Source organism: Veronia pacifica (assembly GCF_001707825.1).
Classification (GTDB): domain Bacteria; phylum Pseudomonadota; class Gammaproteobacteria; order Enterobacterales; family Vibrionaceae; genus Veronia; species Veronia pacifica.
The window spans coordinates 1-40,703 of the sequence record NZ_LYBM01000044.1 but is presented as its reverse complement, the minus strand read 5'-3'; the positions used below and the strand labels follow the sequence as shown (position 1 = coordinate 40,703).

Below are 40,703 nucleotides of genomic sequence, written 5' to 3'. Positions count from 1 at the left end.
CCCCTTTCTGGTTAGCCAAACTCAATTACTCTATGGTTATAAATTTGGATTTTATGTTTCCTTCAAAAATCCCCTCCAAAACCCCTCAAAAACTTTCCCTACAAAACGAGAGTGGAACTAGGATTGTGTCAACTTACTGAGTACCCCAATCCCCGAACTATTCAAAATGAAGACGCTCCTCGTCGACACCCAACAGCTTCTGTTCATTTTTGGTCTGCCATGGCTCCTTTTTTTCGTCGTTAACTGAGAAAATGATGATATTAATTACTTTAACCCGCTGTTTATATTCCAGTTATTTATGCTTGATGAATTCACCAAACGGCAATAGGTCAATATGCCGTTTCTGAGCGGGGCAAAGATATAGTTAACCCGTCAGGTACGGTCGAGATGATGAAAAGGATAGAGGTTTGGGTTCAGGTAACTTTGATCAATTTAATGAACAGATAATATTGATAAGAAAATTGAATAATTTTTCATATATTTATAGTCAATTTTTATGACTTGTTTCATTGGTGATATCTTAAATTTCATTTCATTTATTTCTTCTCTCTACATACCTTTCTGTCTCTGTTGAACTATTTGTTGCCTTGGTTTTTTCCTATTCTTTATGCATAAAAATAGTCAGTCAGTGGGGTGGGAATATGTCTAATCGAGATCCGGTTATCCAACCAGCTTATAGCACTACACCTGTTAACCATATCTCTGAACATAGCAATGAAGATGCGACGCCATTGGGTAAAAATCAAGGTCAACCTAATGCTGTTCGTGACGCTTGTCCTATATATGGTCCGCACCAATCTCGTATGAGCAACAGAGAGGTACATCACAGACACAGTACCTCGGATGGCTCTCATGATACAGATGGAAGCAATCATGGGTGTATGCCCCCTGAAAGGAGAGATTCTCAGCCAGGAGCAGCGGTTCCGAGTGGATCCGGGCAGGATGGAGCTATACCAGCGGTAGCCGCAGTTTCAGGCAAACCGACGGAGAGCGGTGTTAAAGCCCCGGAGCCCGCAGTGCCGGGCAGACCTGAAGAAAAAATGAAAATGGGTTCTCTTAACAACCCCTACGAATTTGGTAAGGGGGTACTCGCAGGGAGCCACGCGCCTTTAGTATCCGACGACAATCCGTATGTTTTTGCTAAGGATAGAGAAAATAATATATATATGCTGCATATAAAAAACAGAAAGGGAGATGAAAAAAGTTGGACGAATCCTTGGGTGAAAGTTCCTGAGTCAGCACTGCAACCCAGCGCGGGATCAATTGCGCCTCCCACCATACCGAACCCACCTGCTACGGGGAATCAGCCTGCAACTCCCACCGCACCGGGCTCATTTGCTACGAGGAGTCAGCCGGCAACTCCCACCGCACCGGACTCACCTGCCGCGGTGAACAGACAGCAGGAGCAAGAAATCAATAAAATAAGACAGATTTACGATCAAGGTGGGTTTGGGCTTGATGCTGATAAGCGGAAACAGCTTTCAACAGCAGCATTAATTGGAGCATGGGTACAATATAAACAAGAAGCAATGGCATCTAATACGTTGAATAACGTTGAAGGTAAGGAAATACTGCAACGTGTGCAGACTATCGAGGATGAACATGCGAAGGCAAAAGAAGAAGGTGACGACTCTAAAATAGAGGCTCTTGATAGAGAATTTCTTCAGCTTATTGAAGAAACTGCTGGCGACTTACCACCGCGGGTAGAGCAACTGAATGAGATTTTCCTAAATCAAATACTATTTAGTTTTTGGAACCAATCCCAGTCTTCGAACGCCTCGCCACAACAAAACCCAGAAAGTTAAGATGAAATGATTGAGGAGAGCTTATACGGTGCCAGGTCAATATATCAATCGCTAATGAACAGGGCTTCCTACGAGCCACTGTCATACATTGTGACATTTTCACTGCTTAAAAAGTCGATGCAATCACTGTCCAGAGGGCTGATGAATCGAACCAGATACCGTCTTCATTCTTCAAGCTGGTCTACAACACCAAAGGCGAGAGGTTGGCGTTCATCATGAAGCAGTGCAGTGGGCAGGGTAATGACTACTGTGCGAAGCAGACAACGATGAGTATCAAACAACTCTAGACATTAAAGAGAGCAATGGCGGTTAGAAGTGATGGTACCCAATAGCACCACTCACATGACGACTCTCGAAAGGTCGCCAGGTTATCGAGAGCGATCGAAAATTGCCGACCCTGTCGGAATGTATAAAGGTGTAAATGATGCTGGAAAAAAGGGTTTACCATGCATACAAGTCTGAAAAGGGAGCGTTCATATATTCTTAGCGGGAGTACTTTTCGATACCTTTGGATAGACAACACTGAAATGCTCCAACACTAACGGCATATTCTCCGTCGGCTTGATCCCCAGTTCTTCACATTCCCGGCTGAAAAATCGCCAATGCGCCCTCTGCCACCAAGCGAGAGTCTTGTCTCCTTCGCCCTCTTTGGCAGCGAACTCTGCTGTTACTTTGTTAAATGGACAGGTACTGACCGAGGTGATCTCTATAATACAAACAGGTTGTCCTTCCCAGTTTGTTACGACCTGAAGGTGTCCTGCTGTTGGCATTAGCTCGCCCATATTGCGGTACCAATATTCCAAACTACAGGATGCTCGTTTTTCCCCCTTTAGAATGAGTTCTGCACAGAGGTTGGCATTGTGTTCATCAGCACAAAAATAGTCTGCGCTGAACGAGGTATATTGTTCTGCAATATCATGGGGTAATGAACGTAAGTATTCATTTAAGTAAGATTGACTTCTTTCTTCCATTATTCTGACTGCTTAAAAATCTCATGAATAAACAATGTAGAAATGCGGAGATAATGCAAATGCATTCCGAAATTGTTGGGTTATTTATGCCTGATGAAATGGGAGCATTGCGCTATCAATGCTCCTATGTGCGTCGTGAGTAGGGTGTTTGTTTACGTTTTATCTTCGTGTGGACTAAAACCCTGTCGCTAATCCCTCTTTACGATGGTCAGAGCCAGCCACATAGCCGTCCGGTGTTTTTAAAATCAGCTGTGCGCCACCATAGAGTGCAATCTGATCATCAAAAACAACCTTATGACCTTTCTGTTCCAGCTCGTGGGCAACCTGCTCAGAAAAACCGGGCTCCAGCCTGACAGTAAAGTCTTCATCGAGATACCATCTTGGCGCATCACTCGCCGCTTGTGGATTTTGACCATGGTCGAAGATTCGCTGAACCATCTGCACATGTCCTTGTGCCTGCATTGGGCCACCCATCACACCGAAACTGAGTGCAGGCTGTCCCTTGTGGGTCACGAATCCCGGAATAATGGTATGAAAAGGACGCTTGCCCGGCCCAACGCAGTTTGGATGTGCCGGGTCAGTTGAGAAGCCAAAACCACGGTTTTGCATCGTAATACCCGTTCCGGGGATCACAATGCCCGACCCAAAGCCGAGGTAATTAGACTGAATAAATGACACCATCATCCCATCTTTATCCGCAACACTCAGATAGACAGTATCTTTACTGACAGGCAGTGAGACGGGCGGAAGAGGGGAGGCGGTATGCGTTATGTTTGATGCCGCATTTGCCAGTAATTCAGCATTGAGCAGATCCTCTGGGGCAACGCGCATGGCGTCAATATCTGTGAGATGTTCGTAAACAGTAGTGAGCCCGGTCTTCATCGCTTCTATCTGCTGATGGACGCTCTCAGTGCTATCGACATCAGCCTTGGGAAATTGTTCGAGAATACCGAGTGTAATTTGCGCCGCAAGGCCTTGTCCGTTGGGCGGGATCTCGTGGATCACCACATCGCGATAGGACTGTTCAACAAGCTCGACCCACTCCGATTGGTGGGCGGCTAAATCGCTGGCGCGAAGAGAACCGCCGCCAGAGATAGATGCCTGTTCAATTTTTTTAGCGAGCTCCCCACGGTAAAATGATTCACCTCGGGTAGCGGCGATATCTTTCAGTGTTTTTGCCGCATCAGGGCGAAAGAAACGTGTACCTGTCTTGGGGACGGGGAGGAAATGTTCGACAAAATCAGGGAAGTCTTTAAAGGTTTCTGCTGAGCGCCGCCAGTGTTCTGAGGTAACAGGGCCGACCTGAAAACCGTTTTCTGCATAATGAATTGCGGCTTCAAATAAGGTTTCAAACGGCATGCTGCCATAACGCTCAGACATGGCCACCCATGAGCTGACCGAACCCGGTACCGTGACGCTGTCCCACCCATGGAGCGGCATCTCGTTTTGCCCTGCAAACTTTTCCGGTGTCCAGGCCTGAGGTGAGCGACCTGACCCATTAAGCCCGGTCAGCGATTCTCCGTCCCAAATGATAGCGAACGAGTCACTTCCAATACCGTTACTGCATGGTTCAACAATGGTCAGAGTGATGGCCGCTGCCAGTGCTGCGTCTACTGCATTGCCTCCCCGACGCAGCATATCCATGCCAGCTTGCGCCGCCAGCGGCTGCGAAGTGGCGAGCACATTATCAGCGCAGACAGGAGCGCGCTGTGAGGGATAAGGTTGTGACGGGTTAATCATAATCAAACATCCTTGTCGTTGTTGTCATCCCATGGCCAAACATGCAATAGGCCACGTTGTGCAGCGTTAAGTCACAGCGCATCAGGTCTGGCAATCGTCTTTATTCTCCGGTCTGGAGAGGAGGGGTTACGGTGTAATGACGAGAAGCATTTGCCGTTATCTTACCCCAGTGCGATGCTTTGACTCGTCGTTGGTGAGCCTCAAAAGCAGACTGGCCACAGAATACTTCATAAACATCAAATCTATGTGGATCATTATTGCACTGTGTGACCTCAAACTTTAGACATCCGCTTTCCTGACGTGTTAACAGCTTATGGTTGATCAGCTCCTCTGTGACTGCCTCTAGGTCTGCGTCAGGGATCTGAATAAACCCAGTCAGCGTGACTGTTTTCACTGAGTGTCTCCTCGGGTCAGTCATTATTGTGTAAGGCGGTGTTGAGGCCACCCCAGACCTTTGAGTCAGTTGGCAATACCTCTACCTGACCAGACTGGCTGTTTCGGCGGAATAACAGATTTGGTCTACCCGATAACTGACGCGCTGAGACGATTTCACCGTCTGGCGTTTTAACCTTGGTACCCGCAGTGACATAGAGCCCTGCCTCTACAATAGAGTCGTCTCCCAGTGAAATACCAATTCCTGCGTTTGCTCCCAATAGGGCACGTTCGCCAATAGTATTAATTTGTTTTCCGCCGCCAGACAGTGTCCCCATGATTGAAGAGCCAGCACCGATATCTGAATTATTTCCGACAACCACCCCTGGAGTGACTCGCCCTTCCACCATAGAATGGCCCAAGGTACCGGCGTTAAAGTTGACAAACCCTTCATGCATGACCGTTGTGCCATCTGCCAGATGCGCTCCGAGACGAACTCGGTCAGCGTCGCCGATGCGAACACTTGCCTGGACGACGTAATCGGTCATTCGGGGAAATTTATCAATCGATGTGACCTGCAGGTGAACGTATTCATCAGCCAGCAGGCCTCTGAGTGTGGCTACATTTTCTGGAAGGCAGGGGCCAGCGTTGGTCCATGCAATATTGGGAAGAAGTCCAAAGATATTTTCTAAGTTGATTTCGTTTGGCTTTACGCTTCTCTCAGACAGCAAGTGTAACCTAAGGTAAGCATCCTCGGTTGACTGCGGTGCTTGAGCGGGATCAATGGTGATGTCATATGCCTCGCCCTTAATCATGCCTACTTTCTCTGCCAGACATCCGCGCTTTATGTCTTCTTGTCCAACGGGGAACCAAGTGTCCAGTGTTTTACCTGATGCAACATCTATGTATCTGTGTCCCTTTCTTACTATCACGCTTGTCTCCTTTTGCGTTTTCTGAGCTTCTGTCAAAGGCCGATGTTTTCATATTTTTTGCAGTAAATTGAGTCTTGATACTATCAAGATGCGTGAGGATGACACGCGGCAAAGTTGAAGAGTCACTCTCAAAATGACGGTTTAGTGGAGGGGGGATCTCGTTGCTTCTCGCAGTAAGCTGCACAATGGCCAGTAAGAAATAAACGTTAGAGGAGACAATCGGTGTGAAAGTCCCAGAAAACTATATCGTAAACACCCAGCGTTGCCGCTTGCGCATTGTATCTTTGGCAGATACACCCCACATACTTTCAGCCAGCCGTTATGAGGGATTTAATGATGGCATGCAGTGGGAGCCACCGGAGACAGAGAGAGAACTTGAAGCACCTTTTTATAGCAATATTGAGAGGTGGAAACTTGGGACGTCTTACTCCTTCACGATCGAGAATAAACCGGAAGGAAGGTTTGTTGGTCGTATTGCGATCAGACAAACTGAAAAAACGGACATATGGGACATTGGTTACTGGACGCACCCAGAAAAACAGGGCTACGGCTATATGAAAGAAGCCATTTCAGGTGTTCTGACATTTGGATTTACAGTATTAAAAGCTGTACGGATAGAGGCTGGCTATGCAAGGTGGAATACTGCCAGTGAGCGGGTTCTTATCAAAAACGGTTTTACCTTTGTTCAGCATTTCCCCGAGGGATTCAAAAAACGTGGTGTTTGGGTGCCAGTGAACCAGATGGCGATAAACGACAGCACCTGGCGTAAAGCGGCCTCACATAACAACGACATGGAGATCAGTCGGTAATGATCATAGGTATTAATCACGTACAGGTGACTATTCCCAAAGGCGCAGAAGTTCAGGCGCGACAATTCTATGGTGTAATACTTGGACTTACCGAGTTGGAAAAACCAGAATCGCTGAAGAAAAATGGCGGTTTGTGGTTCGCGCTCGGTAACTTGCAGGTTCATCTAGGATGTGAGGACAATGCACACCGTCAACAGTCAAAGGCTCATATCGCTTATCAGGTATCAGATATTCAATGGTGGCGCAGCAGGTTTGCTCAATATGGTGTGCCAGTGAAAGAAAACATACCTGTACCGGGATTTGACCGATTTGATATTCGGGACCCATTTGGAAACCGACTTGAATTTATGCAGGCGGTTCAGTGAGCCTTTGAGCGAGGCTTGAGTAGATTTTTTTGGTAGGAGCATAATGTGTCTGAACACGTTGCAAAAATAGAGTGGCACAGAGGGTGAGTGACGATTTTTCTAATAATACATTCAGTCGTGCTCATCGCTGGCACTTTGATGGCGGAACGATTATTGATGCATCTCCCTCTCCTTATATCGTTCCTCTCCCTTTATCCGTTGAGGCGTTTGTCGATCCAGAAGAAGCGTTTATTGCATCGTTATCCAGTTGCCATATGTTGACCTTCTTGACCATTGCTGCCAAGCGAAAGTATACCGTGGATAGTTATATTGATAATGCGGTTGGTTTACTTGATAGCAAAGAAATGGGTAAAAAATGGGTATCCCGGGTGACACTGTATCCTGAAGTAACGTTTTCTGGTTCTCATCAGCCATCTTTTGAGCAGAATAAAAAACTGCACCAACTCGCCCATCAACATTGTTTTATCGCTAATTCAGTTTTGACTGACATTGTCATAAAGCCAGTTTTTTAGCCTGAGACCCTAATTTTCTCTACTCGAAATCATATTTATCTTTCGGAATGTCAAATATTAGAGTAATTAGCAAAAAAATATTTGCTAGCTTTGTTCTGTAGTGACGAATTTTGTCGCAAAGACGATTAGTTACCGTACTTTTCCAGCTGACAGGGATTTGTCAGATGCTGTTTGCTGTCAGACAAAAGCGATACTCGCTTTGCTGATAGTAGTCTTTAAAAATAGAACAAGGGAATGTCATGATTGATAGAATCAATGTATTAATTACTCTGCCGCGCACAATAATCGTATACTGGGCTGGTTTTTGGCTATTGAATGGTCTGGATAAGTTTTTAAACAGAACTCAAATAGGTGTGTTCACCTGGCATGGTAAAGACAGAAAGGAACAATTTGGCAATTACTTTGCGAATTGTAATTTTCCAGAGCATTGGATCACCCCCTTGTTACATGGTATTGGTATATGGGAGATTTTTATCTCAATACCACTGTGGTTAGCAGCTTGGTTTCATAACAAAAATGAATTTACGTTCACTAAATGGTACAGCTTCGGGATGACTATGGGCGCTATCACGTTTGTACTGTTCTCCATGGGCGATGTCATTCTTGGCGATCGTGCCGAGTTACTCGAGCATGGCACTTATCTCATTCTCGTTTGCGTTTCGTATCAATATTTAAAAGTGAAAGACTGGGCGTAATAAACGATAAACCTGACCTCATTAACTGCGCCTATTGTTTTAATATGTATTTTATAGGTGTTAACAGAGAATGAGGTCAGCAAATTTTATTATTTTTCACAGCGCTCACCCGATAATATATAAAAAATCACTTTATTAGTTATACCTCAATGTTTAAGTATGGCTGTTATTATTAATTCACCCACACGACCACTCCTTTGATTTGTTTTTTTTACACCTTATGTGTTAAAGCGGAAATCATTATACGACTCACCCTCGAAATATAATAAATAAGTACTAACTCAAGAAACTTACATTTATTCGCTATTTATAGATATTGTTCGCATTCTGTTTCTACTAGTCTTCCCATAACTAAGTAACTAAAATAGTCTTATTTTTCCGTGCTTTACGTTGATTAGCCTTATCAATCGTAATGTATGAAAAATTGACTCATACTTTTTAGGCATGGGTAAGGTATTTCACATGTATTTTTATCCGGGAGTTAACCTTTGCAGGATTTATCTGAATTTTTTTGTGGTGATGATTACGACTGTGAATACTCACATCTCTACGAGGCAGATATCGCTTTAATTCAACGTTATATCGATAAAAGCGGTGCCAAGCGCTTACTCGATCTTTGCTGTGGTACAGGTATTGTGACTGTGCCTTTGGCAGAAAAACTTACGTTTACCACTGGCGTAGATATTCAGCCGCAGATGCTGGCAACAGCTATCAGAAAGGCTCGCCATCTTGATAATATCGAGTTTATTGAAGCGGATGCGACGCGTTTTGTTGCCGATGAACCTTATGATATTGCGGTAATGACTGGAAATGCGTTTCAGACCTTTCTTGATGATCCGTTGCTTGAATCTGTTTTGAGTAACCTTTCACGGCAACTGGTATCTGGTGCATATTTTATTTTTGATACCCGTTTACCGATTGGAAGTAATCTGACTCTGGATGCGGATTGGGGAGAAACAGGCAGCTATACCGATCCTCAAGGCCGCCATGTCAGACGCTTTTACAAACGTGTCCGATATGATGAACAGCGCAATATCATTTATTTCGAAAAGAAACGTGAATACCCGGACGGTAGTCAGTTTTTCTCCAGTATAGACCTCAAGTACCGCCCGCTTGAGACTATAATCGCTATGCTGGACGAGGCTGGTTTTGATGTCGAAGCGCGTTTTAGCAACTGGGAGGCAGATCCTCTGCAGCCAGACTCAAAAGGTATGGTTTGCGTCGCACGGAAGCGCTGAATCGGTTGCTTTCAGCTCACTGTATTTCCTGATCCACTGATTCCTAATCAGTAAAACAACGGCAGGCTGTCTGCCGTTTTCTCATTTATCTTTCGTTTTTTTAAAGTGATGCAATAGGTCATTACTTTTTGTACTGCTGACACCAATGCTCGGCAGCCTCTCCCATGGTGAGGCCTTGTGATTGTTTCATCCATGCCATAAACGCTCGGTTAAACCGGAAGCTCTCTCCGCATACTGAAATGAAATAACGCCTAACATTCTGGGTATTGCGATAATGGCTCGTGATGATCGTCTGCGCGTTTATGTCGTCTTTGTGCCAATCAAATTTCATTATTCCGCCTCTTGGTCTGAATACTGTCGTTGGTCGCCCTACTTAGCCTGGTTAGCAAACAGTTCGCTGATGAGTACTCCATTAATTTTCAGGCCGGAAATGTCAGCATTAGTGATCTCTACATTTGCCAGACTGACATTGTGGAATTTGGCATTGGACAAACGGATGTTGTTAAAGTGGCTCGCATGCAGGTTCACATTGCTGAATGCAGCCTCAGCAAGATTGACATTACTGAAGGTAAAGTTTGATAAGTCTTGATCGTCAAACTCCCTTTTTTTGGCTGATGCCGGAGGTATGTGAGCGTTGTCAGTCAGCTCGGAAAGAGGATTCTCTAATACGGCAGCCAGAGCTTGTTGTGATTCGAGCGAACAACTACCGTCTGTTTCTATTCGCTGTATGGTTCTCAGACCAAGTCCTGATACTGATGCCAGTTGCTCTTGTGACCAACCCCGCCCTAATCTTTTTTCTCTGATGGTGCGACCGTTTAACATTATTCATCCTCCTCTACCCAGACACGCTAAAGATGCAGGACTCTGGTTGTCTGGGTGTACGCATTAGTTTTCTCACATATTCAGCGAGTGTAAGGTATTTATATGCTGTGAAAAACGCCGTTTTCCCGCCGCGACCCGCCAATTATCCGCCACTGATTGATGATAATCGATAGATATTTTGCTGCGTAATCTTTTTAAACTGTTGAATAGATGAAAACTGAAACTGGCAGACCCCGTCTAAGATGTGATCAATCAACGGGAGCGATTAGCTCAATTTTCCTCAGCCGCTGATTCATTTTCTTTCATCTAACCACGATATGTTTTTGGTAAACGAGAAAAAAGTGAAAGTAAGTTACAGAAATGTTTTTATTGTGACAATAAATATTGCATTTAGTGATGATTATTGGAATTAATGAAAATAACGATAATGTGAATTACATAATATTTTTGATTCTTATCGTGATAAATGAATATGTAAATACTCATTAAGAACCCGAGCTGATCTTTTAATTGATAAGAATCACGATTAGATGCAAAAATAATCATATTGATTAGTAGTAATATTACATAATTATGATAAAAAAAAGATCTCTACGTCATCATTTATAGATTTTAATATCTTGATTAAACAATAATTCCAAGGAAATTAAATGTTAACCTTATCAATAGTAATATTTATATTATTTATAATATTTCAGACAATTTATGTTTCAATGGCTATTTTTTCAAATAAAATAAGAAAAAAGCCGTGTCGCCTTTCTGAAGAAAAAGGTATGTCCATTCTTGTCCCTGCTTATAATGAAGAGTTAGTTCTTAAAAATTGTATTGTAGCGATTGATTCTCTCGAATATAAAAATCGTGAAACTATTATAATTAATGATGGATCAACCGATTCAACAATGGAGCTATTGACCGAATATCTTGATTTAGAGCTTTCACAACTTAATATTAGAAATAAGCTTAAATATAAGGCGATAAAAGCTGTTTACCGCTCTAAAACACATAAAAATATTTATGTTATTGATAAATACAATGGCGGAAAGGCTGATGCATTGAATGCCGGTATTGATAATGCAAATCATGAGTTAATAGTGACTATTGATGCAGACAGTATGCTAGACAAGTCCTCTCTGAGCTTTATTAACGAGTCATTTATAGACGATAGTGTTATTGCTGCAGGGGGTACTGTTCATATTGCACAGGGCATGAGAAAAGAAAATGAAGTATTGAGACCTACCTTCTCTATCAAAGGAATCATTCGGTATCAGGTCCTTCAGTACTTATATGGTTTTTTCGTACAAAAATCGGCCCAGTCAAAAATGGGCTCCATGCTTGTCATTGCCGGTGCATTCGGAGTATTTAAACGTGACATTCTTTTTTCTATTGATGGTTATCGAAGTACCGTTGGAGAGGATATGGATATCACTCTGAAGGCCCAGCGTTACATCAAGCAACAGAAATCTGAAGGTAAGCAAGCACATATGGTATATATTCCAGAAGCATGCTGCTATACCGAATGCCCAGAAGATTTTAAAAACTTGCTCACTCAGCGATTGCGCTGGCAAAAGGCATTTATTGACTGTGCTCTGGTATATTGGGATGGATTTTTGAATGTATTCAGTAAACGTGTTGCGGCATATTTTCTTCTTGATTCATTACTACTCGGTACCCTCGTCGCTTTTACCAACCTTTTTGTATTTTTATCACTTATTTTTACCGAGCAGTCCTTTGCATATACGCTCGCTGCTATTATGTTAGGAACATCATTATTCTTTTCATCCTTACAAAATATTATTGCTTTGGTAAAGAGTAGAGAAACAGGATTCCGATACTCTCGGTTGGATTACCTTCGAATTATTGCATTTTTTCCCGTAGATCTACTTTTCTTTCGCTTAATAAGTAGCTTGTTTGTTATAGGCGGAACTATTTCTTACTTCTTTGGAAAAAGTAAATGGGGTAAACCACAACGCAAAGGCGAAATATCGATAGTATAGAGGTATGAAAGTGAATAATACGACATATATTAATCGGGTATTCTTTTTAGATTTACTCCGCACCATCGCAATACTTGGTGTCATTGCTATTCATATAACAGGTTACTTTGTCACTAATTATCAAACATATGAGGGAGTAACATGGTGGTTTGCTAATGTCCTTAACTCAACATCAAGATTTGCGATTCCAATCTTCTTGATGCTTAGCGGAGCACTGCTATTGAATGGAAAGTTAGATGAAGATCCGTTGACGGTTGCAAAGCGACGAATAATAAAGCTTGGTATCCCCTTTATCATTTGGTCAATTATTTACACGCTCTATAAATATCTGATGTTTGAGACTCAGTCCTTGTCTGTAATAGATCTTGCTAAGAAGGCTATAGTCGAGTTTGCTTCTAACGATGTTTATAGTCATTTGTGGTTTATGTACGTCATCACTGCGATATACCTCGTTTCTCCCTTTATACATCGCGCAGTGTACGGGGCTCAGGAGATGGAAATTCGTTATTTGCTGATATTGTGGTTTGTCGTGACCGTATGTCTTTTTACTATTCAGCAGGTTTATGCACACTTCAATAATGGCTTTCGCTATCCATTGGTGAATATTGATATCCCCATTGCGGCCGAGCATACCGGTTACTTTATTCTGGGGTACTACCTCTATCGCTTTGATATGCCATCTCAATGGCGAAACGTATTTTATTGGATGGGAGGTTTAAGCCTTTTAGTAACCCCGCTGGCGACATTTTTGATGACTGTAGATGCTGGCCAGCTGGTCGAGAGTTTCTACCATCCTTTCGCAATTACAAACTTGTTCACTTCAACGGCTCTATTTTTGGTTTGTAAGCATCGTTCGTGGGAGGGACTGCCAGATAAACTTCGCGTATTGATTGTTTCCATCAGTGCAGCCACATTTGGTATCTATTTTATTCATATGATTGTGCAGGATTTGGTCATGCGCCACATGGATTTCGGGCAGAGTATTACCTTGGTCAGTCGAATAGTGGTCGATTCGCTACTCGTGCTGGTGGTGAGTTTTGTCATCATAAAACTCTTTAATCTTCATCAAAGAGTTGCGCGATATCTTGGGGCATAAAATGACAAGAGTATATTTAATTATATTAATACTGAGCTTTATCCCTTTTAGTCACGCCAAGGAAAAAAAGATCATCAGCGCCTATCTCCCTCTTTGGAAAGTCTGGGCTGCTGATGATGTTCCAGGGCATTTAGTGACACATATCAAACTGGCCTTTGCCCGTATTTCAGACAAGGGTGAAGCAGAAATCGATGATAATGAGCGATATCAGACACAAATGCTTCAGGCTCTCCGTCTGAAGCAACTTTACCCGCATATTAAGCTGATCCTGTCAGTGGGTGGGGGAGAAGCTGATGGATTTTCCGATATGGGACTGACAACGGAAAGCCGTCAACAGTTTATTGAAAGCCTGACCACAATGATTGGTACATATCAACTCGATGGAATAGACATTGATTGGGAGTATCCGGGTCATAACGGCTGGGGGAAAAAAGTGGCCCGCAGTGAGGACAAGAAAAATTTTACCGCGTTGATGGCTGATATTAGGTTAGCGTTCGATGAGCTGGAAAAGACGACGGGTAAATATTATCAACTATCCTATGCCGCCGGCACACAAATATGGTCTTATCAGCATACCGAGGTGGATAAGATCAGTCAGTATGTCGATCATATAAATATCATGGGATATGATTTCTTTGGCCCCTGGGGGCAGATTGGTGCCCATCACGCTAACCTTTTCGCCAACCGCGATAATCCAATTAATCCGGCGATCAGTGTTGATCAGGCTGTCTCAGCATATCTTGCAATGGGAGTGCCCTCCGATAAGTTGGTATTGGGTATTCCTTTTTATGGTTACAGTTGGACGGACAGCCAAAAAAAGCAGCGGGGTCTTTTTCAGCCATTTGAAAACCCAATCCCAGAAGCGATTGAATACAAAGATCTCGTTCGGCGTTATAGCCAGAAAAAAGGCTTCTCGCTTCGCTGGGATGATGATGCCAAGGCAGATTATCTTTTTGATGGTAAAACATTTATCACATTTGATGGAGCGAGAGCAGTAACGGAAAAAGGACGATATGTTAAACGACGAAATCTTGCCGGTGCCATGGTCTGGGAGTTAACTCAGGATCACGGTCAAGACTTGCTATCCGCGCTCCACTCTGCACTCACCCCTGAGTTTACCAGATAAGATCGCAAGCATTTGGCAGCACTAAAAATCATCATGAGAGCCTTCAATCCAGCTCAACAGTTGTTTGGCAGCTTTCGACAGTACTTGATTTTGCCTGAGGATGTAGCCAAATTCAGTCGATGGAAAGTCTGGTAAAGGGGTCACTGTTTGCTGCAGCATTCGGTTGGGTCGTAAAGTAAATGTGGGCAGAATAGCAGTGCCAAACCCTGCTTCTGCCCAATCTATCTGTGCATCGACACTACCGACTTCCATCACTCTATAATCTTTTAGCCCGAGTTTGGGCAGCGCCTGATCCATCAGTCGTCTGGTACGTGTATCGTCACCCAGAAGAATTAATGTCAGCCCTTTTTCTGTCTTCTTTTCAAATGGGTTTTCGCCTAACGCACACCACTTGATGTCTGCTAACTGCGAGTAATGGAGTGAAGGTAGGGGCTTGTGATCGATAACAAAGCCAATATCTGCCTGCGCGCTTTTCACTCTCTCGGCGGCCTGATCCGATGTGGTGTTGTACAGGAATAAATCGATACCCGGAAAACGGTCTTTGAACCGTTGGCAGGGTGTGATCAGAAATGCGCGTGAAACAATATCACTGGCGGCAATAGAGACAGTGCCAAGTTCCAGATCGTTTATGGCATTAAGATCCGACTGGCAAACTTGAAGTTCGTTAAGTATCGAGGTGGCGGTTTGTAAAAGACGCAAACCTGCTTGTGTCAGCTGGAAGGGATTTCGTTCTATCAGGCGCGATCGTGTTGCGGTTTCAAGTTGTTTGATGTGCAGACTCACATTGGGCTGGGTCATATGAAGTGCGTCGGCGGTTTTGCCAAAATGTCTGACTTCCGCCAGGGTGACAAAGGTTTTTAGCCAGTTTGAATCAAGCATAAAAGCCATTTCCCATATGAAATAATTATCAAACCAATTAAAACAATTAATTTCTATTATGTTAAGCCCCGGCTTACTCTTTGTGGGTCACTTTTTAACGTCGGGAAAAAATCATGTCATCAATCGTTGTGGTAGGCGCGAACTGGGGAGACGAGGGTAAAGGTCGTCTCGTTGATTATCTGGCAGAATCTGCCTCAGCAAGTATCCGTTTTCAGGGCGGTAACAACGCCGGGCATACGGTAGTAAATCAACACGGCACGTTTAAGCTCCACCAGTTACCCAGCGGCATATTTAATCCTGACTGTCTTGCTGTGCTTGGTCCGGGAATGGTGATCAGCCCACAGGCACTGAGTGAAGAGCTGGCTGAAGTTAATGCTGCAGGTGTCACAGTTAATCTGTGTATTTCCGACCGAGCCACACTGTGCCTACCTCTGCATGCTGTTGAAGATATCTCAGAAGAGCAGCGTTTGGGTGATTTTGCCTATGGCTCAACCCGTCAGGGGATTGCGCCAGCCTACGGTGACAGAGTCATGAAAAAGGGGATTCTGGTTGGCTGGCTGAAACAGCCTGAGGTGCTGCGCGAGCGCCTTCAATTCTGGTTAGATTGGAAACTGCCCCAGCTAAAAGGACTTTACCCTGATATCAAGATGGACCAAACAGCAGATCAACTGGCGGACTGGTTGTTAACCATTTCTGCACCGTGGCGTGACGCAATTTGCGACGTCACTCAACCTCTGAATCATATCCAGAAAAACGGTCAGACGCTGCTATTTGAAGCACAGTTGGGTGCCGGGAGAGATGTTACTTATGGAGAATATCCATGGACCACCTCTTCTCATGTGGTATCTGCCTATGCGGGCATTGGCAGTGGTTTACCTGCGCTAAGTCCCGAGCGCGTTATCGCTGTCGCCAAAGCGTTCAGTTCATCAGTAGGCAAGGGAACACTGGTCACCGCAATGGAAGAGCAAGATGCATTCCGCGAGGCTTCTAATGAGTATGGCGCGGTAACGGGCAGGCCAAGAGACATGGGATACTTTGATGTCGTCGCCACCCGAAATGGTGTCTCACTGCAAGCAGCGACAGAAATTGCCCTGACAAAACTTGATTGCCTCTCAGGGCTTAGCGGTCTGAAGATCTGTGTCGAATATCAAGGTGAACACAGCGATAATCCAATCTGGCCACAAACTGAAAGTCTCCAACCTGTCTATGAGGAAATGGATGGTTGGGATGAGGATATAACGGGTTGTCGATGCTTTGAGGATCTGCCACAAGCCGCTCAGCAGTATGTGATAAGAATTGAGAATTTGCTTGGTGTCCCTGTCACCATGGTATCCGTTGGTCCTGAGCGTGAACAAATGATCATCCGCGAATTTCCTGATTTCATCTTCCTCCTCGCGTTGGAACGAAATCTACTCCTTGTGATGGCAGCCTGCTCTGCCATCAATGTTGTATCAGCACGACCTCCCACCTGTCTCCTTGGGAGGTCGTGATGTCCGTCGAGAAGACGTGACCATGGCTTGAAGTGCTTCACATCCGGCAGGATTTCCTTTTGTTCGCCTAATCGTTTTCAAATTAACATCACCTCACCAATCAATAGATGTGTAGACAGTAGTGATCATGAACCAGCCTCTGAATGAGACCCAATTTATGCTTCGCGCATTAGCCGTCTCAAAAAATGCGCTTCCGGCGTGCAGGCCAAATCCTCCGGTAGGCTGTGTGTTGGTGAGGGACGGCAGTATTGTCTCTGCAGGGCATACTCAAAAGATTGGTGGAAATCATGCTGAGGTGGAGGCGCTTAACGGTTTTGAGGGAGACAAAACTGAGGTGACAGCGTATGTGACGTTGGAGCCTTGCTCATTTGTTGGCAGAACGCCTGCCTGTGCGCGGACTTTAGTAGAGTCAGGCATTAAACGGGTCGTAGTTGCGATGCTGGATCCTGATCCAAGAAACAGTGGCAGAGGGATCGCCATTTTGCGCGATGCAGGTGTCCGTGTTGATGTCGGTCTTTGCCAACATCAAGTCAGCGAGTTTCTCCTCCCTTATCTGGGCCAGTCATAACGCTTGCTTTGCCTCTTATCTCGACAAGGACGTTACCATGAGTACATTTCATCAAGAGTGGTATTCACATTACTTTTCTTCTGTCCCAATCATCGAATCTGCTGAACTTAGCGTTTTTCCATCGGATAACGATAAGCTGGCGGTGTTGTCATTGTCACATGGCAGAACACTGGCGTGTTTGCCGAAAGAGCAGCTTCAGAAGATAGATGTACATGGTCACAGTAACCTGACTGTCGCGGCTTTCAGAGAAAAACTCAACAAAGCAGAGATATTTTTATACAAGCCAGACTACGTTTATAAAGCTGCTGACTCACTCAAGACAGTGGGTATTCAGGACAACATGTCTTGTCGCGCTTTGACAGAAGACGACGAAGCATTGTTCAGCAGATTTTGCTCAGAGATCAGTGAAGATGACTTGGATAACGCTTGGGTGGAGTTAGATCACTGGGCAGTTTACGGACTGTTTTTGGACGATGAGTTAGCGGTCGCGAGCAGTCTCTATCCGTTTCGTGATTCGAAACTGGCGGACCTTGATATAGTGACGACGCCGATCCAGCGCAGGAAAGGTTTAGCAAAAATTCTGGTGAGCTATGCCAATCAGCAAATGCGGGAAAAAGGCTACCTTCTGCAATATCGTTCGCAGATAGACAATATGGAATCTATTGCTCTGGCTGAATCTTTAGGTCTGGAGCTGGTGGGACAGTATGAGGGCCAAAAAGTAGTTGATTAACCAGAGATTGATGAAAAAGATGTGATCAAGAGAAGGAATAAAGCTTGGTAAAAAAAGAAAAGGTGACCATTCGACCAGCTCACACTTCAGAGGCAAGGGCAGTTTACGACCTATTGACCACAGACGAGAAATGGACTGAATTTAACGGCCCGTATCTCGGCTATGAACGGCCGGAGTTTGATCCGTGGCGAAATGACTGGTTCAAAAGTATGTGCGAAGGAAGACGAGTGAGGGCTATCGATTTTCAAGGGCGTATTGTTGGGGCGGTAAGCTGGTATTGGGAGTGTGAAGAGACCCGCTGGCTTGAAGCAGGCATTGTGATTTACGATAGTGGTCTTTGGAGTAAAGGTATCGGCCGACAGGCACTTGTAGACTGGGTGAGCCACATTTTTGATGGTGAAGAAGTGGCAAGGGTGGGGCTTACTACATGGTCTGGTAATCCACGTATGATAAAAAGCGCCCAAGCCATAGGTTTTACCATTGAGGGAGTGATCCGAAAAGTTCGCTACTACCGGGGAGAATATTATGACTCGGTTAAGTTAGGCGTATTAAAAGAAGAGTGGCAATCTTTGTGTCAAAATCAGTGATATTCCCAAGTGTTATGCTGTCAGCATTACAATGACAATAGAACTGAGTCTACTAAACCAATGCAGCACGTAAGTCAGCTTAGTCATTCACTGATGTAAAGATGACTACTTTTTAGTGGTCATTTTTTTAAATTAAAAGTTAGAATATTTTCAATATAATAACGCCATCATTTAATTTCCAACCCTTATCAATAATCATTTTTATTTTTTAATAACTGATTCCTGCATCTTTTGGATATCCATTTCAAAAATTGGATAGCACAATTAAACCGCCAAAGTACATTTATATATCTAGGTGCAGAGTAGTTTGACGATGTAAAAATATATTTCTCTAGACGTATTACCGAAATATTTATTTCAACTGCACCTTTCAAATGGCCTGCTCGATATCAACAACAGCCGAGTGGCTTGATAATAGATGGAAAGCAATTATGTCCAGAAGGAGAACGTCATGACGCAAACAGCGATGTCAGCATTTGCAGCTACACTCAAGAGCGGCGGCATAAAAGTTGTTGATTTAACTCAAACTTTGAATGAAGAATTTCCCTCGCTACAACTACCCGAAGAATTTGGTCAGGTTTGGGCATTTAAAAGAGAGAAGATCTCTCAATATGATGAGAACGGCCCCGGCTGGTATTGGAACAACTTTAGCTGTGGTGAGCATACAGGTACCCATTTTGATGCGCCTGCACACTGGATAAGCGGCAAAGACCATCCTAACAACACCGTTGACTGTATTCCCGTTGAAAATTTTGTTGCACCTGCGGTTGTCGTTGACGCCAGTAGTGAGGTGGCAGAGGATTCGGACTGGATACTCACCATTGATTTTCTGCAATCATGGGAGAGCGAACACGGCATGATTCCAGAGGGAGCTTGGGTGCTCTTCCGGACCGACTGGTCCAAACGTATTTCAGATCCGGCAGCATTTGTGAACATGAAAGAAGATGGCACTCATACTCCGGGGCCCAATCAGGAGGCTGTCGAGTGGATGATTAAAGAGAGGAATGTGTTGGGATTTGGCGTCGAGACTATTAATACGGATGCTGGTCAATCGTTTGGCTGGTCCATGCCTTTGCCTTGCCATACTTTGATGCACGGTGCCAATAAATACGGCTTACAGTGCCTTAAAAACTTAGATTTGTTACCACCGACAGGCGCAACAATTATCGCAGCCCCACTTAAAATTGAAGGTGGATCTGGCAGCCCGTTACGTGTGTTGGCATTGGTTGAATAGTCATTTTTTTGCTTTTTTAAAATATTAACCATTTTATTTTTCCACACTACCAATATCGATTGTTTGGTAGTGTTTTTTTTGATTATAAAAAAATATTAAAAATTCATTTTTATATGTTATAAATATTTATATTTATTTTTATCTGATGAGTTACATCCCTCAATTATATCTTATCCACTCTCTGCATCCTTTATCCATTATTAGCATCTAATAGATTTTAGCACTCTTATTTCCATTGAAGATTAAACACTATTTATTTGTAATAGATATTAATCGGTCAATAGGGAAGTCGAGGAAGAATATGGCAGAACGTTCTTTTGTCAATGAAATGGGTAAACTCCGTTTAGGAAAAGGAGACACCTTTAACGGTGAAGGAATTCTTGCGGTCACAAAAGCATTACTCGAATCTGGCGTCAATTATGTGGGCGGATATCAAGGCTCACCTATCTCACATTTATTAGACGTGTTGGCCGATGCACAGGAAATTCTCGCCGAATACGGTGTGCGTTTCGAAAACAGCGCCAGTGAAGCAACGGCGGCGGCCACATTGTCTGCGTCAGTGAACTACCCCTTGAGAGGAGCAATCACGTTTAAATCCACCGTTGGCACCAATGTTGCGAGTGACGCACTGGCTAATTTGGCCTCAGGCGGTGTTACCGGCGGTGCAATGATCATCGTTGGTGAGGACTATGGCGAGGGTTCATCGATTATGCAGGAGCGAAGCCATGCATTTGCAATGAAATCTCAAATTTGGTTGCTGGATCCACGACCCAATCTTCCGTGTATTGTCGATGCCGTCAAAAAGGGTTTCGAGCTATCTGAAGCCAGCAATACACCCGTTATGCTGCAAATCGGTATCCGTTCTTGCCATCTCCACGGCCAGTTTGAAACCTCTGACAATGTCAGGGCTGCATTCACTACCAAAGACGCCATTGATAACCCTTACCGTGATGTGGACAGAATTGTCTTGCCGCCGGCCAGTTTCCTTCATGAAAAAGAAAAGATTGCCAAGCGTTGGCCAGCTGCGGTTGATTTCATCAAAGAAAACAAAATGAACGAGTTTTTCTCTGCCGATAAGAAAAACGTGGGTCTAATCCTACAAGGCGGGTGCTATAACAATGTGGTCAGAGCGCTGGAAAAATTAGGCGTCAGCGACATTTTCGGTCAGTCAGATATCCCGCTTTACGTTCTCAATGTCACTTATCCGCTTATTGACGATGAGCTGGAGCAATTCTGTCAGGACAAAAATGCTGTGCTGGTTATAGAGCAGGGACAGCCCAATTTTATCGAACAGAACATTGCCAGCATTTTTAATCACCAGAAGATCACCACAAAACTCCACGGCAAGAACCATCTCCCACTGGCTGGGGAATATGATGCGAGAACGCTGGTAAAAGGAATCTCTTCTTTCCTCAAGCAATATGACATTGAACATGACTGTGCCGAATCACCCGCCTCACAGGCTATACCCGTTCTTGAACTCCGCTCGACAGAAGAGAAAAGCGAGGATAGCAAAGCGGATGTAGCAGAGGGTGTACAAATAGCAGAAGTCGAAGAAATAGAAGAACTGGCACCGCTCAACACGCTGGTTAATCCACGTCCACCGGGATTTTGTACCGGATGCCCTGAAAGACCTATCTTTACCGCGCTGAAGTTGTTGGAAAAAGAGACGGGCGAACAGCACCACGTCAGTGCCGACATTGGTTGTCACCTGTTTTCGATACTCCCACCCTTCAATATCGGTAACACCACCATGGGGTATGGACTGGGTGGGGCGGGGGTATCTGCGTTCCATACTGAGTCCTCCAAACGGGCTATCGCTATCATGGGAGATGGCGGCTTCTGGCATAACGGCCTCACCAGCGGTATTGCAAATGCCGTGTTTAACAAAAGCGATCACGTCACTGTGGTGATTGATAACCGCTATACTGCTGCGACTGGCGGTCAGGACATCCTTTCATCAACAGCACTAAACGACACCCGAAGCACCGGCCACGACATTGAAAATGCGGCCAAAGGGGTCGGAGTCAAATGGGTTAAAACCGTCGACCATACCTACGACTTAAAGAGAATGGTCAGTACCTTACGCGAGGCGCTGACTACCCAAGAAACGGGCCCTAAGGTTGTTGTTGCGCAGAGCGAATGCATGCTCAACAAGCAACGCCGAATCAAGCGTAACGTCAGAAAAGCCTTGAAAAATGGGCAACGTAATGTCAGAGAGCGTTTCGGCATCGATCATGACACCTGTACTGGCGACCATTCATGTATTCGTTTGTCGGGTTGCCCGTCGTTAAGTATCAAACCGAATCCGGACCCCCTGCGACAAGATCCCGTAGCCAGCGTGCTTAACAGCTGCGTGGGATGTGGCTTGTGCGGCGAGGTTTCACACGCAGCGGTACTTTGCCCTTCTTTTTACAAAGCCAGAATTGTTACTCACCCCACCCGTTTTGAGCGGTTTGTTCATCGCCTGCAGACCAAAGTTATCAGTTGGCTGCAAGACATCTATCACCGCAAGACACAACAGCAAATGGCGTGAGGACAGGTCATGAATCCGAAAAAACCAATCAAAATAGCAATTTTAGCGATGGGAGGCGAGGGCGGTGGCGTGTTGGCTGACTGGATCGTTCACCTTGCAGAGGCGAACGACTATATCGCTCAGACAACCTCTGTACCGGGAGTTGCTCAGCGAACCGGTGCAACTATTTACTACGTTGAGATGTTTTCCAAGCAGGTTGCCAAGGAACATAACGGCGCTCCCGTGCTGGCTTTGATGCCGATTCCTGAAGATGTCGACATTGTGTTGACTTCTGAGCTGATGGAGGCGGGACGTGCAATTCAACGTGGCCTGGTCACATCAGAACAGACACTGCTAATTACCTCAACTCACCGGGTGTACTCCTATCAGGAGCGAGCATCAATGGGCGATGGCCGTGTGGATACCGCTTCACTGATTGCCCATGCCAAGAAGTCCTCCAAGCGTCTTATCCATTTTGACATGGCACAGGTTGCCGCTCAAAACAAGAGCGTGATCAGCTCAGCCTTATTTGGTGCCCTCAGCGAGTCGGGCGTACTTCCGTTCTCAAGGGAGCAATTTGAGCAAACTATTGTTCGCGGTGGGATCGGTGTAAAAGAAAGTTTGGCGGCCTTTGATGCTGCCTGTGTCAAAGTCACCCAAGCGTCCGAACCGGATGACATGGCCTCAGACGCCTCAGACGCCTCAGACGTATCCACGATCCATAGGTTGGCGACCGAGTTTCCTGACCCGTGCCAAATCACCATTTCTCACGGTATTCGCCGCCTGATGGATTATCAGGACAGTCGCTACGCTGAGCAGTATGTCGAGATGCTTAAAGACATCGACCTCAATGATCACCCGCAACTGCTTGACACCGTCGCCCGTCACCTTGCGCTGTGGCTTAGCTTTGAGGATGTAATGCGCGTTGCTGATCTAAAAGTCAGATCGTCCCGGTTTCAGCGTGTGCAGGAGGAGGTCGGTGTAGGAAACAGTCAGTTACTGCATATCGAGGAGTTTCTGCATCCCGGTGTCGATGAGATCTGTGATTCTCTTCCTGCTGGCCTTGGCCGTTGGATCAAAGGCTCGGCCTCATTATCCCGGTTTATCAGCAGACGAACGCAGGACGGGAAAAAAGTCCGTACCAGTTCTCTGTCCGGCTTCTTACTCATGTACCTGCTGGCAAGCTGGCGCACCTATCGCCGAGTCACGCTGAGGTACAAAAATGAACACCGCGAAATCGCCAGTTGGCTGGCACGGATCAAGCAGTCAGCCAGCACCAACCCCGCCATATCAAGAGAAATTGCTCTTTGTCAGCGTCTCGTCAAAGGCTATGGCGAAACCCATAAACGAGGGATGCGTAACTTTACCCAGTTGATGTCTATTGCAGACCGTCATGCTGCGGTGATCACGCCAAGCATTTTAAAAGAATTCCGTGAGGCAGCTTTAGCGGATGAGCACGGCAACAGCTTCCGTGAGTTGCAGGAACATTATTCACTGAATGCATAGGGACCATTATGACTAACATATTTTCAATACCTTACAGGATACGCTTCTCCGACTGCGACCCGGCAGGCATTGTTTTTTATCCCCAATATTTTGTCATGTTCAATGACTTATTAGAGGCATGGGTCGATGCCATCCTTGACGGTGGTTTTGCGGGTTATATAGGCAAATCACGGTTTGGTATGCCCATCGTGAGGCTGGAGGCCGATTTTGTGTCAGTCAGCGAGATGGGAGATGACGTTGATCTTGAACTGGAAGTGCAACGCCTTGGCTCCAAATCGATCTCCCTTGAGTATCGATGCGTCGGCAAAGATGAAGACCTGAGGATGAGTGTTCAACAGACCTTGGTGACCACTTCTCTCGATAATCATAAATCCATCGAAATACCGCCGGCGTTGCGGTCAGCCATAGAACATTTCTTAGCCCCGACCTCAGGGGAACATTCAGGCTATCAGGGGAGTAGAGCATGAATATTGTATGCATAGGAGGCGGTCCTGCGGGGCTATATTTCGGTTTGTTAATGAAGCTGGAAAACCCAGATAACCGAATTGTTATCGTCGAACGTAACCGACCTTATGACACCTTCGGCTGGGGTGTGGTTTTTTCGGATGCGACAAGAGAAAACCTTCAGAAGGCAGATCCTGTTTCTGCTGCTGTCATTGAATCTGAATTCAGCAAATGGGATGACATTGACGTTCATTTCAAAGGCAAATCTGTTCGCAGTACTGGTCATGGTTTCATTGGCATTGGTCGTAAGAGATTACTTAATATTCTTCAGGCGCGTTGTGAGGAACTTGGCGTTGAATTGGTGTTTGAAACCAATGTGGATAATGAGCTTGACCTCGCCAAAGAGTATGACGCTGATTTGATCATCGCCTCTGATGGCATCAACAGCGCAATCAGAACCAAATACCAGACTGTATTTAAACCAGATATTGATGTTAGAAAATGTCGTTTTGTCTGGCTCGGTACCGACAAAATCTTTGACGCATTTACTTTTCTGTTTGTGCCGACAGAACATGGCTGGTTTCAGGTTCATGCCTATCAGTTCGAGGAGGGGCGTTCCACCTTCATTGTCGAAACGACCGACGAAACATGGCAAAAGTCTGGTATAGACAAAATGAGCCAGGAAGAGGGTATTGCATATTGTGAGCAGTTATTCGCCCCATGGCTTGATGGCAACAAGCTAATTTCGAATGCTACCCACCTTCGTGGCAGCGCTATCTGGATTCAGTTCCCACGGGTTATATGCGGCAACTGGGTACATTGGGTTCAACCCGATCAGGATAATGGAAAACACGTCCCGTTGGTGTTGATGGGTGATGCTGCACATACGGCACATTTCTCCATAGGCTCGGGCACCAAACTCGCACTGGAAGACGCTATAGAGCTGGTACAGTGCCTGCGAACCGCTGACTCTGACCTGAAGTCAGGCCTAGAGTATTACAAGAAAGTGCGCAGTGTTGAGGTGCTCAAGATCCAGAATGCAGCGCGGAACTCCACTGAATGGTTCGAAAACATCAGCCGATACGCCGATTTTTCACCTGAGCAATTTACATACTCATTGCTGACCCGCTCACAACGCATCTCTCATGAAAACCTGAGACTGAGAGATGCAGGTTGGATTGAGCAGTATGAGCAATGGTTTAACCAGCGAATGGAAGGCGTAAAGCGTCAGACAATCCCCCTGTTCAACCCGTTTACTGTTCGTAACGTGCAGTTAGCAAACCGTGTCGTTGTATCACCTACTTTGTTGTATTGCGCAGAAGACGGATTGCCCGGCGGAATGCATATGACCCATTTAGGTTCCAGAGCCATGGGCGGAGCCGGTTTGGTCATGACTGAAATGGTCGCCGTATCTAAAAATTCAAGGGTCACCCCTGGCTGTGCGGGTCTTTGGAATAATGAGCAACAGAAGGCGTGGAAAGAGATTGTTGATTTTGTTCACCAACAGTCAGATGCCTGTATTGGTGTTCAGCTTGGTCACGCCGGGCGTCGTGGTTCAACCCAGCTTGGCTGGGAAAAATATGACTATCCGCTCGAAGAAGGTAACTGGATGACACTGTCTGCATCGGCTATTCCCTATCGAGCAGATGTCAGCCCCGTACCGAGGGCGATGTCTCCTGAAGATATGGTCATCGTTGTTCAAGACTTCGTTGATGCTGCGAAGCGAGCAGCCGATGCCGGCTTTGACTGGCTGGAACTTCAGGCCGGGCACGGTTATCTGTTATCAAGTTTTATCTCTCCACTGACAAATACCCGCACAGATGAGTATGGCGGTTCACTTGAGAACCGTCTGCGCTTCCCCCTTGCGGTCTTCAATGCTGTCCGCAATATCTGGCCCGAAGGTAAGCCCATGTCTGTCAGAATTTCAGCCACCGATTGGTTGGAAGGCGGCACCACAGTGGATGATGCTGTCGAGATATCCCGTCATTTCAAACAGGCGGGGGCAGACATGATCGTCGTGTCCACCGGAGAAGTCTCGCCGGATCAAAAACCAGTGTATGGAAGAATGTACCAGACGCCAATGTCTGACCGGATTCGCAACGAGGCGGGTATCGCCACCATGGCGGTTGGCAATATCACTGAGGCTGACCAAGTTAATGGCATTATTGCCTCGGGCCGAGCTGATCTGTGTGCGTTGGCCCGCCCCTTCATGCTCAACCCCAATTGGTTAGTCGAAGAATGTAAACGCATGAACTGGCCGCTTCCCCTTGCTGCGCCCTATTTCGCAGCACTTCCCAAAGGCAGTTCATTAATTCACGACACAGCTCAGCCTTCCCACAAGGAGAACCATGATGTCTGATGAAAACTTCGATGCTTATGCCGAGGACGTAATTGGCCGTGCAAACGTGACCGATACGCCCGAGTTGGTTTCTTACTATAAAGAGCTTAAGTCTCTTGATACTGGTGCACTTTGGACTGTCGCCAACAAGATTGAACCGTGGCAACCCAAATCTGAGTCTGTTCCTGTGCTTTGGCGCTACAAGGATCTACGCAGCAAGGTGCTTGAATCCGTAGAGCTTGTCACACCTGAACAAGCTGGCAGACGCGTCGTTTATCTCAGTAATCCCGGCCGTCAGGATGTAGCTGCTGCAGTGGGCTGGCTGTATTCTGGGTTGCAGGTTATGTTTCCGGGTGAAGCTGCTAGTGCACATGCGCATTCTTCTTCTGCACTGCGATTCATCATGGAGGGCAGGGGCGCATACACCATAGTTGACGGGCAAAAAATGCCTCTCGGTGCCAATGATTTTGTCCTCACTCCCAATGGCACTTGGCATGAACACGGCATTGAAGAGTCGGGCACGCCATGCATCTGGCAGGATGGTCTTGATATCCCACTGGTGAATGCTTTTGAGGCGGGATTCTATGAGGTGCATCCTGATTTAAATCAGGCGATCACTCAGCCAATTGATTCCTCAATCGGTCTTTGGGCCGGACAGGCGCTGCGCCGCAAAATCTCACTTGGAAAAAACCCTATTCTCCGCTGTTTAAATATCAATGGGAGCCGACCTACGAAGCCCTGTTGAAAATGGCAGCAGTGTCTGACGGAAATCCCTTCGACGACATTCTAATGCACTACACCAACCCGGTAACAGGTGGCCATGTCATGAAGACCATGGGCGCAAGTATGCAGTTACTTCGCCCTGGTTTCAGAGGCAAGGCCCACCGACATACAGGGAGCTACATCTATCACGTAGCCAAAGGAGCAGGCTACTCAATAGTCAATGGCAAGCGCCTCGACTGGCAGAAAAACGACATTTTCTGTGTTCCGTCCTGGGCGTTTCACGAACATGTCAACGGATCATCGACCGATGATGCCTGCCTGTTTTGTTTCAGTGATTTGCCAACAATTGAAGCACTCGGACTTTATCGCGAAGAGGCGCTGGCTGAAAACGATGGTCACCAGCCGTCGTAATCAAATCAATAATAAGGAGAACTTTATGAGACTCGTAACCTTCAGACCAACTGTAGATTCGGAATCTCGACTGGGAGCAATTGTCGACGGAAGCGTGATTGATCTCGCGCGGCTCGGTGAAAAGGACAACACAGAGTTGCCAAGATGTATGCTGGCGTTTATCGACCTTGGTCCGGATGCTGTGCGAGTTGCTACTGAACTACTGGAAAAATATCACCAGAAATGGCCCTCCGGTACTTGCCTGCCGCTTGAAAATGTAAAGTTGCTTGCGCCTATTCCACGTCCGAGAAAAAACATTTTTGGGATTGGCCTCAACTATGTCGAACATGTAGAAGAATCCAGCCGCTCATTGGATACAGACAAAGAACTGCCGAAACAACCTGTGATTTTTTCCAAACCGCCGACCACGGTTATCGGTCCGGGTGATGCGATAGAGCATAACGCCGAGATCACTCAGCAATTGGACTGGGAAGTCGAGCTGGCGGTGATCATGGGGACCAGAGCCAAAAATGTATCTAAAGAAACAGCTCTGAATTACGTGTTTGGCTATAGCCTGATGATTGATATGAGTGCCCGCGATTGCCGCAGAGCGGGGCAGTGGATCTACTCAAAAGGTCAGGACACTTTTGCTCCTTTTGGCCCCTGTATTGTTACCGCCGATGAGCTGACTGATCCGCAGAATCTCGATATCAGTTTACGGGTGAATAAGGTGACCAAACAAAGCTCTAATACCCGTCACATGCTGTTTAAGGTCGACACACTTATCAACGACATCAGTAAAGGGATTACTCTCGAACCCGGAGACATTATTGCCACCGGCACGCCAGAAGGCGTCGGTGCAGGTCGTGTGCCTCAGGAGTGGTTGTGGCCCGGCGATATCGTCGAGGCAGAGTTGGAGCAAATTGGTGCTATCCGACATCCCGTTATTTCTGTCACTTAGTAGGGAGGAGACATGCCTGCACTGAAGTTAAACACTTTTAAGGCAGCAGCGGTTCAGGCCGCTCCTGTTTTCCTCAATACTGATGCAACCGTTGATAAAGCCTGCGCTCTGATAGAGGAAGCGGCGTCTGAGGGGGCTGAACTCATTGCCTTTCCTGAGGTTTTCATTCCGGGTTATCCCTACTGGAACTGGATAATGACTCCGCCACAGGGAAGCCCTTGGTTCGAAGAACTGTGCAAGAGTGCCATTGAGATACCGGGCCCAGAAATCGACAAAATAGCCAAAACTGCAGCACGACACAGAGTGAATGTCGTTATCGGTGCCAATGAGCGCAGCCCGACAGGGATAGGCACGCTCTACAACACTATGGTCATCATTAATGACAGTGGCGAGATAATCGGTAAACACAGGAAGTTAGTGCCTACTTGGGCAGAAAAACTGACCTGGGCACCCGGAGATGGCTCCCAGATCAAGGTACATGAAACCTCTGTCGGGCCTCTCGGCGCACTGGCATGCGGCGAAAATACCAACACGCTGGCAAGATTTGCCCTGTTGGCACAGGGTGAGCTGATCCACGTCGCTAATTATATTTCCCTGCCTGTTGCACCCGCCGATTACAACATGGCAGAAGCTATTCAGTTGCGTTCTGCGGCGCACTCTTTCGAAGGTAAGGTGTTTACTGCGGTCTCCTGTTCAACGATTTCACAGGACATCATTGATGCTTTTAAAGAGAGCCATCCGGAATCAGAAGCTTTGCTATCACGCAAAAGCAGTGCCTTCAGCGGATTTATTGGCCCAGACGGGCGAGTGATTGGTAAGCCGCTGATTGACGTGGAAGGTATCGTCTATGCCGATATTGACCTCAACAAGTGTATTCAGCCCAGACAGATGCATGATATCACCGGGCATTACAATCGATTCGATGTTTTCCAGTTGCAGCTCAATCAACGTGCTATTCAGCCACTGAATATTCAACATGCCGGAGAGTCGGACAGCAGCCAACCCGACAGTGAGTCGACCATTTTTTCTTTGGCACAGCAGGAGGCTAACCAATGACGTCAGCACAACATTTTCGTATTGGGCAGATTGTCCCGTCTTCTAATATCACGATGGAAACCGAGGTTCCCGCTATTTTTCGTGCCAGAGAACAGGTGCTACCTGAGCGGTTCACTTTTCACTCATCGCGTATGCGAATGAAAAAAGTGACCAAAGAAGAGCTGGAAAAAATGGATGATGACAGCCTGAGATGTGCCTTAGAACTGTCGGACGCAAAGGTCGATGTCATGGGATATGCCTGCCTGGTTGCCATTATGAGTATGGGGCTTGGCTATCACCGGGAATCAGAATCCCGCCTTGGCAATGTGTCAGCGGATAATGACGCCGTATGTCCAATTGTTACCAGTGCAGGCGCGCTGGTGGATGGTCTGAAAATCCTGAGAGCGAAACGGATAGCGCTTCTTGCGCCTTACATGAAACCTTTGACCAGTCTGGTCGTGCAATACATTGAAAACGAAGGCATCGAAGTGGTTGATAGTATCTCGCTGGAAATTGCAGATAATTTGGAGGTGGGCTCGCAAGACCCATTTGCACCTGTTGAGATCACTAAGCAGCTCAAAACAGACAACGTTGACGTAGTGGTTGCCTCTGCCTGTGTACAAATGCCATCCCTTCCTTCTATTCAACCCATTGAAGACAGACTGGGAATCCCTGTTATCTCATCGTCTGTGGCAACGGCGTATAAGATGATGAAGGCGTTAAATATCAAGGCTGAAGTGCCTGGTTACGGCAGTTTGCTCTCAGGCAAATATTAGTAGTCAAAAAGTGTAGTTCAATATAAATCTGTTGTATATCAATATTTTCTATCTAATAGATAACTCAGCCTTACTGATAAACAACACATTCAATATACCATCCTGTCTGCCTGCTGAGAGCAGGCGTCATTTTTGTGGTGATACGACAGGATGGTTATTTTGATTTCTCCACATCATTTCATTTGTCACCAGATAAATCATCACAGCCATTCTTATATGCAAGAATCGGATAGAATTTGCAGGATATGGATCATCATTCACATTGTTTACCGCTAGAATGTTAATGGCATGTGAAAAATTAGCATGTTCGCAATAATGTTGTACAAGGAAGCCTGTCTAGCTGAATGGTAAGAGTGTGCACTCAGAGCCATTTTTGTCGCCATATAAACCACAGAAAAATAAAGGTTCTTTACGATTTTGGCCGGTTAGACGGGGATAACACTGGAGAGCAAAGATGATGTATTCTACTGAGTCCTCGCGTTTCAACGTTCAGACTCTTCGGCAACAACTTGACGATTCTGGCCACCTGTTATTCAGTTCCAGTAACCCTGCAGAAACAAAATCGAATGTAGAGAGAGTCATGACTACCCACGAGCTGAATGTTATCAGCAACTCCGGCCGTCTCGATGCCAGCATGCATTATATGCCTCTCGGTGATATCTCTCTTTACAGGCTGAAATATGGCTCAAGTGTTGAAATACACATACCGACTATTGAGGATTATTATTGCATTCAGATTCCTCTTCATGGTCGTGCCTGTGTAGCCAGTGGTTCTGAACAGATAGAATCCAACGAGAGAACAGCATCGGTACTGAACCCCGATATGCAGACCAACATGGTCTGGGATTATGATAATGATCAGTTCATGGTTCGTATTTCCCGCTCCTTGATAGAGCGAACCGCAATGGGGATTCTTGGACATGATATTGATAAGCCCGTTACCTTCGATATCGGTTTTAACTGGCAGGACTGTCCTGCATGGTCTTGTTTAATCAACTATTTACTCGATTTTTATACGACATCTGATCCCTCTCTGCGTGATAACAACTTATTGACCAGCCAGCTCAACCAGCTCACTGCCACCACACTGCTGCTAAATCATCGACACTCTCATAGTGACAGTACCGGTAAGCAGAGAGTTTCAGTCAGGCCGAGGCATATCAAACGCGCACAGGAATACATGGAGTCTCATGCGCACGAGCCGATTTCTGTCGAGCTTCTGGCACAGATTTGCGGTATCAGCATTCGCAGTCTTTACAACGGCTTTAAAGATTTTGTGGGTGCGACGCCAATGCAGTATCTCCGTAACCTCAGACTGGAGCATGTGCATAGAGACCTGCTGACCAGCGAATCGGGCAGTGTTACATCCATTGCCATGCAATGGGGATTCTCTCACATGGGAAGATTCAGTGCGGAGTACAAAACCAAGTTTGGTGAGAGTCCAAATCAGACGTTACGAAAATCATAGCGAAACATTCAATACCTATATTCACCTCTTTTTTACCTGTGACTCACCAGCGTATTCTGGTGGGTTGACGGTTACCTATTGATAAAATTGAAATCTACAGTCATACGAGCACTTGTTGGATAACACCCACCCTAACTGGATAGATGGTCATCCTCTCCTTGATTAACTTGAGGGTAGGCGCTCGGCGCATTACCCAAATAATCAGGGAGAAAATGATGGATGGATTAAATGGAAAAGTTGCTATTGTCACCGGTGGCGTGACAAAAATAGGTCAATCGGTCGTTGATGTGCTGTCTGGTCACGGCGTCAAAGTTGTCGTATTCGATATTGTGGCTTGTCCCGCTGAAGAGGCGGAACCAGACGTCGATTACATTCAACTGGACATTACGGATGATGCCGCGCTCAGTCAGGCAATAAAAAGTGTTAAAAGCGCGAATGGACAGATTGATTTTCTGGTTAATTTAGCAGCAACTTACCTTGACGAAGGCATGGCGTCGTCGAGAAAAGATTGGCTCGATGCACTAAATGTTAATCTTGTCAGTGCAGTCATGGCATCTAATTTGGTTCGCCCTCATCTTATTGAATCGGGAGGCGGTGCCATTGTTAATTTTACCAGTATCTCTTCATCGGTTGCGCAGACAGGCCGATGGCTTTATCCCACCTCAAAAGCTGCACTTCTGCAGGTGACTCGCAGTATGGCAATGGATTTTGCCGGAGACAATATACGTGTTAACTCCGTCTCTCCCGGATGGACATGGTCAAGGATCATGGACGAATTGACGGATGGCAATCGGCAGAAAACAGACAAGGTCGCGGCAGATTTTCATTTACTGAAACGGGTGGCTAACCCAGAAGAAGTTGCACAAGTGGTGGCTTTCTTGTTGTCTGATCTCTCCAGCTTTGTCACTGGTTCAGATTACGCTGTCGACGGTGGTTATTCCGCTATGGGGCCAGAGCGGGCTGCACCCGCTATTCCTCTTTTGATGGATTAAACAAAGCCACGGCTGGTGGAGCCTGAAGGAGGAACCATGGAAAATTATGAACTTGAGACGGATAGCATCGTTGTTGGCAGTGGTATCAACTCGCTCGTTTGTGCCGCTATGCTGGCGGTGAAGGGCAAGTCTGTATTGGTGCTTGAGCGAAACTCAGTGTTTGGTGGCTGTATACGCACTGAGGAGCTATTTCCGGGTTACCATCACGATATTATGTCGAGCTGGTATCCGTTATTTGTCGGTAGCCCTGGTTACGCGGCATTAAAAACTGAGCTGGATAAAGCCGGGCTGACGTTTGAACAAAATGACTATTCAACGGGTATAGTGTTTCCTGATGGCAGTGGGCTGGCGGTAAAAAACGATATCGAGGATACGGTTGCAAGGTTGGAAGCCATTTGTCCGGGAGATGGCAAAGCCTTTGGGCAGATGGCCGGAAAAATGTTTGGAGAGGATGCAGTACTGACCTTTGGCCTGCTGGGCAACGACCCGTATAGCTGGTCATTGATCAAGCTGTTGTACAAAGAATGGCGGGTAAGGGGCATGCCGGGTTTGATGTCATTCGCCGCGGATTCTCTGGAGTCATGCCGAAAATGGGCAAACAGAACGCTGAGTGATGACATGAACAGAGCCCTCATTGCACCATGGGTTCTCCATACGGGTCTCGGTCCAGATGAGGCCATTTCCGCGCTTATTGGTAAGCTTACTTTTGCTGCTGTCGTAGCGGGCGGCATGCCGGTAGTCAAAGGAGGAAGTGCCCACATTGTTGATGCGCTACTCAAAGTGATCACTGATCATGGAGGAAGAGCTATCTGTGATACCGAGGTCACCGGGATTATCACCAATAACAACACATCAAAGCTGCGAGCGTTGGGGGTGAGAACTGAGAAAGCCAGCTATCGTGCGAGAGAAAATGTTATCTGCAATGTCACGCCAGATAAGCTATACCAATCATTACTCACGCCAGCGCACAGCGTGCCTGTGGAGTTGGCAACAAAGGCGGGAAGTTATCAATTTGGCCGGGGGGGAATGCAGATACACTTTGCTCTTTCTGCGCCGCCACCCTGGAAAACGCCCGAGCTGGTCAACGTTCCTCTCGTGCATTTGACGGAAAGCATGGAGCAGGTTTGTCTATCAGTTACCGAAGCCAATAATGGCCTGATACCGAGCTGTCCTACTTTAGGTATTGGACAGCCGACAGCGGTGGACCCCAGTCGCGCACCCGATGGTAGCTGGATCCTCTGGATACAAATGCAGGAGCTTCCCTCATATATCAAAGGCGATGCGCTCGGTGAAATTCCTGCGCCTGAAGACGGCAAATGGAATGAAGACATCAGAGAGATGGTTGCTGATCGGGTTCAGGCAAGGTTGGAGTGCGTCATGCCCGGTCTGTCTGAGATCATCGTTGGCCGAAAAGCCTATTGTCCGGCAGATTTAGAGCATCTCAATTGTAATTTGGTTGGGGGTGACCCTTACTCCGGTGTTTGTAGTCCAGATCAGTTTTTCTGGCTGCGACCTTTCTCGCCCAGCAGCAAAGCCCGGGCACACAATACGCATATTCCAAATGTGTATCACATCGGCGCAAGTACACATCCCGGACCGGGGCTCGGGGCGACATCTGGCTATCTGGTTGCTAAGAAGCTGACAAATTGACTTACCACACCAGCCTCACATCAGTTTGAGTGGTAATGTTGAGAGCCACTCAAACATCCTGCATAGCAAACGCCCCCTCTTTCTTTAAGACTGTTCTGCTATGTGACAGGCCGGCTATGGTAGAAAGGCAAAACAGAAAAAAAACTGCAGTAGAAGAAGCAGAATCATTAAAAAAAGCCTGAATCGTCTGGTTTATAGGGAAAACAGACAAATCAGGCAAATTGACATTTGGATTCTCACTTCTGGCTGTAATAAGTGATCTCTGCCTTCACAAACTGCGCAGTGTTTCCCGTGGTGTTTCGTTGAAACGCTTTTTGTACTCGCAGCTAAAGCGGCCCATATGCGTGAATCCCCACTTCATTGCAACGCCAGTGACACTCTGAGCCTGACCACTGAGTATGTCATTACGCACTTTGTCCATTCGAATATCACGTAGATATTGCATAGGGCTGACCCCAAGAAAATCTTTAAACCCTGAATACAGGCTCCGTAAACTGACGCCAGCGATATTTGCAAGGTATTCAGGTGTCAGGCTTTCATTGATGTGAGCCTCAATATACTCCTGAACATAGCGAACATGTCGGGGCCTGACATTTGTTGTCTTCAGATCAGAGCTTAGAGACGTATAGTTGTGGTGATGGGCGCTGAGTAGGCATGTGGTTATCAACTGATCAAGCTGAGCGGCAATGAGTTTGTTGTGGTTATCTGTTGATGAAAGATTAGATGCAAAGTCAATGATGCTGGGTAACAGGCTCCTCCACTGACGGCTATTTTGCCAATGAAAACCCAGATCAAATCGGAGGGGTTGCTCTATTTGATAACCTAAGATGCCAGTGATTGTTCGCTCAATCAGAGGTTTAGGTATCTTTACCAAAAACTGATCTGTGCCTGATTGCCAGTTCATGACTATCTTTGAATAGGGACTCAGTACAGATGCCAACTGCGGCCCTGAATGTATTTTTTCATAGCAGTCATCAACTTCTGCCAGCCCATTTAATGGCATTTGCACCAGATAAAAATCACCCAGACAGTCGGGCTCGATTGCGACACTCGCACCGTACTGCAGCCGACTGAAAGAGATATCACCGATGCGGAGGTGGTACATATTTGCATTGAGCGGCAGTTTATTGTCTGTTACAACCAGTGAATGTGGTTTCATCATCCTACCGACAGCTTCCTGAACGTCGTCTTTGACTTTGGATGCAAATACAAGTCGATTGGAGTGACTGATTCCACTTTTTATCTGCTGGCAAAATACATCGTCAGTATTTGAGTTATACATAGCTTCCATCCTCAAGATACTTAAGCATCCCTATCTATTATTTATTCACTATAATGCATAACATTTTTATTTCTGTTGCAAATTTAACATTACATTAACATTGATTTCTCTCTATCCATTTCCTGTGTCCATTATCCGATAGGTGTAGAAAACGATTTTATCGTGCGTTTTCTGTTAGTTTTCTATAACTAAAATTAATATGCATAAATAAGCATATTATTTAGGATATCTTAAATGTGAAGTCAGAAAATCGATACGGTGTGTTTGCTTTTGGAGATATAGAAGTACATGAGTATTAAGGTAAGGCTTATCAGGACGATAAGCGCCTCAAATCAGGTAGTTGCTGATACTATGTGTAATCGGTGCAGGGGCGGGTGACAACCAAGCTGAGACTGAACAAACCTCCTTTCTGTCCCAGCATATTAGGTTCTCTGCTTTTAATCGTTTATTGCTGGTTCTGATACTTTTTTTGTAATCGGGGTAATATCTTCGAATACACTTCCGGATTGAGTGCTCCCAGCCACTGTTTAAAGCGTGTAAAGCGACCGATGTTCATTTTCATATCGCCCAACAGTTCGTCAATATGATGTATCGAGAAGGGGATGATGTTAGTGCCTTTTGAGTGTTTTCCATCAGTGCGTTGTTCCATCCAGGCCAGCCGTTCGTCGACAATTTTGTTCTGCTCTAATTCTGATGGTAATGAGAAACCGCCATTTATATAGTCAGCAAGCCACAAAGCACCAATTTCGCAATTCAACTGGCTGAAAAATGAAGAGTTATAGCCATTGAATGCCAGCCGTTCTACGCCGACAGGAAGCATGGAGCGGTAGAGCCTGAAGTTTCCTTCCTCATCGGTAACTTTGGCCAGGGTTTCTTCGTCGAGAAAAGGACATACCTGCTTCCAGCCAGTTCCGCAGACAATCAGATCTACAGGCACGACATCACCATTAGAGAGGGTTGCCTGACGACCACTAAGCTCTTTGATGACAGTATTTTTCTTTATGCCAATATTTCCTTCTTCTATGTTCTGGTAGAAGTTGTCACTGACCAGACTCACTGTGCTTCTTGCAATGCTCTCCAGTGGTTTATTCGGGTGTAAGCCAAGACGACTGAGACCGAGTTGCCGTTCAACAATGAATTCAACGGAGCTGAGCATAGATTTTCGAATTGGGTTGCCGACGGTATGAAAAAACTTATCAACACCGCGAAGATGTATGTACCGAAAAAGTGCTTCGCTCATTCGAGAGAGAAAGAGATGTTTGTAGTTAAGCTTATTTGCAATGAGCTTAGGGATTTTCCAGATAAGGTTTCGGGCAACCACATGCGTACTTCCAGTGATGTCATAAATGGCATTGGCGACATCGCAAGAAGACTTACCATAACCAATAACGAGCACATTTTTCCCTCTGGCTTTCTCTTTATCAGTAAATTCGCTGGTGTGGCATATCATGCCTCCTGCTTCAGTAAAGCTATCAATCCCTTTATACGTTGGCACTGAAGGTACTGAGAAAATTCCGTTACCTATGATGAGGTAATCAAATTCATTGGTGAGCTCTTCAATCGTGCCGTCATCATTTTTTTGAGCAACAGTGACCGCCCACTTTTGAACACCTTTTTTGTATTTGGTGCTGACGACTTTCGTATTTAAATGAATATTGTCATTGAGGTTAAAATGATCGACGTATGATTGCATGTAGTGTTGAACTTGCTCGCCGCTCGGCCACTCCGGGTAATTAGATGGCATAGGAAAGTCAGACAGCTCGTAGGTTTTTCGGGTATTTTGTGTGGTCAACCCGGGATAACGTCTTGAAGCAGACCAGACGCCTCCAACATCTGCCTCTTTTTCATACAGTGTAATGTTATAGTTGAGTGCACTAAAAACTCTTGCGGAAGTCAAGCCCGCAAAACCTGCTCCAATAATACATACGTCCTTAATCATGAGTACACCTAAATAAGTTGTGAAGACAATGCTTGTGATTTTGCTTTAACTGTTTCTTGAGTCATTTGATCTGTGTTTATATAGATAATTTATATTCTGATTTTAATTTTTAAAAACAGTTTATTTGTAAGTTTTTATTGTGTGGCACTATTTGTATAGTACTTTCACTATTTGTATAAAGTAATTTTAAAATCAAATTATTTATAATAAAAAAAATTACTATAATAATTTTTTTATATATTTCTCTCATCAATATAATGAAAAAAACCCTCGTTAAAGGGCAAATATTTCCCATTAATCGCAATATTTCACATTGAGTTTTAAAGGTACGTTAAAAATAGGTAACGGCGTTTATCAATGCAATGAACTGTTGATCAGACTTTCCGCCAGCAAAGAGTCCTGCACCATCACCTTCATATTTGTCATAACGTATTTCTGGTCTTATTCTAAGGTGCGGATTCAGGCTCCAATCGAGATTAGCTGTTAATGAATACACACTGCCTCCCGTCGCACCCGTTGAACGCCAGAGAATGTTTGCTGCTTTTTCATCGTTAAACCACTCAGCGCGAACACCTGTATGCAGTTCTTCGCTAACTTTGAATCTTGTTGCGAGATTTGCGCCATACCATTTGCTGTCCTCAACAATAAACACAGGTGCTGGGGCGATATCTCCACCTTTCTGAGAGCCATAGGTCAGTTCTGCGGATATTTGCGTGTCCGGGTTGACGTTGTGAGTCAAGGTCGCTGACGAATGCAATCGTTGGCGTTTTTCACCGTTTGTGCTGGCAACTAAATAGGGAGAGCCACCTTTAGCCGGACCAAAAGCATCACCCTCGCCATCGCCATAGATGAGCTCGATATCTAACCATGTTGCCATATCATTACTTCGCCACCGCGTCGCACCAATAACCGTTGGTCTTCTCTCATCCCAGTTATTCCATCCGCCAACCAAGCCCAGATCAACACTCAAAAGACCGAATGCGTCTGAGGTGGGAATTTTTATACCAGTGAGGACGCCAACGTGTTTTGATGGAGCGTGCTGCATTGCATAAGTGTGTGTAGCAAACCAGTTAGGTGGTGTGAATGGTAAGCCAATCTCATTGCCTGTAGAGGTAAAGAAACTACCCGCTATCACTGTCATACCACCAAACACGGGGAGATAGGCATCAATATAGAACTGAGGGATGGCGAGTTTGTTATCTTTGTCATCATCAAATGTATAGTCGTCAATACCTGCCGTTCGGAGGAATTGTGAATCTTCGCCGTATACCGCTGTAACGTTAAAGCCTATTTCCAGCTCACCGACCGGGCCGGGCAAAGGACCGATCCTACTCAGTAAGTTTTGGGAGGGAGGAAAGGTGGCGGTTGGTAAACACCCTACGCCTCTGCATAGCATAAGACCCGCCTGATTGAGACGAATACCGTCTTTTTGGTTGAAAAAGGCTCCATTACTCAGTTCTCCATCCAAGGTATCTGATGCGTTAAGTGCGGTAGCTTCAATCCAGCCATTAACCGATATTTTTGAATATTCAAAACTGCTATCAGTCATTGTTTTAAATAGCGAACCGCTACCTGAACCAGTTGCGAGCACCGTGGATGAATAGATGCTTAATGAGTAATAAAATAGAAATCTCAGAGCTTTTACTAGTAACATAATGTTCCCTTTCTCATAATGCTACCGAGCGTACCGGAGACAACATTTCTGATATTAATTTACTAAGTTGATGAGAAATATTGTTAAGCACTGCACGTCGATAATTAATTCCACTTTCAAATATTAATTTATTGATACTGAAAAACTCTGCTATCCAGTAATCAGGGTCGACTATCCACACAGTGCAAATGGTTATAAAAAAGAGAGTTCGTTTATTAGAGACAATTTATCCGTTACTATATCAGTAAGTTCTGTTTTTATATGATTTTTATGTTTCACAGAAGGGTTAGGTGATAATAATTTATTTAATACTAATAGCGACTAACATTTTTACTATGAGTGTTAGGTTTTATCTTTTTTCATGATAGCTACTTTACGATAGCTACTTTACAAAAATTAGATCGACTAAATACCAGATACTAAAATATAGTGATGGGAAATATTTATTAAGTGATAGAGGATGTATGACTTAATGTTATTTATTTTATTGAATATCAGGATGATTTCCTTAAGCATGGGTACTTTTATAACGTTTATTAATAAACTTTTATCATATAGATAGATAATTGGTGTGAAGTGATTTATGGCAAAAAAAATTGATATAAGTGTTTATAATAATAGAGATTTTCTAGTATGACAGTTACATAGGCGCTACGTGGTTAAAATTATATTTTCATATAATGGATACCTGTAACCATCCATGTTTTTACAGTCTTATTTCGGTTATGACGTAAAGACACCTTTCTATCGTTTTTAAATATACTGCCAATAACGCTCTGTTTATTTTTAGTGCGTAAAGGCTGTTTAGCATAGAGTAGTCATTGTGATATGGGAAAGTGAATGTCAGTAGTCAGAAGGAGCACACTTTGGGTGTGCTCCTTTTCAACTTAATGAAGATATTTTGGGGTAATGCCGTAATTCTTGTAGAACATTTCATATTGAACATAGGCGATGTAGGCTTGGTAACTGATGTGTCCGCCATAACTGCCATAACTGCCGTAGCCGCCATAACTGCCGTAGCCGCCATAACTGCCGTAGCCGCCATAACTGCCGTAGGCCGCCATA

The 40,703-nt window shown here is 45.4% G+C and carries 34 protein-coding genes and 2 pseudogenes; 26 read left to right on the top strand and 10 right to left on the bottom strand.

Annotation, left to right across the window (positions count from 1 at the left end):
- Positions 1-641: 641 nt before the first annotated feature.
- On the top strand, positions 642-1,805 hold the full coding sequence (locus tag A8L45_RS18815; RefSeq protein ID WP_139122418.1) for a hypothetical protein: 1,164 nt from the start codon (positions 642-644) through the stop codon (positions 1,803-1,805).
- A gap of 473 nt (positions 1,806-2,278) precedes the next feature.
- Here A8L45_RS18815 and A8L45_RS18810 read toward each other — a convergent pair whose 3' ends face one another.
- From A8L45_RS18810 to A8L45_RS18795, 4 genes are all read right to left on the bottom strand, one after another.
- Positions 2,279-2,776 (bottom strand): ASCH domain-containing protein, encoded by a 498-nt coding sequence (locus A8L45_RS18810; RefSeq protein WP_068904897.1) that lies wholly within the window; start codon positions 2,774-2,776, stop codon positions 2,279-2,281.
- Positions 2,777-2,950: 174 nt separating this feature from the next.
- Positions 2,951-4,516, bottom strand: a complete 1,566-nt coding sequence (locus A8L45_RS18805) for a gamma-glutamyltransferase family protein (protein ID WP_068904896.1) — start codon at positions 4,514-4,516, stop codon at positions 2,951-2,953.
- A 100-nt stretch (positions 4,517-4,616) separates the two neighbouring features.
- Entirely contained in the window at positions 4,617-4,910 is a 294-nt protein-coding gene (locus tag A8L45_RS18800) for a putative quinol monooxygenase (protein WP_139122417.1), read from the bottom strand.
- A 16-nt stretch (positions 4,911-4,926) separates the two neighbouring features.
- Positions 4,927-5,820 (bottom strand): DapH/DapD/GlmU-related protein, encoded by an 894-nt coding sequence (locus tag A8L45_RS18795; RefSeq protein WP_390335705.1) that lies wholly within the window; start codon positions 5,818-5,820, stop codon positions 4,927-4,929.
- Positions 5,821-6,044: 224 nt separating this feature from the next.
- On the opposite strand from A8L45_RS18795, the gene A8L45_RS18790 reads away from it, so the two are divergent.
- The 5 genes and pseudogenes from A8L45_RS18790 to A8L45_RS18770 all read left to right on the top strand — a co-directional run bounded on the left by A8L45_RS18790 (position 6,045) and on the right by A8L45_RS18770 (position 9,439).
- Positions 6,045-6,629 (top strand): GNAT family N-acetyltransferase, encoded by a 585-nt coding sequence (locus A8L45_RS18790; protein WP_068904894.1) that lies wholly within the window; start codon positions 6,045-6,047, stop codon positions 6,627-6,629.
- On the top strand, positions 6,629-6,994 hold the full coding sequence (locus A8L45_RS18785) for a VOC family protein (RefSeq protein WP_068904893.1): 366 nt from the start codon (positions 6,629-6,631) through the stop codon (positions 6,992-6,994). Before A8L45_RS18790 ends, A8L45_RS18785 begins: the two co-directional genes overlap by 1 nt.
- Positions 6,995-7,039: 45 nt before the next feature.
- A pseudogene (locus A8L45_RS18780) lies at positions 7,040-7,506 on the top strand (OsmC family protein).
- Between the two features lie 239 nt (positions 7,507-7,745).
- Positions 7,746-8,201: a hypothetical protein gene (locus tag A8L45_RS18775; protein ID WP_068904892.1), complete on the top strand. Its 456-nt coding sequence runs from the start codon at positions 7,746-7,748 to the stop codon at positions 8,199-8,201.
- Positions 8,202-8,689: 488 nt separating this feature from the next.
- Positions 8,690-9,439, top strand: coding sequence for a class I SAM-dependent methyltransferase (locus A8L45_RS18770; protein WP_068904891.1), 750 nt, complete (start codon positions 8,690-8,692; stop codon positions 9,437-9,439).
- A gap of 121 nt (positions 9,440-9,560) precedes the next feature.
- On the opposite strand, the gene A8L45_RS18765 is transcribed toward A8L45_RS18770, so the two are convergent.
- Together A8L45_RS18765 and A8L45_RS24660 are read right to left on the bottom strand one after the other, a co-directional pair.
- Positions 9,561-9,770, bottom strand: coding sequence for a DUF6434 domain-containing protein (locus tag A8L45_RS18765; RefSeq protein WP_390335708.1), 210 nt, complete (start codon positions 9,768-9,770; stop codon positions 9,561-9,563).
- Between the two features lie 38 nt (positions 9,771-9,808).
- Positions 9,809-10,261 (bottom strand): helix-turn-helix domain-containing protein, encoded by a 453-nt coding sequence (locus A8L45_RS24660; protein ID WP_068904889.1) that lies wholly within the window; start codon positions 10,259-10,261, stop codon positions 9,809-9,811.
- Between the two features lie 650 nt (positions 10,262-10,911).
- Here A8L45_RS24660 and A8L45_RS18755 point away from each other — a divergent pair.
- Genes A8L45_RS18755 through A8L45_RS18745 form a run of 3 tightly spaced genes read left to right on the top strand, consistent with a single transcriptional unit; the run spans position 10,912 to position 14,477 of the window.
- The gene (locus A8L45_RS18755; protein ID WP_068904888.1) at positions 10,912-12,255 is read left to right on the top strand and encodes a glycosyltransferase family 2 protein; all 1,344 of its coding nucleotides are present in this window, start codon (positions 10,912-10,914) and stop codon (positions 12,253-12,255) included.
- A gap of 10 nt (positions 12,256-12,265) precedes the next feature.
- Entirely contained in the window at positions 12,266-13,351 is a 1,086-nt protein-coding gene (locus A8L45_RS18750; protein ID WP_175402024.1) for an acyltransferase, read from the top strand.
- Position 13,352: 1 nt separating this feature from the next.
- Positions 13,353-14,477, top strand: a complete 1,125-nt coding sequence (locus A8L45_RS18745; protein ID WP_068904886.1) for a glycoside hydrolase family 18 protein — start codon at positions 13,353-13,355, stop codon at positions 14,475-14,477.
- A 21-nt stretch (positions 14,478-14,498) separates the two neighbouring features.
- On the opposite strand, the gene A8L45_RS18740 is transcribed toward A8L45_RS18745, so the two are convergent.
- Entirely contained in the window at positions 14,499-15,356 is an 858-nt protein-coding gene (locus A8L45_RS18740) for a LysR family transcriptional regulator (RefSeq protein ID WP_068904885.1), read from the bottom strand.
- A gap of 113 nt (positions 15,357-15,469) precedes the next feature.
- Here A8L45_RS18740 and A8L45_RS18735 point away from each other — a divergent pair.
- The 17 genes and pseudogenes from A8L45_RS18735 to A8L45_RS18660 all read left to right on the top strand — a co-directional run.
- Positions 15,470-16,723, top strand: a pseudogene (locus tag A8L45_RS18735) (adenylosuccinate synthase); the annotation flags it as partial.
- Between the two features lie 250 nt (positions 16,724-16,973).
- Positions 16,974-17,414: a bifunctional diaminohydroxyphosphoribosylaminopyrimidine deaminase/5-amino-6-(5-phosphoribosylamino)uracil reductase RibD gene (locus A8L45_RS18730; protein ID WP_068904884.1), complete on the top strand. Its 441-nt coding sequence runs from the start codon at positions 16,974-16,976 to the stop codon at positions 17,412-17,414.
- Positions 17,415-17,451: 37 nt separating this feature from the next.
- Positions 17,452-18,144, top strand: coding sequence for a GNAT family N-acetyltransferase (locus tag A8L45_RS18725; RefSeq protein WP_175402023.1), 693 nt, complete (start codon positions 17,452-17,454; stop codon positions 18,142-18,144).
- A 44-nt stretch (positions 18,145-18,188) separates the two neighbouring features.
- The gene (locus tag A8L45_RS18720; RefSeq protein ID WP_068904883.1) at positions 18,189-18,731 is read left to right on the top strand and encodes a GNAT family N-acetyltransferase; all 543 of its coding nucleotides are present in this window, start codon (positions 18,189-18,191) and stop codon (positions 18,729-18,731) included.
- Between the two features lie 451 nt (positions 18,732-19,182).
- Positions 19,183-19,965, top strand: coding sequence for a cyclase family protein (locus A8L45_RS18715; protein WP_068904882.1), 783 nt, complete (start codon positions 19,183-19,185; stop codon positions 19,963-19,965).
- Positions 19,966-20,266: 301 nt separating this feature from the next.
- Positions 20,267-22,501, top strand: a complete 2,235-nt coding sequence (locus A8L45_RS18710; protein ID WP_068904881.1) for a thiamine pyrophosphate-dependent enzyme — start codon at positions 20,267-20,269, stop codon at positions 22,499-22,501.
- Positions 22,502-22,510: 9 nt separating this feature from the next.
- Positions 22,511-23,986 (top strand): indolepyruvate oxidoreductase subunit beta family protein, encoded by a 1,476-nt coding sequence (locus tag A8L45_RS18705; protein WP_068904880.1) that lies wholly within the window; start codon positions 22,511-22,513, stop codon positions 23,984-23,986.
- 8 nt (positions 23,987-23,994) lie between these two features.
- Positions 23,995-24,453, top strand: coding sequence for an acyl-CoA thioesterase (locus A8L45_RS18700; protein WP_068904879.1), 459 nt, complete (start codon positions 23,995-23,997; stop codon positions 24,451-24,453).
- On the top strand, positions 24,450-26,789 hold the full coding sequence (locus A8L45_RS18695) for a bifunctional salicylyl-CoA 5-hydroxylase/oxidoreductase (protein ID WP_068904878.1): 2,340 nt from the start codon (positions 24,450-24,452) through the stop codon (positions 26,787-26,789). Before A8L45_RS18700 ends, A8L45_RS18695 begins: the two co-directional genes overlap by 4 nt.
- Positions 26,779-27,513: a cupin domain-containing protein gene (locus tag A8L45_RS18690; protein WP_217492186.1), complete on the top strand. Its 735-nt coding sequence runs from the start codon at positions 26,779-26,781 to the stop codon at positions 27,511-27,513. Before A8L45_RS18695 ends, A8L45_RS18690 begins: the two co-directional genes overlap by 11 nt.
- 2 nt (positions 27,514-27,515) lie before the next feature.
- Positions 27,516-27,902 (top strand): cupin domain-containing protein, encoded by a 387-nt coding sequence (locus A8L45_RS25070; RefSeq protein ID WP_217492185.1) that lies wholly within the window; start codon positions 27,516-27,518, stop codon positions 27,900-27,902.
- A 25-nt stretch (positions 27,903-27,927) separates the two neighbouring features.
- Positions 27,928-28,842, top strand: a complete 915-nt coding sequence (locus A8L45_RS18685; protein ID WP_068904877.1) for a fumarylacetoacetate hydrolase family protein — start codon at positions 27,928-27,930, stop codon at positions 28,840-28,842.
- A 12-nt stretch (positions 28,843-28,854) separates the two neighbouring features.
- Entirely contained in the window at positions 28,855-29,898 is a 1,044-nt protein-coding gene (locus tag A8L45_RS18680; RefSeq protein ID WP_068904876.1) for a carbon-nitrogen hydrolase family protein, read from the top strand.
- Positions 29,895-30,653, top strand: a complete 759-nt coding sequence (locus tag A8L45_RS18675; protein ID WP_068904875.1) for a maleate cis-trans isomerase family protein — start codon at positions 29,895-29,897, stop codon at positions 30,651-30,653. The genes A8L45_RS18680 and A8L45_RS18675 overlap by 4 nt, the downstream gene beginning before the upstream one ends.
- 454 nt (positions 30,654-31,107) lie before the next feature.
- Positions 31,108-32,121: an AraC family transcriptional regulator gene (locus A8L45_RS18670; protein ID WP_068904874.1), complete on the top strand. Its 1,014-nt coding sequence runs from the start codon at positions 31,108-31,110 to the stop codon at positions 32,119-32,121.
- Between the two features lie 212 nt (positions 32,122-32,333).
- Positions 32,334-33,113, top strand: a complete 780-nt coding sequence (locus A8L45_RS18665) for an SDR family oxidoreductase (protein WP_245680771.1) — start codon at positions 32,334-32,336, stop codon at positions 33,111-33,113.
- A gap of 36 nt (positions 33,114-33,149) precedes the next feature.
- Positions 33,150-34,763 carry a phytoene desaturase family protein gene (locus A8L45_RS18660; protein ID WP_068904872.1) on the top strand — a complete coding sequence of 538 codons (1,614 nt, stop codon included), beginning with the start codon at positions 33,150-33,152 and terminating at the stop codon, positions 34,761-34,763.
- A 268-nt stretch (positions 34,764-35,031) separates the two neighbouring features.
- Here A8L45_RS18660 and A8L45_RS18655 read toward each other — a convergent pair whose 3' ends face one another.
- The 3 genes from A8L45_RS18655 to A8L45_RS18645 form a co-directional block, all read right to left on the bottom strand.
- A complete protein-coding gene (locus A8L45_RS18655) occupies positions 35,032-36,045 on the bottom strand; it encodes an AraC family transcriptional regulator (protein WP_068904871.1) in 1,014 nt (337 codons plus the stop codon).
- Positions 36,046-36,490: 445 nt separating this feature from the next.
- A complete protein-coding gene (locus A8L45_RS18650; protein WP_068904870.1) occupies positions 36,491-37,984 on the bottom strand; it encodes a flavin-containing monooxygenase in 1,494 nt (497 codons plus the stop codon).
- 331 nt (positions 37,985-38,315) lie between these two features.
- A complete protein-coding gene (locus A8L45_RS18645; RefSeq protein WP_068904899.1) occupies positions 38,316-39,533 on the bottom strand; it encodes an outer membrane beta-barrel protein in 1,218 nt (405 codons plus the stop codon).
- Positions 39,534-40,703: the final 1,170 nt, after the last annotated feature.

Coding starts and splice junctions, on each gene's coding strand:
- A8L45_RS18815 (WP_139122418.1), top strand. CDS start 642: ATGTCTAATCGAGATCCGGTTATCCAACCAGCTTATAGCACTACACCT.
- A8L45_RS18810 (WP_068904897.1), bottom strand. CDS start 2,776: ATGGAAGAAAGAAGTCAATCTTACTTAAATGAATACTTACGTTCATTA.
- A8L45_RS18805 (WP_068904896.1), bottom strand. CDS start 4,516: ATGATTAACCCGTCACAACCTTATCCCTCACAGCGCGCTCCTGTCTGC.
- A8L45_RS18785 (WP_068904893.1), top strand. CDS start 6,629: ATGATCATAGGTATTAATCACGTACAGGTGACTATTCCCAAAGGCGCA.
- A8L45_RS18775 (WP_068904892.1), top strand. CDS start 7,746: ATGATTGATAGAATCAATGTATTAATTACTCTGCCGCGCACAATAATC.
- A8L45_RS18765 (WP_390335708.1), bottom strand. CDS start 9,770: ATGAAATTTGATTGGCACAAAGACGACATAAACGCGCAGACGATCATC.
- A8L45_RS24660 (WP_068904889.1), bottom strand. CDS start 10,261: ATGTTAAACGGTCGCACCATCAGAGAAAAAAGATTAGGGCGGGGTTGG.
- A8L45_RS18755 (WP_068904888.1), top strand. CDS start 10,912: ATGTTAACCTTATCAATAGTAATATTTATATTATTTATAATATTTCAG.
- A8L45_RS18745 (WP_068904886.1), top strand. CDS start 13,353: ATGACAAGAGTATATTTAATTATATTAATACTGAGCTTTATCCCTTTT.
- A8L45_RS18740 (WP_068904885.1), bottom strand. CDS start 15,356: ATGCTTGATTCAAACTGGCTAAAAACCTTTGTCACCCTGGCGGAAGTC.
- A8L45_RS18730 (WP_068904884.1), top strand. CDS start 16,974: ATGAACCAGCCTCTGAATGAGACCCAATTTATGCTTCGCGCATTAGCC.
- A8L45_RS18725 (WP_175402023.1), top strand. CDS start 17,452: ATGAGTACATTTCATCAAGAGTGGTATTCACATTACTTTTCTTCTGTC.
- A8L45_RS18715 (WP_068904882.1), top strand. CDS start 19,183: ATGACGCAAACAGCGATGTCAGCATTTGCAGCTACACTCAAGAGCGGC.
- A8L45_RS18710 (WP_068904881.1), top strand. CDS start 20,267: ATGGCAGAACGTTCTTTTGTCAATGAAATGGGTAAACTCCGTTTAGGA.
- A8L45_RS18705 (WP_068904880.1), top strand. CDS start 22,511: ATGAATCCGAAAAAACCAATCAAAATAGCAATTTTAGCGATGGGAGGC.
- A8L45_RS18700 (WP_068904879.1), top strand. CDS start 23,995: ATGACTAACATATTTTCAATACCTTACAGGATACGCTTCTCCGACTGC.
- A8L45_RS18695 (WP_068904878.1), top strand. CDS start 24,450: ATGAATATTGTATGCATAGGAGGCGGTCCTGCGGGGCTATATTTCGGT.
- A8L45_RS18690 (WP_217492186.1), top strand. CDS start 26,779: ATGATGTCTGATGAAAACTTCGATGCTTATGCCGAGGACGTAATTGGC.
- A8L45_RS25070 (WP_217492185.1), top strand. CDS start 27,516: ATGGCAGCAGTGTCTGACGGAAATCCCTTCGACGACATTCTAATGCAC.
- A8L45_RS18685 (WP_068904877.1), top strand. CDS start 27,928: ATGAGACTCGTAACCTTCAGACCAACTGTAGATTCGGAATCTCGACTG.
- A8L45_RS18680 (WP_068904876.1), top strand. CDS start 28,855: ATGCCTGCACTGAAGTTAAACACTTTTAAGGCAGCAGCGGTTCAGGCC.
- A8L45_RS18675 (WP_068904875.1), top strand. CDS start 29,895: ATGACGTCAGCACAACATTTTCGTATTGGGCAGATTGTCCCGTCTTCT.
- A8L45_RS18670 (WP_068904874.1), top strand. CDS start 31,108: ATGATGTATTCTACTGAGTCCTCGCGTTTCAACGTTCAGACTCTTCGG.
- A8L45_RS18665 (WP_245680771.1), top strand. CDS start 32,334: ATGATGGATGGATTAAATGGAAAAGTTGCTATTGTCACCGGTGGCGTG.
- A8L45_RS18660 (WP_068904872.1), top strand. CDS start 33,150: ATGGAAAATTATGAACTTGAGACGGATAGCATCGTTGTTGGCAGTGGT.
- A8L45_RS18655 (WP_068904871.1), bottom strand. CDS start 36,045: ATGTATAACTCAAATACTGACGATGTATTTTGCCAGCAGATAAAAAGT.
- A8L45_RS18650 (WP_068904870.1), bottom strand. CDS start 37,984: ATGATTAAGGACGTATGTATTATTGGAGCAGGTTTTGCGGGCTTGACT.
- A8L45_RS18645 (WP_068904899.1), bottom strand. CDS start 39,533: ATGACTGATAGCAGTTTTGAATATTCAAAAATATCGGTTAATGGCTGG.